At 31.3% G+C, this 57,671-nt stretch carries 46 protein-coding genes, 3 pseudogenes and 1 riboswitch (1 of these 50 running past the window's edge); of the genes and pseudogenes, 11 read left to right on the plus strand and 38 right to left on the minus strand.

Features of this window, described 5'->3' with window-relative positions; all coding sequences use genetic code 11:
* Positions 1–135 (minus strand): TetR/AcrR family transcriptional regulator (locus tag ACQRC6_RS05915; RefSeq protein WP_427848178.1); only part of this gene is annotated, 135 nt, incomplete at its 3' end.
* 284 nt (positions 136–419) lie between these two features.
* Between ACQRC6_RS05915 and ACQRC6_RS05920 the strand changes: the two genes are divergently transcribed.
* Together ACQRC6_RS05920 and ACQRC6_RS05925 are read left to right on the plus strand one after the other, a co-directional pair.
* Complete coding sequence (locus tag ACQRC6_RS05920) at positions 420–776, plus strand: plasmid mobilization protein (protein WP_427848140.1); 357 nt, start codon at positions 420–422, stop codon at positions 774–776.
* 1 nt (position 777) lies between these two features.
* Positions 778–2,109, plus strand: a complete 1,332-nt coding sequence (locus tag ACQRC6_RS05925) for a relaxase/mobilization nuclease domain-containing protein (RefSeq protein ID WP_427848141.1) — start codon at positions 778–780, stop codon at positions 2,107–2,109.
* Position 2,110: 1 nt separating this feature from the next.
* Here ACQRC6_RS05925 and ACQRC6_RS05930 read toward each other — a convergent pair whose 3' ends face one another.
* The 10 genes and pseudogenes from ACQRC6_RS05930 to rlmD form a co-directional block, all read right to left on the minus strand.
* Positions 2,111–5,866 (minus strand): hypothetical protein, encoded by a 3,756-nt coding sequence (locus ACQRC6_RS05930; protein WP_427848142.1) that lies wholly within the window; start codon positions 5,864–5,866, stop codon positions 2,111–2,113.
* 46 nt (positions 5,867–5,912) lie between these two features.
* Positions 5,913–7,355: pseudogene (locus ACQRC6_RS05935) on the minus strand (LlaJI family restriction endonuclease).
* 9 nt (positions 7,356–7,364) lie between these two features.
* Positions 7,365–8,132 carry a hypothetical protein gene (locus tag ACQRC6_RS05940; protein WP_427848143.1) on the minus strand — a complete coding sequence of 256 codons (768 nt, stop codon included), beginning with the start codon at positions 8,130–8,132 and terminating at the stop codon, positions 7,365–7,367.
* A gap of 92 nt (positions 8,133–8,224) precedes the next feature.
* Complete coding sequence (locus ACQRC6_RS05945) at positions 8,225–8,521, minus strand: hypothetical protein (RefSeq protein ID WP_235932824.1); 297 nt, start codon at positions 8,519–8,521, stop codon at positions 8,225–8,227.
* Complete coding sequence (locus tag ACQRC6_RS05950; RefSeq protein ID WP_169969201.1) at positions 8,518–8,721, minus strand: helix-turn-helix domain-containing protein; 204 nt, start codon at positions 8,719–8,721, stop codon at positions 8,518–8,520. Before ACQRC6_RS05950 ends, ACQRC6_RS05945 begins: the two co-directional genes overlap by 4 nt.
* A 129-nt stretch (positions 8,722–8,850) precedes the next feature.
* Positions 8,851–9,240: pseudogene (locus ACQRC6_RS05955) on the minus strand (hypothetical protein); the annotation flags it as partial.
* Between the two features lie 85 nt (positions 9,241–9,325).
* Positions 9,326–10,507, minus strand: a complete 1,182-nt coding sequence (locus ACQRC6_RS05960) for an FRG domain-containing protein (RefSeq protein WP_427848144.1) — start codon at positions 10,505–10,507, stop codon at positions 9,326–9,328.
* A 172-nt stretch (positions 10,508–10,679) separates the two neighbouring features.
* Positions 10,680–11,522: a nucleotidyl transferase AbiEii/AbiGii toxin family protein gene (locus ACQRC6_RS05965; RefSeq protein WP_427848145.1), complete on the minus strand. Its 843-nt coding sequence runs from the start codon at positions 11,520–11,522 to the stop codon at positions 10,680–10,682.
* On the minus strand, positions 11,519–12,106 hold the full coding sequence (locus tag ACQRC6_RS05970; protein ID WP_427848146.1) for a type IV toxin-antitoxin system AbiEi family antitoxin domain-containing protein: 588 nt from the start codon (positions 12,104–12,106) through the stop codon (positions 11,519–11,521). The genes ACQRC6_RS05965 and ACQRC6_RS05970 overlap by 4 nt, the downstream gene beginning before the upstream one ends.
* Before the next feature lie 311 nt (positions 12,107–12,417).
* On the minus strand, positions 12,418–13,746 hold the full coding sequence (rlmD, locus tag ACQRC6_RS05975; RefSeq protein ID WP_427848147.1) for a 23S rRNA (uracil(1939)-C(5))-methyltransferase RlmD: 1,329 nt from the start codon (positions 13,744–13,746) through the stop codon (positions 12,418–12,420).
* A 183-nt stretch (positions 13,747–13,929) separates the two neighbouring features.
* Here rlmD and ACQRC6_RS05980 point away from each other — a divergent pair, with 183 nt between their 5' ends.
* From ACQRC6_RS05980 to ACQRC6_RS06000, 5 genes are all read left to right on the plus strand, one after another.
* Positions 13,930–14,970: a phosphate/phosphite/phosphonate ABC transporter substrate-binding protein gene (locus ACQRC6_RS05980; RefSeq protein WP_427848148.1), complete on the plus strand. Its 1,041-nt coding sequence runs from the start codon at positions 13,930–13,932 to the stop codon at positions 14,968–14,970.
* A 95-nt stretch (positions 14,971–15,065) separates the two neighbouring features.
* Positions 15,066–15,830 (plus strand): phosphonate ABC transporter ATP-binding protein, encoded by a 765-nt coding sequence (gene phnC, locus ACQRC6_RS05985; RefSeq protein WP_427848149.1) that lies wholly within the window; start codon positions 15,066–15,068, stop codon positions 15,828–15,830.
* Positions 15,827–16,648 (plus strand): phosphonate ABC transporter, permease protein PhnE, encoded by an 822-nt coding sequence (phnE, locus tag ACQRC6_RS05990; RefSeq protein ID WP_427848150.1) that lies wholly within the window; start codon positions 15,827–15,829, stop codon positions 16,646–16,648. Before phnC ends, phnE (ACQRC6_RS05990) begins: the two co-directional genes overlap by 4 nt.
* Before the next feature lies 1 nt (position 16,649).
* Complete coding sequence (gene phnE, locus ACQRC6_RS05995) at positions 16,650–17,462, plus strand: phosphonate ABC transporter, permease protein PhnE (RefSeq protein ID WP_293557674.1); 813 nt, start codon at positions 16,650–16,652, stop codon at positions 17,460–17,462.
* Entirely contained in the window at positions 17,459–18,898 is a 1,440-nt protein-coding gene (locus ACQRC6_RS06000) for a bifunctional metallophosphatase/5'-nucleotidase (protein WP_427848151.1), read from the plus strand. The genes phnE (ACQRC6_RS05995) and ACQRC6_RS06000 overlap by 4 nt, the downstream gene beginning before the upstream one ends.
* 189 nt (positions 18,899–19,087) lie before the next feature.
* On the opposite strand, the gene ACQRC6_RS06005 is transcribed toward ACQRC6_RS06000, so the two are convergent.
* The 3 genes and pseudogenes from ACQRC6_RS06005 to ACQRC6_RS06015 form a co-directional block, all read right to left on the minus strand.
* A complete protein-coding gene (locus ACQRC6_RS06005) occupies positions 19,088–19,636 on the minus strand; it encodes a cysteine hydrolase (RefSeq protein ID WP_320850520.1) in 549 nt (182 codons plus the stop codon).
* A gap of 57 nt (positions 19,637–19,693) precedes the next feature.
* Positions 19,694–20,138: pseudogene (locus ACQRC6_RS06010) on the minus strand (transposase); the annotation flags it as partial.
* Between the two features lie 131 nt (positions 20,139–20,269).
* A complete protein-coding gene (locus ACQRC6_RS06015) occupies positions 20,270–20,932 on the minus strand; it encodes an S-layer homology domain-containing protein (RefSeq protein WP_427848152.1) in 663 nt (220 codons plus the stop codon).
* A 464-nt stretch (positions 20,933–21,396) separates the two neighbouring features.
* Here ACQRC6_RS06015 and ACQRC6_RS06020 point away from each other — a divergent pair, with 464 nt between their 5' ends.
* Entirely contained in the window at positions 21,397–21,915 is a 519-nt protein-coding gene (locus tag ACQRC6_RS06020; RefSeq protein WP_427848153.1) for a nitroreductase family protein, read from the plus strand.
* Between the two features lie 75 nt (positions 21,916–21,990).
* Here the strand turns inward: ACQRC6_RS06020 and ACQRC6_RS06025 are convergent, their stop codons facing one another.
* From ACQRC6_RS06025 to ACQRC6_RS06060, 8 genes are all read right to left on the minus strand, one after another.
* Entirely contained in the window at positions 21,991–22,854 is an 864-nt protein-coding gene (locus ACQRC6_RS06025; protein WP_427848154.1) for a DUF1002 domain-containing protein, read from the minus strand.
* Between the two features lie 109 nt (positions 22,855–22,963).
* A complete protein-coding gene (gene yihA / locus ACQRC6_RS06030) occupies positions 22,964–23,563 on the minus strand; it encodes a ribosome biogenesis GTP-binding protein YihA/YsxC (protein WP_427848155.1) in 600 nt (199 codons plus the stop codon).
* Entirely contained in the window at positions 23,550–25,883 is a 2,334-nt protein-coding gene (lon, locus tag ACQRC6_RS06035; protein ID WP_427848156.1) for an endopeptidase La, read from the minus strand. Before lon ends, yihA begins: the two co-directional genes overlap by 14 nt.
* Positions 25,884–25,927: 44 nt before the next feature.
* Positions 25,928–27,145 carry an ATP-dependent Clp protease ATP-binding subunit ClpX gene (gene clpX / locus ACQRC6_RS06040; RefSeq protein WP_427848157.1) on the minus strand — a complete coding sequence of 406 codons (1,218 nt, stop codon included), beginning with the start codon at positions 27,143–27,145 and terminating at the stop codon, positions 25,928–25,930.
* 8 nt (positions 27,146–27,153) lie between these two features.
* Positions 27,154–27,738, minus strand: a complete 585-nt coding sequence (gene clpP, locus ACQRC6_RS06045; RefSeq protein WP_427848158.1) for an ATP-dependent Clp endopeptidase proteolytic subunit ClpP — start codon at positions 27,736–27,738, stop codon at positions 27,154–27,156.
* Between the two features lie 17 nt (positions 27,739–27,755).
* Positions 27,756–29,117 carry a trigger factor gene (gene tig / locus ACQRC6_RS06050; protein WP_427848159.1) on the minus strand — a complete coding sequence of 454 codons (1,362 nt, stop codon included), beginning with the start codon at positions 29,115–29,117 and terminating at the stop codon, positions 27,756–27,758.
* Between the two features lie 72 nt (positions 29,118–29,189).
* Complete coding sequence (locus ACQRC6_RS06055; RefSeq protein ID WP_169969238.1) at positions 29,190–29,411, minus strand: YdbC family protein; 222 nt, start codon at positions 29,409–29,411, stop codon at positions 29,190–29,192.
* 1 nt (position 29,412) lies between these two features.
* On the minus strand, positions 29,413–31,116 hold the full coding sequence (locus ACQRC6_RS06060; protein WP_427848160.1) for a proline--tRNA ligase: 1,704 nt from the start codon (positions 31,114–31,116) through the stop codon (positions 29,413–29,415).
* 235 nt (positions 31,117–31,351) lie between these two features.
* Here ACQRC6_RS06060 and ACQRC6_RS06065 point away from each other — a divergent pair, with 235 nt between their 5' ends.
* A complete protein-coding gene (locus tag ACQRC6_RS06065; protein WP_427848161.1) occupies positions 31,352–32,341 on the plus strand; it encodes a YeiH family protein in 990 nt (329 codons plus the stop codon).
* Between the two features lie 166 nt (positions 32,342–32,507).
* Here ACQRC6_RS06065 and ACQRC6_RS06070 read toward each other — a convergent pair whose 3' ends face one another.
* From ACQRC6_RS06070 to ACQRC6_RS06115, 10 genes are all read right to left on the minus strand, one after another.
* The gene (locus ACQRC6_RS06070; RefSeq protein ID WP_293558786.1) at positions 32,508–33,236 is read right to left on the minus strand and encodes an amino acid ABC transporter ATP-binding protein; all 729 of its coding nucleotides are present in this window, start codon (positions 33,234–33,236) and stop codon (positions 32,508–32,510) included.
* Between the two features lies 1 nt (position 33,237).
* Positions 33,238–34,008: an amino acid ABC transporter permease gene (locus ACQRC6_RS06075; protein WP_427848162.1), complete on the minus strand. Its 771-nt coding sequence runs from the start codon at positions 34,006–34,008 to the stop codon at positions 33,238–33,240.
* A 15-nt stretch (positions 34,009–34,023) separates the two neighbouring features.
* On the minus strand, positions 34,024–34,878 hold the full coding sequence (locus ACQRC6_RS06080) for a transporter substrate-binding domain-containing protein (RefSeq protein WP_427848163.1): 855 nt from the start codon (positions 34,876–34,878) through the stop codon (positions 34,024–34,026).
* 100 nt (positions 34,879–34,978) lie between these two features.
* Positions 34,979–35,145: riboswitch (Lysine riboswitch) on the minus strand.
* Positions 35,146–35,270: 125 nt separating this feature from the next.
* On the minus strand, positions 35,271–36,989 hold the full coding sequence (locus ACQRC6_RS06085; protein WP_427848164.1) for an S-layer homology domain-containing protein: 1,719 nt from the start codon (positions 36,987–36,989) through the stop codon (positions 35,271–35,273).
* 179 nt (positions 36,990–37,168) lie between these two features.
* Positions 37,169–39,748 (minus strand): ATP-dependent chaperone ClpB, encoded by a 2,580-nt coding sequence (gene clpB / locus ACQRC6_RS06090; RefSeq protein WP_427848165.1) that lies wholly within the window; start codon positions 39,746–39,748, stop codon positions 37,169–37,171.
* Positions 39,749–39,767: 19 nt separating this feature from the next.
* A complete protein-coding gene (locus tag ACQRC6_RS06095; RefSeq protein ID WP_293557110.1) occupies positions 39,768–40,685 on the minus strand; it encodes a J domain-containing protein in 918 nt (305 codons plus the stop codon).
* 262 nt (positions 40,686–40,947) lie between these two features.
* Positions 40,948–44,289, minus strand: coding sequence for a DEAD/DEAH box helicase family protein (locus tag ACQRC6_RS06100; protein ID WP_427848166.1), 3,342 nt, complete (start codon positions 44,287–44,289; stop codon positions 40,948–40,950).
* 2 nt (positions 44,290–44,291) lie between these two features.
* Entirely contained in the window at positions 44,292–46,247 is a 1,956-nt protein-coding gene (locus ACQRC6_RS06105) for an Eco57I restriction-modification methylase domain-containing protein (RefSeq protein WP_427848167.1), read from the minus strand.
* A gap of 417 nt (positions 46,248–46,664) precedes the next feature.
* Positions 46,665–47,891: an ArgE/DapE family deacylase gene (locus ACQRC6_RS06110; protein ID WP_427848168.1), complete on the minus strand. Its 1,227-nt coding sequence runs from the start codon at positions 47,889–47,891 to the stop codon at positions 46,665–46,667.
* 227 nt (positions 47,892–48,118) lie between these two features.
* Positions 48,119–49,471 (minus strand): hemolysin family protein, encoded by a 1,353-nt coding sequence (locus tag ACQRC6_RS06115; protein WP_427848179.1) that lies wholly within the window; start codon positions 49,469–49,471, stop codon positions 48,119–48,121.
* Between the two features lie 137 nt (positions 49,472–49,608).
* Between ACQRC6_RS06115 and ACQRC6_RS06120 the strand changes: the two genes are divergently transcribed.
* Positions 49,609–50,217 carry a DUF4230 domain-containing protein gene (locus ACQRC6_RS06120; protein WP_427848169.1) on the plus strand — a complete coding sequence of 203 codons (609 nt, stop codon included), beginning with the start codon at positions 49,609–49,611 and terminating at the stop codon, positions 50,215–50,217.
* A gap of 98 nt (positions 50,218–50,315) precedes the next feature.
* Here ACQRC6_RS06120 and ACQRC6_RS06125 read toward each other — a convergent pair whose 3' ends face one another.
* From ACQRC6_RS06125 to ACQRC6_RS06135, 3 genes are all read right to left on the minus strand, one after another.
* Positions 50,316–51,377, minus strand: a complete 1,062-nt coding sequence (locus ACQRC6_RS06125; RefSeq protein ID WP_427848170.1) for an enoyl-CoA hydratase/isomerase family protein — start codon at positions 51,375–51,377, stop codon at positions 50,316–50,318.
* Between the two features lie 78 nt (positions 51,378–51,455).
* Positions 51,456–52,082, minus strand: a complete 627-nt coding sequence (locus tag ACQRC6_RS06130; RefSeq protein ID WP_427848171.1) for an AAA family ATPase — start codon at positions 52,080–52,082, stop codon at positions 51,456–51,458.
* Positions 52,083–52,156: 74 nt separating this feature from the next.
* A complete protein-coding gene (locus ACQRC6_RS06135) occupies positions 52,157–53,062 on the minus strand; it encodes a DMT family transporter (protein ID WP_427848172.1) in 906 nt (301 codons plus the stop codon).
* 208 nt (positions 53,063–53,270) lie between these two features.
* Between ACQRC6_RS06135 and ACQRC6_RS06140 the strand changes: the two genes are divergently transcribed.
* Positions 53,271–54,698, plus strand: coding sequence for a leucyl aminopeptidase (locus tag ACQRC6_RS06140; RefSeq protein ID WP_427848173.1), 1,428 nt, complete (start codon positions 53,271–53,273; stop codon positions 54,696–54,698).
* An 82-nt stretch (positions 54,699–54,780) separates the two neighbouring features.
* Here the strand turns inward: ACQRC6_RS06140 and ACQRC6_RS06145 are convergent, their stop codons facing one another.
* From ACQRC6_RS06145 to ACQRC6_RS06155, 3 genes are all read right to left on the minus strand, one after another.
* Complete coding sequence (locus ACQRC6_RS06145; protein WP_427848174.1) at positions 54,781–55,296, minus strand: hypothetical protein; 516 nt, start codon at positions 55,294–55,296, stop codon at positions 54,781–54,783.
* Positions 55,297–55,520: 224 nt separating this feature from the next.
* Positions 55,521–57,524, minus strand: coding sequence for a sodium-translocating pyrophosphatase (locus ACQRC6_RS06150; RefSeq protein WP_427848175.1), 2,004 nt, complete (start codon positions 57,522–57,524; stop codon positions 55,521–55,523).
* Positions 57,525–57,546: 22 nt separating this feature from the next.
* Positions 57,547–57,671 carry the 3' portion of a preprotein translocase subunit SecG gene (locus ACQRC6_RS06155; RefSeq protein ID WP_293557101.1) on the minus strand. Its footprint extends 100 nt past the window's final position, so 125 of the gene's 225 nt are visible here — the last part of the coding sequence; the start codon falls outside the window, past its right edge — the gene reads right to left on this strand; the stop codon is at positions 57,547–57,549.

Below are 57,671 nucleotides of genomic sequence, written 5' to 3' on the forward strand. Positions count from 1 at the left end.
CGGCGCTCCGTTAACTTCTGCGAGAATATCTCTAACAGAAACTTTCTCATACCCATATTTCTCGAAAAGTCTGGATGCTATGTTTATAAGCTCCTGTTTTCTTTCTTCTGGATCTTTTACATTTCTCTTTACCAAAACCTCACCACCTATTGACCGACACTCGTTCTTTAATAAAGATTATCATTTTCTTATACTTTTGTCAATAGTGCCCTGAATTTATATTCTGAGTACGGTATAATTTTATATACTATGAATAAAACGCTTTACGCTTATAACTTTAATAGCAAGCACAGTAAGTGTACGGACACTTACGAAAAAATTAATGGAGCAGACCTTTACGGAATGCTCCATTTTTTTAATTTTTACCTTGTTAGGGAGAACCCTAAGACCCCGAAATATATTTTATAAAGGAGAATAAAATGGCAAATAGATTTAGAAATGAAAGAATAGAAATTAAACTTACTAAAGAAGAAAAAGAAGTTTTTGAAAAGAAAATGAAACTTGCAAATTGTAAAACTATGTCCCACTTTCTTAGGAAATGTGTGTTGGAAAAAGAAATTTATATTGTAGACCTAGAACCATTTAGAGATCTCCAATGGCTACTTTCAAATGCAACAAATAATATAAACCAGATCGCAAAAGCTACTAATACAACTGGTATTATTTACAAAAATGAAATTGAATCTATGAATAAGCAGATAGAAAAATTATCAAGAGAAATATGGCAGATCCATTCCCTACTTCTTAATAAATCAAAAGAAAGTTCTGGTGATTAGTATGGCAATTACAAAAATACATCCTATAAAATCAACTCTAAATTTGGCAATAGATTATATAACTAAGAGTGAAAAAACTGATGAAAAAGTCTTAGTATCTTCATTCAAATGTCATCCATCTACTGCTCATATTCAATTTATGAAAACACGAGAAGATAACGATACTAAGGGGACAGTTTTGGCTAGACATTTAATCCAATCTTTTCTACCAGGAGAGGTTGATCCTATAAAAGCTCACGAAATTGGAATGGAATTATGTAAGAAAATTTTAAAAGAAGATTATGAATTTGTTCTTGCAACTCATATAGATAGAGGGCATATCCATAACCATATTATTTTTAATAATGTTAATTACAAGACTGGTAAATGCTACCAATCTAATAAAAAATCTTACCATAAAATCAGGTATCAAAGTGACGAATTATGTAAAGAAAATAAGCTTTCAGTCATTGATGAATATTATGAAGCTTACAAGAGAAAATATAAAACTGCTGGTAAATCTTGGTACGAATATGACCAAAACAAGAAAGGAAATTCTTGGAAGTCTAAACTTCAATTTGATATAGATAGAATGATTAATAAGTCTAAATCTTGGGAAGAGTTTTTAGAAAATATGAAATCTCTTGATTATGAAATTAAGTTTAGTAAACACATTGCTTTTCGTCATAAAGATAAGCAAAGATTTTCAAGAGCGAAGACTATCGGGGAAGATTATACCGAAGAAAAAATCAAAGAAAGAATAGATTTAGCTATCAAAAATAAAGCTAATCCTATTAAAAAGCGAGTAGGAAATGTTATTGATATATCTACTAATAAAAAAGCTCAATCCTCAAAAGGTTATGAAGTTTGGGCAAGAAAACATAATATCAAAACAATGGCAGATTCAATAATAATATTAAGAGAACAAGGCATTAATTCAATTACTCAACTCGATGATCTAATCAAAAAATCTGCTGATGATAGGCAAGACTTATTAGATAAAATAAAGAAAATTGAAACTAAGATGAATGGTTTATCTCAAGATATGGAAAATATAAATACTATAAATAAGTATCGTGAAATCTACAAATACCACAAGAAAAATCCTGAAGATAAACAATTTGCAGAAGAATATTATAGTGAACTTTCCGTATATAAAATAGCCGCTAAAGAAATTTTAGAAAACTATAAAAAACTACCAAATACAAAAGAAATACTATCAAACCTCGATAAATTGCAAGAAAAAAAGAACACCCTTATGCAAGAGTATTCTTTGAATAAAGAACAATTTTCTGACCTTGTTCAGTATAGGAAAAACTATGAAAATTATTATGGAAAGGAAGTAGAGAGGTAAGTTAATTTTTACCTCTCTTTTCAAGTTTTTTATACTCATTTGGTTTTAAATTTAATCTACCATCTGTTCTCATTGTTACTACATCTATGCTTTCAAGGGAATTTGAAATAGAGGATTCATATTCAGATTCGAAAGTTGGCATACCACCATCAAAAACTCTAGCTATTTCTTGAATATTAGGAATTAATGAAATCCATTCTTTCCATTTAAACACATAATTTTTATCTCTAATAATTTTATTTAATAAATCTATTTTAAAGCTTACATAAATATTATCATCTATTATAATTTTATCTATAAAATTCTCTGTTAATTTATTATCCATCACTTCGTTCCATTCACTAGGATTTTCGTTAATTTTATTAATAAATTCCTTCCATAAATCAAAATTCTCAACTTCAATAATTATTCTTTCATAATCTTCCTTCGCAAACCAATTATTAAGAACGTAATCCCTCACATTTAAACTAGCTTCATCTATGTCAAATAACGAAACATTTACTTTATACTCTTCAATTAGACGAATAGTCGAATCATCATCTAACAGTTTTTTATTTAAAACTTCAATAACTGTTTCTTTAGATAGCTTTTTAATGATTCCATTTTCATTCATAAAATCAATTAATTCTTCTGATGTTACATTCTGTTTTATTATGCTATCCATATAGTATACAATTAAATTTAGTTCTTCTATATTTAGAAATGTCTCGAAATTATCAATATTAAACTTTATTAAGTTATTTTTTAGAAGTAACTTATATTTTTCCCCACTTAAATCATTAGATAAACTATTAATACTGTTGGATACTTTGTATATAACTTTTTTAAACAAATCATAATTTAATAAGCTTGAGTTTATAAGATCTATATACATTTCATTAGGCAATTCAAATTCTAAATGATAATTTAAATTTATAATATTTATTATTGGATTTACTTTTTTTGTATTATTGTAAAATTCAAGAATATTGTTTTCGTTATACTGTATTAAATCATTATCAGCTAAATCAATTAATATTTTATCTGATTTTAGACTACTTATATTTTCAATAACTGTTTCTTCATTTTTTATAAATATTTTTTTATAATCATCATTTAAATTTGATTTTAATATTTCTAAAAATGCTAATTCCCCTGTATTTGAGTTTATCTTGTTTTTTTGAACAAATTCATTATAATTTTCAATAAAATTATCAATATTAGATATTACTACTTCCCTTAAACTATCTAACAATAAAGAATCATCATACATGTATCTGAATAACCCTTTTGAAATATCATCTTTATTTTTATTTAAATACACTGATAATAAATTAATTACATTATCAAGATTTAAATTAAACATATTATTATCCAAAATAAATTTTGCTATATTGGCATCTATTTCAATATTTGAAACATCTGTGAATTTGACATCTAAAGCCTTAATAGCTCTAAGCATCTCTTGTTTTTCTTCTAAATAACTTAACTCTAAAATATTACTATTATTCTCTACATATTCCTTAAATTCTTCGTTAGTTTCTATATTTTCATTTAAACAGATTAACCCAATAAATTTTAATTTAAGTTCTTTTGGAATAACTTGATTTTTAAGATTTAACCACAATCCCGAAAAATCCGACTTTGATATTAAGAAAGTAAACTTTTTTAATATCGTATATTCATAACTATTAATATATTCAATAGCTTCTTGGTCATTATTTTGTAAAATCACTTTAAATACTTCGTAAAGTTCTTTATCTTTATCTGTTGAAATTAATAGATCTATCAAATCATAATTAACAATATCCTTCCTAGAATAATCATCTAATTTTAAATATTCTAATACAAAATTGGGCTTTTCCAATTTAAAATTGTTTTCAATATTTTTACCAGATAAAACTCTACTTATATAAATGTTGTCATTTCTTCCTATATCACTATCATAGAAAAACCCTTTATATCTCCAATAATTTTCATCTACTAATCCTGTTAATAATAGATATCTAATTAACGGAAAATAGTGGTCCTTAGTTATAAGATTATATACTTCATCATTTTCTTCAAAAAAATCCATCAAACCCTCATCACTTAATTGATTGAGTAGATAACTCATTTGACTAGAATTTCTCATATTGATTTTCTTATTTAAATTATCAATTTCATCACTTAAACTATCAATTTTAATATAAATATCATCGTAATCTATTTCTTCTAATCTATTTTTCAAACTATCATCATGTTTACATAATTCACCTATGAATGAACTATACTTATAGTTAGATCCATAATTACCATTATAAATCAAATAATCTTTATTTTTATTTCTACTCCATTCATACATTATTTTTCCATATGAATCGTTATTTGCATTATCAAATCTGTAATTTTTAGGAATATTCACTGCTAAAAAGTCAGAAACTCTTTTAACTATCAATTTTTTCAATTCTTCTTTTTCTTTAATTTTTGTCTGTAGTGATTTTTTATATATAGTATTTAAAGATTCTCGCTTATTTAAAATTTCATATAAGTATCCTCTATCTCTTTCTAATTCTTCATATTCTTTTGGAAATATATTTTTTAAAACAATTAAGGAAAAAATTTCATCAGCGTTTTTATCTATATCTATACTTTTTGAATAAATTTCATATTCATTTCTAATTGAATATAATAACCTCATATCATCTATATATAATGATAATCCTAGTAAAACTTTTTTTGATATACTAAATTTATCTTCTATATCACCAAATATGTCCAATATTTTTCCCTTTGAGTTTTTAGATGTCATAGATGGTATAACCGGAATTATTAAATCAAAAAATTTGACTCTATCTTTCGACTCAAATAAATCATCTCTAATTACATAAATAAATCTAACAGTTTCTTCAGATTTAAAATTTATCAAGCTATTTATTTCCCTCAATCTTACAAATATAGATATATCATTAAATCTATCTAAATCCTCAAATATAACTGTTTTAACCCCAGAAGACCATATCAAATAAACAAGTTCTCTTGCTTCTTGATCTAAAATATTGGTATTGTCATTTTCTATTAATTCAGATTCTGCACCCTTAAAATTAAATTTATTTAGTTTAATCGATACTCTACGACCTAACCATATACTCAATGAAATTAGTGGAAATAATATAGAAAATATAATAAAACTGTCTATAAAAAATTTTGGTTTTATATTATTTACATTATTTAAATTACTAAAAGCTAGCAACTTATAAAAATAGCTATATATAAATTCTATTTTTAGTGACATTAATATCCCAAGAATTACTAATATTAAACATGTAGAAAAAAATGAAATGTCCCTAATTTTTCTTTTATTTTTTACTTTAAACTTACTCAAAGGTATTTTGTTTGAAGGTATTTGATAAAGGATTTGATTAATAATTTGTTTCTCAGCAGATTTTATTCGATTGGCATTGTTTAAATAATTAGTAGATAAATCATTATTACTATTATCTTCATCCTCTTTATTGTCTTTGTGATTATCATTTTTTTTACTGTTTTGATCCAAATATGAATCAAAATCAGCTATAGATACATTTATAAGCTCACTCTTTTTAAAATTTGTTGAATAATATGTTTTTAATATGCTACTTTTACCAGAACCATAAATTCCAGTTATAGCAATATTTTTTATATCATTATCATCATATGCTTGATTCAATGCTTTTTCTATTATTCTATAAGACTCTGAATTTATATCTACCTTAGTTGGCGTTAATTTATGAAATTTATAATTAATATTATCCTTCATTTTTCACCTCCAGTACTTACTAATCGACTATAAATAAAATCCATAATCAGAAAATCTCATTGTTATCTAATTTTACATTTTCTAGATAGCTATCATATATTTTCTCATGTGGTAAAAGTATTACTTCTATATCATTGAAATTGAGTTGATTATAGATTTTAAATAATTCCATAGATACTGTCCCTAACCTAATTGCTTTATCTTCTTCCGTTGGCATTAAAAAAGCATTTCTATTTATATTTAAATTATTTTCTAAAGCAAATTCTTTATAGGCTAACTCGTATAAATATTGTTTGGTTACATCTCCTACTCCTGGATTATTCTTTAATTCATCTTCATTCAAAATAATTTTATAATACTTAGCGTCGTATATGGAAAGTGTATCGTTATTAATTGAGATAATATCAGGAATTAATGTCTTCGAAGCAGTGTGTGTAACGTTTGATTCCTTATGAAGCCATTTAGGCTTTGTTATAACATCTGAAAGTAACATTGACTGTTTATCAAATCTTGAATATTGTAATCCAATTTCTTTTAATGATTTATCAAGTGAATCATCAAAAACAACTGAACAAACATCTTCTCAAACTAAATTAAAACTATTCGTGCCTACGAATGATATTTTATTTGATACAGTCTTACTTGTATCTTCTTGAATAAATCTACTAGGTAATTTTAATATATCTTGCTTATGAGTTATAAATTGAGTAGATAGTTCTTGATTTAATTTATATAAAATATAATCTTTTGTCCCAAATTTTTCTAAGCCTTCGGAACTTATATTTACTTGATTAATTTCTAAAATCGTTAAAATATCTTTTAGTTTTTCACAAGACTCTGTCAAAATAGCGGCATGCAACCTTCTAAAATAATCCTGTTCATTGTTTTCTTGATTTGTTGTAAATGTATCTAAATATATAGGTAAATTATTAGAAAAATATGCTGTACTCTCGTTTATTGTTTTTTCCCATAATATCTCACCGTCTCCATTGTATTCAATTATTTGTTTGTCATTACTATATAAGCCATATTCATGATAAATATCAATCATTTCCAAAACTAAGGATAGCAAATTAAATTTTTCGTTATTTAAATGGCCATCTAAACCTATTGATTGCTCTTTAGATTCATATTTTCTAATTACAGATATTAGTTTTTTTAATATTTTAAAATTATTTTTTGGATCTTTTAAATAATTATCAAAATATTTAGGATATAATATTAAACAAATATCAGATACTACAATAATACCTACAAACTTAAAAACATAAGTATTACCTTCCATTTGATAGTTTAGCTCTGAAAGATTCTCTGAATCTATTAACTCATACAATTCAACATTTGATAAGTCTTTTGAAAGTCTTCTAACTATATTCATAAGTGATAGAGAATTCAATATCTCTCTAGTCTCTTCATTTGACTTACCAAACATAGTCTTTAATTCAATAAAAGAATATGGTCTTATTTCTTTTAGTACTTGAATATTCATAACATTAACCTATTCTTTTAAATCATCTTGTATATTGTCGTCTTTATATATTTTCTCAGTCTCTACATCTAAGTTTCCTTTAAATAAACTTAAAGTATTTTCATCAAAATTTTTGCAAACTGATGAGTAAGTAGAAAACTTGCCTTCAGTAAATAAATCTGGTCTATATGCCTTAGCAGCATCTTCATATAAATACATTAAGACTTTATTCTTTATTGTCTCTGTGAGTTTATTAAGATCGTCTCCTTCTAGTATTGATTTAGAAATAAAATATGGTCTTATTAATTTATCTTCGGGGATATTAATAAGAGAAAGTTTTTCATTCAATTTTCTCCTAAACTGATCCCAATTAACAGTTTCATCTGAATTAATCTTAAATCTATAATTTTCAAATTCTTCTTTATTTGCATCGGAAGCATCATTAATTCCTAGATATGTGAATTCCCATCTTCTCCTAAATGCTGTATCCATGGGCATAACCCCCTGATCCGCACTATTCATTGTATCCCATATATAGAAATTACTTGGCAAAAATATCTTACTAAAATCATCATCCAATTTATTTTTTATATTCTCAGATAGCTCAACTCCCTCTAACTCTTTTTTTAAGAATTCTTGTAATTCTTTTGATGTAGTAATTTCATACTCACTTTTCCCGTTAGAGTCCCTATCTAATAGTTGAAATATATCTCCTAAAACAGCAGCTACATTTGCTCTTTTAATTTCTTCAACAATTAAAAGATAATTAGTATCCTCATTCTTGTAAGCTTTAATCAATTGTCTAATTAAAACTCCAGGAATGTATTCATAAGTTATGGTCTCTTTAATATTTCCGTCTTCACCTTTCTTTATTGAACCATCTTTATTTTTTAAATAACTGGAAACGGCTTAAGAGCACCTACAAAATTTCCATACATATAATTTGGATGGAATGTGACTCTTTCATAGTTATTCCCAAAGTATTTCTGGGCTTCTCTATTTAAATTATAACTTTTACCTGTACCAGCAGCACCAAAAAAATTCGAACGCATTTTTTGTAGATTTGTACCTCTACCATTCATGAAATTGGCAATATTATATGGAGGATCTGTAATAATTAAATCAACTGTAGATGATTCTAACTTTCTCAATTCTTCTATACATTCTCCATTTATTATTTCAATCATTTTTTAATACACTCCATAATGTCTGATATGTCGCAATCCAATGCATCACAAATTCTGAGCAAAACATCAGTAGTTACATTCTCACCATTCTTTAGTTTATAAAATGTACTCCTACTTACATTAGCTTTCTCCATAAGCTCATTATGTTGCATATCTAAATCGATAAGTTTTTTAAATAACCTTTTATAACTTAATTCCATATAACCTCCAAGATTATTTTTCTGATAGCTAATCTCGTACATATATACATTTAAAATATACTTATGTTTGTTATTACACATTAATTAATTATAACATTAACTATAGGCTATTTTCAATCACTTGATATATCACTTTAAATGAGAGAAAAATAACGGCAGTCTTCGGACTGCCGTTATTTTTCTCTCTGCGCCTTTACTATGGTCTTTCTTAGTTGACTTAGCTTTGTCATCTGTCTTAAAGCTTTTTATTTGCCCTAATATGGACTTTTTATCCTTGTCTTGACCCTTTACTTGTTCTTTTGCTTTTAAGAGCTTAGAAGACAAAATACGAACATTTTTATGTTCCTTCCCGTTGTTATCAACGCTTGTTTTTACTTGACCAAATATTTTAACAAAATCTCCTTGTTTAAGGTTCTCTAAATCTTTTGTCTTATCTCCATAGGCTGAACAATTGGTATAAACTTTATTCCCATCGTCATCCTTTGAAACGATTGAAAAATTACTTACTTTAAACTTTTCTATAGTATACTATTTTACTTCAACGTTGATTCAATTTTAAATATCTTCTTTGTTTAATTTAAAATGTATATAAAAGGATAATTTCTTATACCTCTTCTATATAAAAATCTTCTAGTAATTCATATTTTGATTTTCTTACTTCACTCTTTTTATACACATATTTAGCTATGTTATCAGGATCGTTAAATAATTTTTTTCTATTTATCCCTAATAAATCTAAATCTTTTACAATTTCTATTTTATTTTCAATTTCTATGGAAATATCAGGAACTATTTTCTGTATATAGTCCCTCTTTTCTTGTCTATTCAAAATATTAAATGGTGAATATAAAATATTTTGATAAATAAATCTACCAGATTGTAATGTCATTCTATCAAAATTAATATTAGGGTAATATAATATCATTGGAAAATCAGGTACTTCATAAATATTATTACCATACTTTTTAATTAACAAATAAATAAAAGTTGTTAAATATATTATTACATAATCTTCTAATTTCTGTATTTTTAGTTCAAATGAATAATTTTTTAATTTTGATAATTGGAAAAAAATATCCCTCCACATATCCAACTCTTCATTTTTGTTTTTAAGAAATACTTGAAGTAGCCTTTGATTTAATTCATTTGGCCTATCCATAATGTATCCTTCTTTAATTCCCTTATCATACCAATCTACAGCTTTTATTATTTCAGACGTATATGCATTGTGTTTACTTTTTTTTAATAAAACTTTGATCATATTTAAATTATTAGATAATGAAATTATGAATCCTTTTCTATTATTCTTATAAAATTTTAATAGTTTATTATAAAACATAACTTTTGTTTCATTTTGTTCGATTAAATCATTATAAAAGTATTGTATTTTTCTTCCTGAAATTTCATCACTAAATTTTATGAAATTATTTTTCTTAAATACATGGATATATCCTGTGTATTCAAAGTTATCACAACATGAAAAGTATAAAGCTACTAAAGCTGAACTTGTAATATCTATTAAATTTGTAGGCAATCCATGGTGTTGTGAATAAGATATAAAATTTGACTTTTCAATATCACTTAATTGTGCACTAACCTCATAGAAATATTCATCTATCATCTCATCAATTATAGATCTATCTGAGTCATTAAAATTATCTCTATAACATGATGCTGCAATATTTGTATATTTCCTAGATTCTCCCCTAAAATATGCATCCAATAAATTTTTTTCTTTAAGAATTTTAATATAATCATATAAACTGCGAGCTCTTAATACTTCCATACTACCTCCTTATTGTTTACACTTTTTTATTATCTACTTAGGCTGAACAATTGACATACAATTTTTTAGTTTTAAATACTCTGATCAAAAGGTAAAAAAGAATTAGATTAATTCGACTTCTTTAGTCTTTAATATTTTCTTGTCTATAATTTTCCAGACAGTGTCTGTTAAATTACAACTCACTAATTCTATTTGATAAAGTTATCACTACACCAACTACCTTATCAAAGGTCAGATCTCCAATATACTTATTTTCACTGAGATATACATCCCACAAGGATCTTAGGTATGAATCTTCTTTTATGTCCTCGATTATTTCCTTATAGTCTTGCATTATCTCCCGGCTTCCTCTTTTCTTTGAGGTTCTCTCTATTGCTTCTTTTAAAATTTCATAATCTATCTGGTCTTTTTTTAGTTTGTAGAGGGTGTATAGGTCATAAAAGTCTCTCATTCGTGTGGTTGTTATATTTCTTCTAATTATGGTTTCGTATTTTTCAGCTAAAATTGTTTCTAATGGGTATGCCATTATTTTTATATTTTCTTTGCTAAAGATACAGGGATAGGTGTATTCTATTTCTCTTGGTGTTATTGCATCTCCTGTTGTTAGATCAAGTTTCATTGGGTTTTTAGTTTTTCCAACATTTGCTATTAATGAAATTCTAAAGTTCTCGTACTCATCCTCTTCTCTAATATAGCTAATGTCCTTTATTTCAAATCTTATTCCATCATCTACATTGATATTTATAATTTCATCTACGATTTCTTTTATTTTTTCTTCTTTTAGGGGTATGCCTTTAATGGTTGTGTCCATGTCCATAGTTGTTCTATTTTCAATTCCAATTAAGGAAGATATTAGGAATCCTCCTTTTATTACAAAATTATTTTTGTAATTTGATTTGGATAGCCTTTCTAAAAATCTTTCGAAGAAATATATTTGCAGAACTTCTTGTGACTTTAGATTTTTTTTCTCTGCCATGCTTCTTATCTTGCCCTTTATACTCTCGATATTAATCACGATAATACCTCCATGTATTTTCTAATTTCATTTTCTATTTTAAATAATCTACTGTATTTTATGAGTCGTCTTAGATTTTTATTTTGTGATTTAAAGTATCTTTTTATGGCTTCTGTAAAAATTTGCTTATCTATTTTTTCTCTGTCGATTATGATGTCGCAAATTGTTCTTTCGATATCGTAAACTGGGATAAGGTTGCCTTGTGGTGATTTTATTTCTGTCTTTCCTAGTTCGTATAAATCTTTTTTTACATAGTGAACTTGTAGATCTTCGTACCTCTTTTTGATATGGCTTGCATTGTAGCCTTGGGGTACAGATATATGAAATACATTTGGGGTTCTATCGGATAGGTCATGGAGGTATAGGGCTGTTTGATGGGAAAATATAATGCGATTACTATTAGATGATATTAAAACAAAATCGTCTATTACTTTTCCTTTTAATTGATATAGTCCTGGTCTTAATCTTTCTAATTGTCCGCTCTTTGTTAATTCTGATAAATTATGCCTAGTATATCCAAGTTCTTCTGCTTCTTTGTTAGTGATTACTAAATTTTCTTGTATATATTCTTTAAGTGTATTCATAGTCCGCCTCCTCTCGTTTACGCTTTTATTATATGTTATAAAAGCGAATATGTAAAGTTGCTTATGACTTTTCCATTTTTTGAAAAAGGATGTAACGAAATATTACTCCCTTTAATAAAAAAGAGCAGCCTTTTAAGCTACTCTATAGAAAGTACAAAATGAGTTTATCTAATTTTTTGTGTTTCCTCATACTAGTCTCAAAACTACTCTCACGTCCATGTAGTTTTTTTGAGTCTTTTTGACGTATCCTTCTTCATCTTTATCAAAGACAAAATGCTTATAAAACTGCTTAAAATGCAGGATTTCTAAATTTACATCTTTTGTATCAACGCTATAGTCTCCACATGAGATGTTTTTGGGAATTGGTCGACTATTTCTAGTTCTTCTATTTTGTATCCCTTTTCTATAAATACTTTTAAATCTCTTACTAATGTTACTGGATTGCAGGATATATATAGAAATTTTTCTGGTGCAAAGTCAATTATTTTTTCTATTGCCTTTGGATTTATTCCTTCTCTTGGCGGATCTAAGACTATTAAGTCTGGATTCTTTTCTAAACTATCTAGGACTTTTAAGACGTCTGATGCTATAAATTCTACATTGTCGATTTTATTTAAGACTGCATTTTCTCTTGCCGCATCTACTGCTTCTTCCACGATTTCTACGCCAATTACTTTTTTTGCAGATTCTGCTAAAACTTGTGTAATTGTGCCTGTTCCTGAATATAGGTCGAAGACTAATTTGTCCTTTGCGTCAATTTTTTTGCGTGCCATTTTATATAAAACTTCTGCTGATTTTGTGTTGGTTTGAAAAAATGAAAAGGGACTTATTTTAAATTTTAGTCCAAGGACTTCTTCTTCAATATGGTCTTTGCCATAGATTAAATTTATCTCTTCCGGCACAATTGCATCTGATAATGCGTCGTTTTTTACATGAAAAATACTCACGATTTCTCCATCAAGATCTAATTCAAGTAAAAATTTTATAAAAGCTTCTTTGTCTAATTCACTTTGAGTTGATGTTGCAAGTAAAACCATTATCTCGCCAGTTTTTGTAGCTTTTCTTATTAAAAGATGGCGCAAGAATCCCTGGTGTTTCATTCTGTTGTAGTGAACTTCGCCTAATTTTTCAAAATAATTTCTAACTTCACTTCTAATTTTGTTAAAGTCTGCGTCTACGATGTTACATTCTGTCGTGTTTATTATTTCATGAAATCTATTTTTTACATGAAGTCCAAGGGCAAGGGGTCCTCCTTTGTATTCATCGCCAAAGGTGTATTCCATTTTATTTCTGTAAAATTTATGTACTGGCGATGGTATTATTTCTAGTTCTCTTTCTATTCCATTTTCTCTAAATAGTTTTTCTACCAACTTTTTTTTATATTCTAGCTCATCTTCATATTTTAGCGTTTGATATGTGCATCCGCCGCATTTTTCAAAGTGAGGGCATGGAATTCCTTTTTCTATTTCAGATTTTTCAATTACATTTAATAATTTTGCTTTTTTAGATCTTTTGCCTTTTTGTTTTATTTCAACTGTTTGCCCAATTATTCCGCCTTTAAATTCATATTTTCTATCTTCAAACTTTGCCCTAGATACATTGGGAAATCTTGACTCTTCTATTTTAACAATTATGCTCATTTCCTCACTCCTTAAAAAAATTATATCAAATTATATATTTCTCCTCAATTTAATAAGTTAAAATAATTTTCATAATATTTTTTATTTTTTATGCTACTTTAATATTTATTTTTTCTTTTTTTGGTATAATAAATTTGACAGAATTTTATTTTTGGCTATCCATTAAATTTACGGAGGTATTGTATGAAAAAAATATGGTTAGTATTACTCCTTTCAATGCTAATGACTCTTACTGCTTGTGGTGGTAATAAAAAGGAAGAGGCAAAGGCTGAAGGAAACGCAAAGACAATTGAAACTTTGAAAATTCAATTTGTTCCATCTAGGGAACCTGAAGAAATTGTTACTCAAACTGAACCTTTAAAGGAAATCTTAAAGACTAAGCTTGCTGAAAAAGGTTACGATGTCAAAAATGTTGACATAACAGTTGGTACAAATTATGAAGCAACTGGCGAGGCTTTAAGTGCAGGAAGCGTTGACGTTGGATTTATTCCTGGTGGAACTTACGCAATCTATGACGATGGTGCTGAAGTTCTTCTTACTGCTACTAGAAAGGGTCTTTCTGTTGATTCTGAAAATCCTAAGGATTGGAACGACAAAAAACCAACTGAAAAAATTGACGATCAAGTTAATTTCTACAGAGCTCTTATAATTGCTGGACCTTCTGAAAAAGGTAAAGAACTTGCAGCTAAGGTAAATAAAGGCGAAAAATTAACTTGGGAAGATCTTGCAAGTGCTAAATGGTCTGTAATGGGTTCATCTTCTTCTGCTGGCTATATCTATCCATACCTTTGGTTACAAAAAAATTATAAAAAGGGATTAACTGATCTTCCTTCAATTGTTCAAGCTGATTCTTATCCATCTTCTATGGCTAGACTTGCTTCTGGTCAAGTTGATGTAATGGTTGGTTTTGCAGATGTCAGAATGGATAATGCTGAAAAATGGCAAAGTGAATTCAATAAAACTGCATCTATCTGGGATGAAACAAATGTAATTGGCGTTACTGACAAAATTTATAACGACACAATTTCAGTTTCTAAGAACTCAGAAATTATGACTGATGACTTTAAAAAGGCTCTTTCCGATTCTTTCATTGAAATTGCAAACACTGATGAGGGTAAAAAGATTATCTCAATTTACAATCACGAAGGCTACCAAGTTGCAAAAGATTCTGATTACGATGGCGAAAGAGAAGCACAAAAACTTTTAAAAGATCTTAAAAACTAATGCATTGTATTTAATATAATATTTATTACAAAGCTTTAAAGAATTAAAAATTAAGAAGGAGCTTCAGATAGAAGCTCTTTTTTATGGGGAGTATTATGATTGAATTTAAAAATGTGGATAAGGTATATCCAGGTGGACTTAAGGCACTAAAAAACATTAATCTCACTATAAAAGATGGCGAATTTGTTGCCATAATAGGACGAAGTGGAGCCGGCAAATCTACTCTAATTAGAACTATAAATAAAATGCACGACATAAATTCTGGGACTTTAACTGTGGATGGAGTTGATGTGAAAAGTTTAAGGGGAAAGGAACTTAGAAAATTCAGAAGAAATATTGGAATGATTTTCCAATCTTTTAACTTAGTTGAAAGAATTTCGGTTATTAAAAATGTAATGTCATCCTTTGTCCCCGACTTAAACCCAATTCAGTCAATTCTAGGCATTTATCCAAAGGAATGTAAGTTAAAAGCTTTAGAAGCTCTGGAACAAGTTGATATATTGGAAAAAGCTTTTGAAAGGGCAGACAATTTATCTGGTGGTCAACAACAAAGAGTTGCCCTAGCTAGAACTCTTGTACAAAATCCAAGCATTATATTGGCAGATGAACCTGTTGCCAGTCTTGACCCTGTAACTGCAAGACAAGTAATGGATTATTTTAAAAAGATTAATGAAAAGCTTGGCATTACAATCCTTCTTAACATTCACCATGTTGAGCTTGCCCTTGAATATGCTACAAAAGTCCTCGGAGTCCGTGATGGTGAAATAATTTTTTATGGCCCGGCAAGGGATGTTGACGACAAAATTTTAAAATCTATTTACGGAGATTCCTTTGAAGAATTAAAAATGGAGGAAATATGAACCTCTACTATAAAATTTTTAAACCCAAAAAATATGTTATGCCTTCAGGGAGAGAAGTTTATGAATATCCTGGATTTACTCTTCCAATAATTATTATTCTAATATTGTTTACAATGGTATCTGTAAAAATCACTGGATTTTCACTTAGCATACTTGTGAAAAATACCCACAAGCTTTTTACAATACTATCTCCAATGTTTCAGCCAAATTTTTCCTATTTCTCATCAGTTGTGCAACCACTATTAGATACCATAAAAATGTCCTTCCTTGGTTCTTTTTTAGGTGCAGTGGTGTCTGTTCCCTTTGCATTTTTGGCTGCACATAATATGGTGAAGAATAATATAATTAATTGGATTGTAAAATTATTGTTTTCAGTGCTTCGTACAATCCCAACACTTGTATCTGCACTTATAGCAACATATGTCTTTGGTCTTGGTGCCTTTGCAGGTACAGTTGCGATTTTTATTTTTTCCTTTTCCTATGTGGGAAAGCTAACTTATGAGCAAATCGAAACAGTTAATATGGGAGCCTTTGAGGCGATGATTTCCATGGGTTTTACAAGAACTATGGCTTTTTTCAAATCCATTGTTCCAGAAATCTTACCCTTCTACCTTTCAACAGCACTATATAACTTTGAGGGAAATGTTAGATACGCTGCCATACTTGGTTATGTAGGTGCAGGTGGACTTGGACTTCTAATAAACGAAAATATTAACTGGAGAGATTACAACCGCGTGGGCATGATACTTTTGACGCTACTTGTAACAGTATTTATTATCGAAAATGTCAGTGCACACTTTAGAAGAAAGTTGAATTAATATGTCAGAAAAAGTAATACAAAAACTAAAATCAGAACCAAAAAATCACGGCTACATTTTTTTAATAGTCGCCATAGTTTTATTTATGCTAATTTGGTCCTCATCTGTAATTAATTTTGAATCTGCAACTGATGAAGGTATGAGTGTTGCAAAAAATATTATAAAGGGAATTTTAAATCCCAATAAAGAAATGCTATTTAGCTTGACAAAAAAAGGCGTTCCCTATCTTTTGCTAGAAACAATATGTATAGCCTTCTTGGGCACACTTGTTGGTTCAATAATTTCCATACCCCTTAGCTTTTTAGCATCATCAAATATTGTTGCAGCACCAATTGCTTATGTAGTTAGACTTCTTATAATTTTAATAAGGACAATACCTTCCATAGTTTATGGTCTTATGTTTATTAGAGTTACAGGTCCCGGTCCCTTTGCTGGACTTATGACAATGAGCTTTACCTCCATTGGCATGCTCACAAAATTATTTTCCGACAATATAATGAATTTAAACAAGTCCATATTAGAGTCTTTCTCCTCAATTGGAGCAACTACTTTCCAAAAAATTCGTTTTGGAATAATTCCTCAACTATGGGCAAACTTCGCCTCTACTACAATTTATCGTTTCGACATAAATTTAAGAGATGCTGCAGTCCTAGGACTTGTTGGTGCAGGTGGAATTGGCTCTCCCCTTATGTTTGCAATAAATTCATACAAATGGCGAGAAGTGGGTGCAATTTTATTAGGATTAATAATCTTAGTATTATTTATAGAATTTTTCTCAACAAAAATTAGAGCAAAATTAGTAGGTGAAAAATGAAAATAAAAATAGTTCACACATCGGATTTACATGGATATTTTTTCCCCACAGATTATTTAGATAGAGAGGGAAAAGCTATTGGCTATCTCTCTCTTTTAAACAATATAAAAAAAGACGAGTTCACAATTTTAACCGATGGCGGCGACACTCTCCAAGGCTCATCCTTTGCATATTATGTAAAAGAATTTATGAACTCAGAAATTTTAGCCGACATGATGCAAAATGTAGACTACTATACTCTTGGCAATCACGATTTTAATTATGGCTACGATTATCTAAAAAATTACACCAAAAATATGCGTGGAAAATTACTTTGTGCCAATGTTATCGACAAAAGTGGCGAAATAAATTTATCTAATTATGCAATAAAAGAAATTAATGGATTTAAAATCGGCATTGTAGGAATTGTAACAGACTGGGTAAATCTTTGGGAAAGAAAAGAAAATTTAGAAAATTTTGAAATAAGAGATTCCTTTGAAACTGCAAAAGAAGTTTTAAAAATATTGAAAAAAGAAAAAACAGACTTTAACATTTTAATTTATCACGGTGGCTACGAAATTGATTTAAAAACTGGCGAAAAACTTTCCAATACTAGTGAAAATATAGGCGGAAAAATTGCAGAAGAACTGGACTATGATTTAATCTTAGCTGGACATCAACACATGGAACTATCTGGCAAGATAGGTAATACCTTTGCAATAGAAACTCCTGCAAATGGTGCAAAGGCAGCCGTGATAGAAATAGATACAGAGGATAAAAAAATTTCAGCCTCTTTTATTGAACCAAAACTAGAAGAAAATTATTTAATAAAAAAATATGAAAGCATTGAAGAAAAAGTCCAAGACTACTTAGATATGCCAATTGCAAAATTATCTCGCGATTATCTCCCAGAAGATAAAATAAAAATGGCAACAGAAGGTTCTGCCTTAGCTGATTTAATAAATAAAATTCAGATGGAATACACATCTTCAGACATTTCAATTACATCCTTTGCCAATGTAGTATCAGGTTTAAAGAAAAATTTAACTACAAGAGATGTTCTAAATACTTATAGATTTCCAAACACTGCAATTGTCCTTGAAATTGACGGCAAAACTCTTCGCGAAGCCCTTGAACAAAACTACACATACATCGAGTACAATGGAGAGTATAAAATTGCAAAAAGATTTTTGGAACCAAAGGAAGAACATTACAATTTTGACTTTTTCTATGGCATAAACTTTGAGCTAAATCTGAAAAAAGAAAATGGAAATAAAATTGGAAAAATTTATTTTAAGGAAAAAGAAATAAAAAATGAGGACAAATTTTCTATTGTCATGAATAATTACAGAGCCACAGGTGCTGGCGGCTTTGATATGTATAAAAATTTAAAAGTATTAAAAAGCTACGACAAAGAAATATCAGAAATACTTTTAAATTATTTTAGAAATTTATAATTAAAATACTTTTAGTTTAGTATATTTAAACTAAAACAACTTAAAACCTATTGCAAAGAATATATTAAATGAAAAATATCAGCTCAACCTAATCAGGAGAGCTGATACACAAAACTTTTCACACTACCTACCTTTTTTACACTTAAATAGTTCCAATTTATTTTTTAGTAATTCCACTTTTTTATTTTTTTAATTTAATATTAAATCTTCTGTTTTTATGACTTCACCATATAATGGAAATATTTCTTTTATTATAAATTCATGCTGTTTTTCTTTTGGTGCAGATATTGCATCTTCTATAAAGTATATATTGTAGTTCAATTGGTAACCGTCTTTAGCCGATGTATCAATACCTATATGTGTAGAAACCCCAGCAAATACAAGATTTTCTATACCATGACGTCTTAATTCCAAATCTAAATCAGTGCCAAAAAATGCACTAAATCCTCTCTTTGTAACAAGATAATCATTTTGTCTAATACTTAACCTATTATCAATTTGGTCAAAACTTTCTTTTACATCTGATAGGGATCGTAATTTTTTATCTGCAGGTAAAATATCTTTATTGTCAATAAAAGCAGTTCTAACAAAAACTATAAACCCATTTTCCTCTCTAAACTTATTTATTAAGTGATTAGCATTTTCAATAATCTGTATTGCCTTGTGGGGATTCAGTTCAACTGCTGTTACTCCATTTTGTAAGTCTATTAATATTAAAGCGCTTTTTGAAATATCCATTTTCATTTCTCCTTTTAAAATAATTTGTAAATAAAATTCATTTATTGTTTATAATATAAAATTATACCCTTTCTTTACTTCTTTTGGTCTTTTGGTGATAGAAGTTCCATTATTAAACTTTCCTCTAGTTTCTTGAGGCTTTTTTGACTTGACTTCTCTTATTAGTTTGTAATATCGAAGTCTCTAAGACCAGAATAAAGCCAATTATATATAGTTTTAAAACAGTCAAACTATTTATTCTGGCGACCATTTAGAATGTAATTTATCTAGTACTATATTTTTTTAGTATTAGTGTTTCGTATTTCTTCCCTTACATGATGATTTAAATCTCTTGTCTTTATCAGCATCTATGGCTTTGTAGCTCCTTTACATCTTTTAAGCTCTCTTGAATTTGTAGAATGATGGAAGCCTAAAATTTTGATATTCTTCTAGAAGAATATCACTCTTAATTTAATACCTCTAACTTATTTTTCTCATTTAGAGTGAGATATTTATTACTTATATTGACCGACTTGTGTGTTTTTGTAGTTATTAACATTTTAAACGAAGTTAGCTAATATGAGTTATTATTTTTTATTTAGTGTAGCATTTAATTTTACAACTTATCATAAAAAAATAAGACAGTAGCCTGCCTTATTCGTAGAGATCTCTGCTTCCAAATTTAATTTTACTATTATTTAGAGCCTTTTTTTGTGGATAATTGTAATTAGAAATCATCGACCTAAAAAGCGTCGCCGCTTCTGATCTCCTAATTGATCTTGTAGGATAGAAATTTCCATCAGAGTAACCTCTAAGTATTCCTGCTTCGACTAAGGCACCAACATAACCTCTTGCCGATTCAGCAATCTTACCTCTGTCTCCAAATTCATTAGTTGCACTTGCCTTTTGTTGTAGCGAATAAACGTACCCGAGAATTTCTGCAACTTCTTCTCTTGTAATATCCCTCTCTGGATTTAACTTTCCCGTGGTTGGAATAATGTAGCCTGCTTTTATGCCCTTAGCTACATCGCCATAATACCAATCAGAAGTGTTTACGTCAGAAAAGGTAACTGTATAAGTTTTGTCGTAGCCAATTAAATTATTAACCGCAGCATAAAACTCAACTCTTGTCATATTGTCGTTAGGTTTAAATGTATTATCATTGTAACCCGACATTATTCCCTTGTCTGTTATAAAATCAATAGATGATTCCGCCCAATGCCCTCTTGTGTCTTTAAAGGATTTTGCAAATACAGTGCTTGTTAAAATCAATGTTATGGAGATAATGATCAATGAAGTCTTTTTAAAAATCTTCATTTTTATCACCTTCAATATTATTATAACTTAATAATGTCTTTTTAAAAGAGATTCTATTTTAAATTTTTGTTACAAAGAATATATATTGTAATATTATTGAAATATAAGCTAATTTTATACTTTATATAGTGGTATATTGAAGAATTTACATTATTTATAACACAAAAAGAATTATATACTTATTTAAAAGTTTGCAAAATAAAAGAGAACAGATTATGTAAATAGATAACTGTTCTCTAAGGGAAGAAAAAAGATGATGAAGTTTTCACTTCTCTTGTATTATACTTTACTTAATTATTTTTGTCAAGCTTTTATGAAAATATTTTCAGAGAATATTTTTGTTTGTTAAAAGGCTTTATTATTGATATTTAGATGAGTGTTTTTAAAATTTAAAATTATTATGAATATATTTGCACAGATTACTTTGTATGTTTTTTATGGTAGAATGTAGTTGAGGTGATATTTTGTTAAAGGATATAATTTTAAAAAGACGAACAGTTAGAAAATATAAAGATAAAGAAATTGACAGAAAAAAATTGGAAGAACTTTTGATGTACGCATCCATGGGACCAAGCAACGGAAACTCACATCCCGTTGAATTTATAATTGTCGACGACAAAGAAAAAATCGAAGAATTATCCCAAATGGATTCCTTCGCAACTTTATACCTAAAAGAAGCTCCAGCAATAGTAATAGTTATTGCAAATACAGAAATTTGCAAAACTTGGGTAGAAGAAGCTTCTCTTACAGCTGCTTATCTTCAGCTTTTACTTGAAGAAGAAGGAATTTCATCTTCATGGGTCAATGTAAAAGAAGGCAACACAGCTGAAAAAATCTCTTACGAAGAATATTTTGCTAAAAACTTTGGCGTTAAAAAACCATACAGAGCACAATGTTTAATACCAATGGGATACAAAAAGTCAGGCACAAAAAATCACGAAGAATTTGATATTTCTTCAAAAGTTCACTACAATAAATTTTAATTAAATCCGGTTCTCCGGATTTTTTATTTTATAAAAATAGTACAAAAAAATTCACCCTAAGGTGAATTTTCTTAATTATTTAAATAAGGAAACTATAAAGTCGATAAACTTTTCTAAAAAGTTTTTTGTATTCTCAACAGCCTTTTCTCCTTCTGGAGAGTTTAAAAATTTTGAAGCCTTATTTTTGTACTTTACTGCAGTGTCAGCAACTCTATCCCAATCTACGTCAGCGTTTTTCATGTTGTTAAATAGATTTACAAGCTTGTCTTCTTGATTTTTAGTCAAATTAATATTGTAATTATTGGCTACAGTTTCAATTATTAGTCTTACTTCTTTTTCATCCTTTGGCATATTCTTTGCAATTGCGTCTTTTACTTCGTATATAATGTCATTAGTCTTATCGTCGCCAAGTTCTTCAGATAGTTTGCTTTGCACAACTAATTCTTCATTTGCAACTTTTTTCAATTTTTCAGGAAGTTTCTTGCCAGTATTTTCTTCATAAGATTTCAAAATTCCTGTGAGCGCTGCTGTTCCGCTTACTTTTCCTGGTGCAGTTACATAAATATCTGCATCTTCAATTCCAACTGTATTAAGTGCATTTAAAAATGCACCTTCGCTTACAACGCGAATATTGTCTGAAAGCTCAATGTTTATTCCACTGCCTGCTTTTTTATATTTTACAATTGCAGAAGAAATTGCCTTGTTGCCAATTTCCTTTGAGGAAAGCACATCGCCTAAATATTTATATTCTTCCTTATTTGTAACTTCAATAATCTTTGCATTTTCGTCAGCCTTCATCTCACGAAGCATTTCACTTTTTTGAGCCTCGCTTAAATCAGCACCGAGAGTTACTATCTCTTCACCTGATTTTGCAAAAACTGCAGTTGGAAACATTAATAAACAAAGTCCAATCATAATTATTTTATTTCTAATTTTCATAATCTCCTCCATTTTTTACATCTTAACATAGGTATATGAATACTATTTAAAATTTATGTGAAAGTTTACTTTTTTATGACAAATAAAAGAGCCAGCTAAGCTAGCTCCTTTATTTGTCCTCGTGAAACTTAATCATATCTTCAAAGATAAACCACATATCCTTCACTTCATTTTTCTCTGTTGAGGAAAAGGGGATTATATTTTCCCTATGTTCAACGCCAAGTTTTTTGGAAATAAGAGAAATTTGTTTATCTATTTGTGATCTTTTGATTTTATCTTTTTTCGTTGCAATAACTATTCCAGAAAATCCTGAATGAATGATGTAGTCATACATTTGCTTGTCCAAATCCGTTGGTTCGTGTCTAATGTCTACAAGTAAAATTGTTTCCAAAAGATTTTCTCTATTTTCTAAATATCTATTAATTATTCCTGCCCACTTTTCTTTTTCTGTCTTTGCAACTTTTGCGTAACCATAACCTGGAAGGTCTACAAGGCGAAGGGCATCATTTACTTTGTAAAAATTAATCGTCCTAGTTTTTCCCGGCGTGGAAGATGTCCTTGCAAGATTTTTTCTGTTCAACATTGCATTTATAAAGGATGACTTTCCCACATTGGATCTTCCTGCAAAGGCAAATTCAGGAAGATTTGCAATTGGATATTGATTCTCTAAAACTGCAACTTTTTCTAATTCTGCTTTACTTATCTTCATTAAAATCACCTATTGCAATTTCTGCAACTTCTTTAAAAGTTGAAACAGTTTTTATATTAAGTCTTTCCACTGCTGCCTCTTCGATTTCCTTTAAATCTCTTTTGTTTTCAGATGGAATTATTACTGTATTAACGCCAAATCTTTCTGCTGCCAAAAGTTTTTCTTTTAGACCACCTATTGGAAGAACTTTGCCGCGAAGTGTAATTTCTCCAGTCATGGCAACATCACTTCTAACAGGTCTTTTTGTCAGTGCAGACAAAACTGATGTGGCAATAGTAATTCCTGCTGAAGGTCCATCCTTTGGAACTGCACCTTCTGGCACGTGAATGTGGATGTCCTTTTCACTTCTAAATTTTGGATCAATTTTAAATTCCTCTGCATTAGATGCAATATGTGAAATGGCAGCGATAGCAGATTCTTTCATTACATCGCCGAGAGAGCCAGTGAGAGTTAGATTTCCCTTGCCTGGCATTACTGTTGTCTCTATTACAAGGGTAGTACCTCCAACTTCTGTCCATGCAAGTCCATTTACTGAACCCACTTCAGAATTTTTTTCTCTTTCATTTATCAAATAAATTTTTTCACCGAGAAAATCTGAAATATTTCTCGTAGATACAGATACTTTATCTAAATTTTCTTCCACAATTTTCAGCGCAGCTTTTCTCACAATTTTTGAAATTTGTTTTTCAAGACCTCTAACTCCAGATTCACGAGTGTAATAATCAATTATGTCCTTTAATGCTTTTTCAGAAATACTTATATTTTCTTTTTTTAAGCCATTTTCAGAAATTTGTTTTGATACTAAATATTTTTTTGCAATATTTAATTTTTCATTTGGAGTGTAGCCACCTATATCAATTAATTCCATTCTATCAAGAAGTGGTCTTGGGATAGTCTGCGTTGTATTTGCCGTTGCTATAAAAAATACATTGGAAAGGTCAAAGGGAAGCTCCATATATCTATCTGTAAAAGTATTATTTTGCTCTGGATCAAGAACTTCAAGTAATGCAGATGCGGGATCACCCTTAAAATCATTTCCAATTTTATCTATCTCGTCAAATAAAAATACTGGATCGTTTTTTCCTGCTTTTTTCATCAAACTTATAATTCGACCTGGAAGTGCTCCAATATAAGTTCTTCTATGTCCTCTAATTTCTGCTTCGTCGGTGATACCTCCAAGGCTCATTCGAACAAATTCTTTGTCTAGAGATTTTGCAATGGACTGTGCAATAGAAGTCTTTCCAACTCCTGGAGGTCCTACAAGGCAAAGTATTGGTCCTCTGCTTTTGTCGCCGGATAAAATCCTAACTGCGATAAATTCTAAAATTCTCTCTTTTACATTCTCAAGCCCATAGTGTTCGTCGTTTAAAACTTTCCTTGCATCACTTAACTTTACTTTTTCTCCTCCACCTTCCATCCAAGGCAGATCTAAGATCCAATCCAGATAATTTATCAATATTGAATAATCAGGCGACTGTGAATTTAAGTTGCGAAGTTTCTTTAGTTCACTAAGGGCCTTTTCCTTCACTTCGTCAGGAAGTTTTTTTTCTTCAATTTTTTTCTTATAGACTTCAGTTAGTTCGCCCTCGTCTTCGCCATCGCCTAGTTCTTTGTGAATTACACGAAGCTGTTCCTTTAAATAATACTCCCTTTGAATATCGTCCATTTTCTTTTTAACTTGGTCATTGATATTTTTTTCGATAGAAAGAATTTCAATTTCCTTTTTCATTATCTCGTGAAAAGCAACAAGTCTGTCGTAAATATCAGTCGTTTCAAGCAGTGTCTGATACTCTTCTAATTTAAAATTTAGATAACCCACAACTGTGTCGATAAATCTTGATGGATCATCTGTGTCTGCAATATTAGAGAGAAGTCCTGGAAAAAATTTTTCATCAAGGGAAGCGTAATTTTCTAAATCATTTAATGCAAGGCGAAGTGCTGCTTCGACTTTATCGTCTTCAGTATAGTCAATTTCGTCTTCTTCTAAAATTTCTATTTCAGCTTCTATCATTTCCGCTGTAATATCTAAATCAGAAATTTTTGCCCTCTCTTCACCTTCAACTAAGACTCTTACAACTCCACCAGGCAATTTTAAAATTTGTTTTATAGTAGCCACAGTCCCAACTTCAAAGAGATCATCTCTCTTTGGATCTTCTACTTCTAATTCTCTTTGTGCCACCAAAAAAATTTTTGAATCTTGCATTTCCGACCTTTCAATTGCGTTTACAGAAATCTTTCTGCCGCAATCGAAGTGCATGACCATGTGTGGAAAGATTACTAAATCTCGAAGAGGAATAAGTGGTAATTTAATTTTTTTCATTTTTCACCTTCTAAAAAAGCCGTGGCAACCACGGCTAAATATATTTATTTTTTTATTAATTCAGCAGATGCTGTACCTTCCACAGACTCTTTAGTTATTTTAACGGCTTTGATGTCATTTCTCGAAGGAATTTCATACATCACATTCATAATTGTGTTTTCGATAACTCCTCTTAAACCTCTAGCCCCTGCCTTTTTCTCTATCGCCTTTTTTGCAATATATTTTAGGGCTTCGTCGTCAAAAATTAATTCAACATCATCAAATTTTAATAGCTCCTTGTATTGTTTTACAAGAGCATTCTTTGGCTTAGTCAAAATTTCAACTAAAGCATCTTCGTCTAATTCTTCAAGAGTAATAGTAACGGGAAGTCTGCCAATAAGTTCTGGTATAAGTCCAAACTTTAGCAAATCTTCAGTTTCGACTTTCTTTAAAATATTTTCTCTGTTAGCTTTTTTGTCTATAAGTTCAGCTCCAAAACCCATAGATGATTTAGCCGTTCTGTTTTCTATGATTTTATCAATTCCGTCAAAGGCACCACCAACTATGAATAAAATATTTGTGGTGTCAACTTGAATAAACTCTTGAGAAGGATGTTTTCTTCCACCTTGTGGTGGAACATTGGCAATAGTCCCCTCAATAATCTTCAAAAGTGCTTGTTGCACACCTTCTCCACTTACATCTCTTGTGATAGATACATTTTCAGATTTTCTTGCAATTTTATCTATCTCGTCGATATAAATAATTCCCTTTTCTGCCCTCTCAATGTCGTAATCGGCATTTTGAATTAATTTCAAAATAATATTTTCAACATCTTCACCAACATATCCAGCTTCAGTTAAAGTTGTGGCATCGGCAATTGCAAAGGGAACATTTAAAAGTCTAGCAAGAGTTTGTGCAAGTAAAGTCTTACCTGAACCTGTGGGTCCAATCATGAGAATATTGGACTTTTGAAGCTCAATATCTGGATTAACTTTTTTTGAAGAAGATATCCTCTTGTAGTGATTGTAAACTGCTACTGCAAGGGCACGCTTTGCATCCTCTTGTTTTATAACATACTGGTCCAAAATTTTTTTGATTTCAGCAGGTTTCTTTAGTTCAAAATCCCTATCTATTTCATGAGAAATTTCTTCTTCTAAAATTGTATGACATCTCTCGATACACTCGTCACAAATATTTACATTAGGTCCGGCGATTAATCTATTCACTTGGTTTTGCGTTTTGCCACAGAATGAACATCTTAAAATTTCATCTGTACTTGACATATCTCACCTCAAACCCTTTTTTCTAGAACTTTGTCGATTAAACCATATTTTTTTGCTTCTTCAGAAGTTAGCCAATAATCTCTATCTGTATCTCTTTCGATTTTTTCAAGATCTTGACCAGTTCTTTCAGCCAAAATTTCATTTAATTTTTTTCTAATTTTTAAAATCTTTTCTGCATTAATTTGAATGTCACTAGCTTGACCTTGTGCGCCACCAGAAGGTTGGTGAATCATAATGTCAGAATTAGGAAGTGCAAATCTCTTTCCCTTTGCACCTGATGCAAGTAAAAATGCTCCCATAGATGCAGCCATTCCAATACAAATCGTAGATACATCTGGCTTTATATAATTCATAGTGTCATAAATTGCAAATCCTGCACTTACAGATCCACCAGGTGAATTAATATAAAGTTGAATGTCTTTATTTGGATCTTCAGATTCTAAAAATAAAAGTTGGGCAACAATTAAATCCGCCATTACATCATTTACTTCGCCACTTGCAAATATAATTCTATCCTTTAAAAGTCTTGAGTAAATATCGTAGGATCTTTCCCCTCTATTAGTTTGTTCTACTACCATTGGCACTAATGCCATTTAATCACATCCTCTGATTATTTGTCTTCTTTATCTTCTTTTACTTCTTCTTTAATTTCTTCTTCAGTAGTTTCCTTAGGCTCAACAAATTTAACTTTTTCAACAAGAGTATCAATTGCCTTTCTCTTTTGAAGGTCGTCTCTTACAACTTCCTTATTTTGATTTAGCATATAATCTCTCATTTTTTCCATGTGTTCCTTGTCGTCTTTAAAGTACTCTTCTACAACTTTGTTTACTTCTTCTTCTATTTCTTCGTCAGTAATTTCAATCTTTAAATCTCTAACAAGTGCTTCAATAGCAAGATCATTTTTTACAGTTTTTTCTGCTTCAGGTCTCATTGCCTTTTTGAAATCGTCAAGAGTTTGACCAATCATCTTGATATAATCTTCGAAGCTAATGCCTTGAGCTCTAAGACTTTGGTCATAGTTTCTAATCATATCGTCAATTTGAGTATTGATCATTGCTTCAGGAATTTCTGCATCTACCATTTCGCCGATTTTGTCAATTGCTCTTCTTTGTTTTTCCATCTTAGAAGTTGTCTTAAATTCTTCTTCTTTTTTCTTTCTAATATCAGCTTTAAACTCATCAAGAGTGTCAAATTCAGAAATATCTTTTACAAATTCATTATCAAGTTCTGGAAGTTCTTCATAAGATATGCTATTTAATTTAATTTCAAATTTTGCGTCTTTTCCTGCAAGATCCTTTTGATGATAATCTTCTGGGAATTTAACAGTAATGTCAAATTCTTCTCCAATTTTGTGTCCGATTAATTGTTCTTCAAAGCCTGGGATAAATGTATTTGAACCAATTTTAAGGTCTTGGCTTTCAGCTTCTCCGCCTTCAAAATAACTTCCATCAACAGAGCCTTTGAAGTCGATGTTTACAGTATCGCCATCTTCTACTGCTCTATCATCAACATTTATAATTCTAGCGTTCATAGCTCTTTGGTTTTCAACTTCAGAATCAATAAGTTCGTCAGTTACTTCAAGAGTTGGATCTTCGATTTCTATTCCTTCGTAGTCTTTAAGTTCAACTTCTGGTTTAACATCGACAGATACATTTACAATTAAATCTTCTTCTTTTTTTACACTTTCTTCATCAATGTCAATATTTGGTTGGTCAACAACTTTAAGGTCTAATTCTTTAACAGCTTTTTCATATTCACCTGGAAGAATTTCATTAATTGCATCTTCGAAAAATACGTCTTTGCCGTACATGTTTTCGATCATCTTTCTTGGAACATGACCCTTTCTAAATCCTGGAAGTTGGAAGCGTTTTTTGTTTTTCTTATACACTTCAGTTTCAGCATTTTTTATATCTTCTCTTTTTAAAACAATGTCAAAAAAGACAGTGTTATTCTCTTTCTTTTTAATTTCCATTTTATTTGCCTCCTCGCTCTATGGCGTTTTTTAACGTCTCTATATTATAACATAAGTTATTTTAAAAATATATTAAATACCTCTGTCCTTTAGGATTTTAGAGAGAATTTCCATTTCTTCATCATTAAGTGTAACACCCTTAGACATTTTTTCGTGGTTTGAATCCCATTCTCTCAAATCGTACTTTGCTGGTCTGTCGTTAAAGGAAACTTTGTTAAGTTCCTTAGTCCAGCCCTTTGCACTTTCAGATAAAACTCCCAAGTGCTCTGTAATTTCAAATTTAAAATCGCTCATATTACCTAACCTTTTCTATTTCATTTAAAACATTTTTTATTGCATCTTCAAAAGAAATTTCAGAATTTTCCATTTCTTTTCTAGTTGAATATTCAACAAATCCTTCAGAAGACTTCTTGCCACAAGTAATTCTTAGTGGAATACCAATTAGGTCTCTGTCCTTAAACTTAACTCCAGCTCTTTCTTTTCTGTCGTCAAGTAAAACTTCCACACCCTTGTTCTTTAACTCGTCATAAATTTTTTCTCCAAGGGCAACTTGTTCATCATCCTTTACATTTACAATAGTAACTATTGCTTCATAAGGAGCAACTGCCATTGGCCAAATTATTCCGTTGTCATCGTGATTTTGTTCGATTATTGCAGTTACAGATCTTGTAATACCAACTCCATAAGAACCCATATAGAAATAATTTGCCTTGCCATTTTCATCGAGATAAGTTGCATTAAGAGCCTCTGAATATTTTGTACCCAACTTAAAGATATTTCCTACTTCAATACCCCTTGCAAATTTATATTCTTCATCAGTTCCCGGCACTTTGTCGCCTTGAGATACAAGAAGAAGGTCGTCTACAACTTCGCCCTCAAAATCTCTGCCATAATTTGCATTGATGTAGTGGTAATCTTCTTCATTTGCACCGACAACAAGATTGTCCATTTCAGTAACTCTTTTGTCAAAAATTTTTCTAACATCTAAACCAACTGGTCCAGTGTAACCCTTTTTAGACTTTATAGCTTCAATGTCAGACTCTTCCATCATTCTTATGTCGTGTTCAGCAACTCCAGTGTATGCCACAAGCTTTGCCATATTTAATTCTCTATCTCCTGGGATAAATACTATAACTGGTTCATCTCCAAGCATTAAGTCAACTGCCTTGGCGCATTTTTTTTCATCCACATTTAAGAACTTAGCAACTTCTTCAATTGTGCTTGCATTAGGTGTGTGTACCTTTTCTAATTCCTTTTTATCTTCATGTGGTGGCATTACATATTCAACAGGAGCCTTTTCTTCAGTTGCTCCAAATTTTCCAGATTCAGAATATACAATTACTCCTTCGCCAGTTTCAGAAAGAGCAATAAATTCATGAGAACCAGTGCCGCCCATTGCACCATTATCCCCTTCGACAATTTTATAATCAAGTTCTAATCTGTCAAATATTTTTTCATATGCTTCATACATATTCATGTAAGCAATGTGAAGAGTTTCAGGAGAAGTGTCAAAAGTATAGGCATCTTTCATAGAAAATTCTCTAGCTCTATTTATACCAAATCTAGGTCTTTTTTCATCTCTGTATTTAGTTTGAATTTGATATAAATTAAGTGGAAGATCTTTATAACTTTTAACTTCATCGCGGACAAGAGTGGTAAAATATTCTTCCGCAGTAGGTCCGAGACAAAACTCTCTGTCATTTCTGTCCTTTAACTTAAACATTTCAGGACCAAATTTTTCCCATCTACCAGACTCTTTCCAAATTTCTGCTGGTTGAATGGCAGACATTAAAATTTCCATTGCACCAGCTTTGTCCATTTCTTCACGGACTATATTTTCAATTTTTCGAATAGATCTATAACCAAGTGGCAAATATGTATAGATACCACTAGCAGATTTTCTAATCATACCCGCTCTTAGAAGAAACTTATGAGATGCAATCTCTGCATCTTGTGGATCCTCCCTAAGAGTTGGCATATAAAGTTTTGATAATCTCATATTACCTCCATAATAAAAGTATTATAATAAATAAAATAAATTTCCACAAGTTTTATGGAAAATCTCATTGCACACTATTTTTATTATACTATAAAGGCGCCAATACTTCACAATTTTGTGGAAAAATTTTAGATTTGTGAAAATCATTAGAATATTTTTGAAAAAGTAACAACTAATTTAAAAAATCATGTATAATAACTATTTGTTTCACATAAATACATAGGAGGACATAATAATGAAAAAAAGAGATATAGCTGGCATTTTATTTTCAGCTTTAATTGCAACTTGTGCCTACTTTTTAGGCAAAATCTTTCCAGTAATTGGAGGACCCGTCTTTGGAATTCTTTTCGGTATTATATTGAATAACTTTAAAAGACCAGAGTCCTTTGAATCTGGAATAAAATTTACATCAAAAAAGGTACTTCAATTTGCCGTAATACTGCTTGGATTTGGTCTTAACCTTAGCGAAATTATTGTAGTAGGAAAATCATCACTTTTAATAATTCTTTCCACAATTTCAACTGCACTTATAATCTCCTTTGCCACAGCAAAAATTTTAAAAATCGATTCAGATGTTGCAACACTAGTTGGAGTTGGGTCATCAATCTGTGGTGGATCAGCAATTGCTGCAACAGCACCAGTAATTAATGCAAAGGACGAAGACATTGCGACTTCAATCTCTGTAATATTTTTATTTAATATTATCGCTGCACTAATCTTCCCAACACTTGGCGTAAAACTTGGCATGACTCACACAGGCTTTGGAATGTGGGCTGGGACAGCAATAAACGACACATCATCAGTTGTGGCAGCATCAGGAACTTGGTCAACAATGTTTAATGACGACACCGCCCTTAATTATGCAACAATTGTGAAATTAACGAGAACTCTTGCAATTATTCCAATTACACTTGTACTTGGAATAATAAAATCAAAGGAAAATACAGAAAAAGTTAGCGTGTTAAAATCTTTTCCAACATTCATTTTATTTTTTCTACTTGCATCAATTTTCACAACTGTACTTCCACTTCCATCCTCTTTCTTGTCAACAATGAAATTTTTGTCAAAATTTTTTATTATAATGGCAATGTCTGCAATTGGACTTAATACAGATATTAAAAAATTAATTTCACAAGGAGGAAAGGCAATAGTAGAAGGTGCTCTTTGTTGGATAGGAATAATTTTTGTGAGTTTAGCAATGCAACAATTGCTTGGCATTTGGTAATTTATAGGATTTTTAAATTTAGAAAATTTATTTTATTTGAAATTTTTCATAAAACTTGTTCATAAGATTTTTTATTTTAATTGAAGCAGCCTTAGTGCTGCTTTTTTAACAAAAAGCAAAAAAATAAAAGCCCTTTCGAGCTTTTAAAGATTTATTAAAATTAAAATTATAAAACCATGGATAAAAATTCTTTTGCCCTCTTAGTTTTTGGATTTGCGAAAAATTCTTTTGAATCTTCGTCTTCTGCTATGACACCTTTGTCCATGAAGAGAACTCTGTTAGATACATCCCTTGCAAAACCCATCTCGTGAGTTACTACAAGCATTGTAAGCCCTTCCTCTGCAAGAGAACGCATTACATTTAAAACTTCATTTACCATTTCTGGATCCAGTGCCGATGTAGGTTCGTCAAAGAGAAGCACTTCTGGATTCATTGCAAGTGATCTTGCTATGGCAACTCTTTGCTTTTGTCCACCAGATAATGATGCTGGTTTTGCATCTCTAAAGGGATACATCCCTACTTTTTTCAAAAATTCATCTGCAACCTTTATTGCATCTTCACGAGATTTTTTTAGAACTTTAACTTGTCCTACGACGCAATTTTCAAGAACAGTCTTGTTGTTAAAGAGGTTAAAAGATTGAAAAACCATTCCCACCTTTGTCCTGTAATTATTTATAGAAATATAATCTAAAATATTTTCGCCGTGATATTTTATTTTTCCGCCGTCTGGCTCTTCCAATAAATTTATACATCTAAGAAGTGTGGACTTGCCTGATCCAGATGAACCAATTATTGAAAGAACTTCGCCCTTTTCCACCTTGAAATTTATATCCTTTAAAACTTCATTGGATCCAAAGCTTTTTTCTAAATTTTCTATTTCAAAAATATATGCCATCTCACACCTCTTCCTTAAACTCTATTACTTCTGCTGAAGATTGTGAACCATAAATTTTATAAGTTCCATCTCCATCCATTTTTCTTTCAACAAGCTTCATAAGTTGACTTACTGTAATAGTTAAGAATAAATAAATTAATGCTGTGATGAAAAATACTTCAAAGTATCTTAAATAAGTTCCAGCTGCCGATTTTGAAATAAAGAACAATTCTGAAACTGAAATTACATTTAAAACTGATGAATCCTTAATGTTTACAATAAATTCATTCCCCACTGATGGAATTATATTTCTAACAGCTTGAGGAAGTACAATTTCTGTCATTGTTTGCCAATGAGTCATTCCTATGGAAAGTGCGCCTTCAGTTTGACCTTTGTCAATAGAAATTATTCCGCCTCTAATTATTTCAGCCATATATGCGCCTGTATTTACAGATACAATTATAAGTGCTGAAGGCATTGCCGCCATATTCAAATTAAAATATTGAAGGGAACCATAATAAAACATCATAGCTTGTACCATCATTGGCGTTCCTCTAATAACTTGAATATAAATTATAATTATTGCATTTACAATTTTTAAAACTGCTTTTTTAAAGGCTGAAGATTTTTTATTTACTTTTATTGTTCTAACTATTGCTATTAATAGTCCTATTAAAAACCCAACTAATGTGCCAATTACGGCAATTATAATTGTGTTAATAGTTCCCTCAACAAAGAGGGAACCATATTCCTTTATTAAAAATCCTATCCATCCAAAAAAACTTTCTGGCATTTTATTCTCCCATAATTATTCGCCAAGTGGTTGATTAGCCACAGCTTCTTCCATTATACTTTGTCTTTCTTTTTCAGAAATTTTTGAAAGTGCATCATTAACTTTCTTTAAAAGTTCGTCGTTGCCCTTCTTAACTCCTACTGAAATTGATGTATCTTCTTCAGATGCTTCAAATCCCTTTCCCTTTTCAAATTCTACAAAAGTTAAGTCCTTATTTGCAGAAGTTGCAGAAAGAGCACCTGGTCTTTCAGAAACATATCCGTCTATCTTTCCACTTCTAAGTGCAACTATCATTGCTGGAAAAGTTTCAAGAGCTGTAGATTTATTTACACCTTCAATTTGATCAATTACATCGTAGTGGAAAGTGTTAAGTTGTCCAGTAATATTTGCACCCTTAAAATCAGCAAGTGATTTTGCCTTTGCATAAGGTGAATCCTTTTTAACAACTATTACAAGATCTGATGTGTAATAAGTGTTTGAAAAATCAATAGTTTCTTTTCTTTCAGCAGTTGGACTCATTCCTGCGATAATTAAATCAATTTTTCCTGAAGTAAGTGCAGGAGTAAGGCCATTCCATTCAGTTTTTACTATTTCAAGCTTCTTGTTCATGGACTCAGCAATTTTCTTTGCGATTTCAACATCATATCCACCAGCGTATCCTCCAGCCGCAATTGGATAACCGTTTTTCTCAGTTGTTTGCGTCCAGTTAAAAGGTGCGTAATCACATTCCATTCCAACTTTTAAAGTTCCTGAATCCGATGGAGCAGCAGCTGTGCCACCATCTCCCTTTGAATTACAAGCTGTTAAAAACATCGTGCTAGCTAAACCTGCAACTAATAAAACTTTTGCTACATTCTTTCTTAAATTCATAATATACCTCCGTAATTCTCGTTGGCTATAAAAAGTAATAAAAAAACAGTCTGGAAAACCAAACTGTTAAAATGTCTAATAAAATAAGACAAAGTATTTAACTTTAGATAGCTCCCCACATATTGTGACAGTCATACAAATATTGTTTGCATGCCCAGCATATTAACTTACCATTAATACACTTCGGCGAAATTTCCTTTCATCTTTCTTCACTGCATGGTCTTGCTCCGAAAGATTACTGATAAAGCCCGCACCTCTATCGTATTTTTCAATACAATGTATTCAATTGATTTATCAATTATATATAGGAGATTTGCAAAAGTCAAGTGTTTTTTAAATTTTTTCTTAAAAATTTGCAATAAATAAGACTCCCCTTGGGAGCCTCATTAAAATTATTTCCACATATCAACTTCTGAAGTTGAGTTTAGTCTTTCTCTATTGTGAGTATTTGCTGCATCAAGAATGTTGTAGTAAGCCCAAAATCCCTCACTTACATCTGAGAATTTATTAAGAGATGAAGTGTTTACATTGTTAAGTGAATTTTTAGTTGTGTTTCTATTAAAAACAGAGTTTAAAATAGTAACAGCTTCTGCTCTAGTTATCTTTGCATTAGGCTTAAATGTTCCGTCTGGATAACCTGTTACATTTTTGTTGCCATATAATTTTTCAATAGCACTCTTTGCCCAGTGATCTTTAACATCTTGGAAATCAGAAGAAACTTTCTTTTCATTCTTAACATATCCGGAAATCATTTGTGCAAATTCAGCTCTTGTAATGCTTTCATTTGGTTTAAATGTTCCATCTGGGTATCCACTAATTAGACCCTTTGCAACAACATAATTAATTGCCTTAGAGAACCAGTTGTCGCTTGCATCAGAAAACTTTGTTGCAGAGCTTGTTCCAAAATCTCCTCCTCCATTTAACAAAGTAGCAAACATTTGAGCTGCTTCTGCTCTTGTTACATTTGCTTGTGGTTTAAATGTTCCATCTGGATAGCCCTTGATATAAGCAATTGCCTTAACTTCTTCAACTGCGTTCTTTGTAACTTTGTATTCAATCTTTGTAATATCTCCTGCTTCATTTTTTGCTTCGACTTTTATAGTTTCACCATAGATTAATGCTCTGTCTAAAAATACAGTGAATACTCCAGAATTGTTTACTGTAATGCTGCCAAGTTTTCTATTGCTTGCATCGTAAACAGTAATTTCATCCTTTACATTTGCAGTTCCCTTTACAAGTTTTTGTCCTTCAAGTGCTTCTGTAATTTTAAATTTTTTATTTTCAACTGTTTTTGAATCAGTGTAGAATTTTAAATCCTTAAGTTCTCTATCGTATACAGTTTCGCTTAAAGTTACTGTGAAATATGAATTTTTGTCAGTTCTAAAGCTTCCAAGTAATTTTCCGTCCATATAAACTCTTACATTTTCAAAAGGATGATTTTTAATATAGCCTGTTAAAGTTCTTCCAGCAATGCTTAAACCACTTGCATCAACTTTTGAGCCCTTGATGTTTTTGTAATTGTCGTTTTTAACTTCTACCTCTCTTGATTCATTTAATCCATCTCTTGCTATTACAGAATAAGTTTCTCCTTCTTTGAGATCTACTTTAATTTTAAAATCTCCTCTATTATCTGCAGATCCTATTTTTTCATATCCTCTGTCATAGCTATATCCGTATCCATATCTTGAACTAACTCTCTTTATATATATGTCAGCTTTTGCAGAAGTATAACCTGACAAATATGTTCCATCATATCTCACGCTTGAAAGTGAAAGAGTTTCGTATCTTCTTTTTCTTTCAGCTTCTTCTTTTTCTTTTTTTAATCTATCCGCTTCTTCTTTTGCTTTTTTAGCGTCTTCTTTTGCTTTTTCTAATTCTTCTCTTGCTTTCTTTTCAGCGTCTTCTTTTGCTTTCTTTTCAGCGTCTTCTTTTTGTGTTCCTGGTTGTGCTTGATCTGGTGCTGGTGCTGGTGCTGCTGGAGATTCTGCTGTTGTTGATGCAGGTGCTGATGCTGCTGGTGCTCCTCCATTTGCAAAAGCAGATACTGGCATTGACGATACTAGAACTCCTGCTAGTGCAAGTGTTAAATACTTTTTACTATATGGTTTCATTAAATTTCCTCCTAAATAAAATACTATTTTGTATTATATTACATTATATTACTGAGTTTAAATCTTTTTTGTGATAAAAAAGTGATAAAGGGCATAATTTCAGCTTATTTAATATTATCTTAATATTCGTAATACTATCGACATAAAAAGACCTGCTAAGAATAGCAAGTCTTTAAATCTTATTTAACTCTTACAGATAAATCATCTGCATAAACATCAACTATAATTGTATTGCCATCCATTACATCGCCCTTTATTATCATCTTTGAAATTTTTGTTTCAAGAGTGTGACCAATATATCTCTTAACTGGTCTTGCTCCATATTGTGGACTAAAAGATGCGTTCAAAATAAATTCAAGGGCAGCATCTGTAACTTCGATTTTAATATCTCTATCTTGAAGCTTTCTTTCAACTTCTTTAATGCTTTGTTTAATAATATTGTAAATTTCATCTCTTTGAAGTGGTTTAAATAAAACTATTTCGTCAACTCTATTTAAAAATTCTGGTCTAAAGGAAGCACGAAGATCTCGCATTACATTTTCCCTTGCATCTTCAGTTATTTGTCCATCTTCTCCAATTCCGTCGATTAAGAAGTGTGAGCCAATGTTTGAAGTCATAATAATTACTGTGTTTTTAAAGTCCACAGTCCTTCCTTGGTTATCAGTAAGTCTTCCATCGTCTAAAACTTGTAAAAGAATATTAAATACATCTGGATGTGCCTTTTCAATTTCATCAAATAAAATTACTGAATAAGGTTTTCTTCTAACCGCTTCCGTAAGCTGTCCGCCTTCATCGTAACCAACATATCCTGGAGGAGAACCTACAAGTCTTGACACAGAGTGTTTCTCCATGTACTCAGACATATCTATTCTAATTAAGTTTCTTTCATCGTCGAAAAGTGTTTCTGTAAGAGCCTTTGCTGTTTCTGTCTTTCCAACTCCAGTTGGCCCCAAGAATATAAAGGACCCAATTGGTTTGTTTCTATCCTTTAATCCTGCTCTTGCCCTTAGTACAGCATCAGACACAACTTCAATAGCCTTATCTTGACCAATTACTCTCTTGTGGAGAATATCTTCCAAGTTGAGAAGTTTTTCTCTCTCAGTCTTATTTAGCTTTTCAACTGGTATGCCAGTCCATCTACTTACTACATAGGCAATTTCATCTTCTGTAACTTCTTCCTTTACCATGGAAGATTCGTCTTTAGTTGATGACTCTCTCTTCTTTAATTCTTCCTTTAATTTTGGAAGAACGCCATATTTTAATTCAGAAAGTTTTTCTAAATCGTAATTCCTTTCGGCTTCTTCAATTGCATGATTAGTATCTTCAATTTGTTTCTTGATGTCTTTTGTAGAGTCAAGTTCCTTCTTTTCAGCTTCCCATTTTGATTTTAATCTATCAAATTCAGCCTTTTCTTCGGAAAGTTCGCCTTGAAGTTTTTTAAGTCTTTCTAAACTTGCCTCGTCAGTTTCCTTTTTTAAAGCTTGATTTTCAATTTCAAGTTGCAAAATTTTTCTTCTTACTTCATCAATTTCTGTCGGCATCGAATCAATTTCTGTCCTTAACATTGCACAAGCTTCATCCATTAAGTCAATGGCCTTGTCTGGCAAAAATCTATCTGTAATATATCTATCAGATAGCGTTGCCGCTGCAATTACTGCCGAGTCAGAAATTCTTATTCCGTGATAAATTTCGTATTTATCCTTTAATCCACGGAGGATTGCAATTGTATCTTCCACAGTTGGTTCTTTAACCAAAACTTTTTGGAATCTTCTTTCAAGTGCAGGGTCCTTTTCAATATACTTTCTGTATTCATCAAGAGTTGTTGCACCAATTGCGTGCAATTCTCCACGAGCAAGCATTGGTTTTAACAAATTTGATGCGTCCATTGCTCCATCAGTTTTTCCTGCTCCAACAATATTGTGAATTTCATCGATGAATAAAATAATATTTCCATCAGACTTTTTCACTTCATTTAAAACAGCTTTTAATCTCTCTTCAAACTCGCCACGGTATTTTGCCCCTGCTATAAGTGCACCCATGTCTAATGAAAAGACAGTTTTATTTTTAAGACCTTCTGGTACATCTTCAGACACAATTCTTTGCGCAAGACCACCTGCAATTGCCGTTTTACCAACTCCAGGAGGGCCTATTAAAACTGGATTGTTCTTAGTCCTACGAGAAAGAATTCTAATAACATTACGCACTTCTTCGTCACGACCAATTACTGGATCTAGTTTGCCCTCTCTTGCAAGTTCAGTTAAATCTTGACCATATTTTTTTAGTGCATCATAAGTTCCTTCAGGATTATCTGTGGTAACGTGTTGATTGCCCCTAATTTTTTTTAGAGCATTTAAAAATCCATCTGCATCAATTTTATACTTGTTGAAAATAGAAGAAGAATCCTTTCCCTTCATATTTAATAAAGCAAGGTAAATATGCTCAACAGAAAGGTATTCGTCGCCCATTTTTTTCATAAAATCTTCTGCCTTTTGGAAAAGTTCTCTATAAGAAGAGTCCGCATAAACCTCAGCACCTGATTGTTTTGGCAGCCTTTCAATAACCTTTAAGACATCCGCCTTTATCATGTCGGGGTTTTTATCCATATATGTCAAGACTCTTGGAATAAGTCCCTCTTTGTCATTTAAAAGGGCGTAGTTGATGTGAATTTCTTTTACCTCAGGATTGCCGTATTCCTTTGCAATATTATATGCTCCTTGAACGGCTTCAAGGGATTTTTGAGTAAATTTTTCAAAATTCATAAAAACACCTCATTTTTTATTATTTGCTTAAATTTTGTAATTCCTTATATAATTTTATTTCTTTCTCAGATAAATTCTTAGGATTTACGATGTTAAAAGTGATGTAAAGATCTCCCACATTTCCCTTTAAATCTTTAAAACCCTTTGAAGGAATTCTCATTTTATTTCCTCCAACAAAATTTTCTGGGATTCTTAATTTTAATTTACCACTTAAAGTTTCCACAGTTTGACTGCTGCCAAGAGCCGCATCCCATGGATAAATATTTTGAGTTTTAGTAATGTCAAGCCCATCGAGGATAAGGTCTTTCTCATCACGAATATTTATCTTAAATAAAATATCGCCAGGAAGACCAAACTTCTCGCCTTTGACCTTAATCTTCTTGCCACGAGTTATTCCCTTAGGAATTTTGACAGCAACTTGATATTCCTTTTTGTTATATGTCAAGCTCACATTTTTCGTAGTGCCTTCATAGGCATCTTTAATGGAAATAGAAAGTTCAGACTCAAACTTATTTCTACTCTTATTTGATGTTCTTCTTCCCTTTCCAGACAAATCTCCGAAGATGTCATTTATATTGAAACCACCAGAGAAATTGCCTCCAGATCTAGAAGAACCAAAAATAGTTTCGAAGAAATCAGAAAAATCTGCTCCACTTCCTCCAGTAGTGTATGTGTAACCATATTGAGAAGGATCGAAATCATAACCTGAACTAAAATCATAATTAGAGCCAAAAGTATCATATTTTTTTCTCTTATCCTTGTCAGATAAAACCTCATAAGCCTCTGAAACTTCCTTAAACTTTTCAGCAGCGGCATCGTCGCCTTGGTGAAGATCTGGGTGATATTTTTTAGCCAATTTTCTGTAGGCGCTCTTTATCTCCTTTTCATCTGCATCTTTAGAAACTCCAAGGATTTCATAATAATCTTTGTATTTCAAAATTAACCTCCTCATAATCTATATAAACTCATTTAACTATCAACATAATTATATCCAAATTAAAAGCAAAGGGACATAAATTATAAATTAAATGAATAATTTTAAATTTAAAATTTTGTCAGCTATATCAAAATTATTTGACTATCTTTGACTATTCCATTATACAACATCATTAGCACTCTTGCAAGTACTCTGCTAATTATTTTTTTAAAAAATTTTCTCAAAAATAAAACTGCCAGAAATAACTGACAGTTTAAAAAATTTATTCAAATATCTCGTCCAATTTCTTTTCTAAATTTCCCTTTTTAGCATATTTCAGAGAATCTAATTTTTTCAAATTATGCTTTTCTATTTTTATGTCATCATTAAATCCTAAAATATAATTTGTGGCTATCTTGTAAATAATTTCCGTCGGCGCTAGACCATAGACTTGCCTTGCAAAAATATGATTAAGCCTCTCACTAGGGTCAGGATAAATTTCCTTCATCTTGTCGCTTCTATAAAGTCTCTTCACTATTTCAGTAATATAAAGACCAGACTTCATGTATAAGTCAATAAAAGTCTTGTCTGGATTGTCAAAGCAGCCAGGATTTTCCTTTTCCAAATAATCCACCATTTCAATTACAATTTTCTTCGGCGTAAAAATTTGATTAGTTTTTTGTGATGGAATATAGTCAAAGATATCTTTTTTATTATTCTCATCAAAATAATTTGCAAGTTCTCTCTTTTTGTTCAAAAACTCTTTAACAGCGTCGTCAAAAACAATTTCGTCAAATAAATGCCCCTTAAAATCTTCTTCTTTACCGCTTGTCTCGTTAAAATATTTTCCGCCGTCACGCAAAAATCTAAATTCATCGAGAGAAATACTTGTCACTTCTATAAAAACATCATTAGGAATTATTTTATCAAAATTCATAAGATTAGTTTCCTCAGAGCCATAAGCCATCAAGAATGAAGGAATTGTTCTGGCAAAGCCCCTAAGATTATCCCTAATCTCGTCTTCCTTGCCCTTCTTTTCCTCTCTCTTCTTTTCAGTTTCCACTTCACGAGTAATAGTTTCAGTAGAACCCCTTAACAAGTCTGCATCTGCCATTTTCTTTTTAATTTCATCTAGCATCTTTTCATTGTTTAGTTCTATCTTCTTGTCATACTCTTCATTTATTTTTGTAACATCAGCGGAACTTTTGGCCTCTTTAATTTTCTTATTCTTCTCTGAATTAATTAAGCTATCCTCAATTTTCCAATTGCTGTATTCCTTTTGGATTATCTTTTCAGTAGAATCTTTGAGCTTATTTTCAATGCTCCTAACAGTTGACTTTTGGATTTCACTACCATAATCAGCCTTAACAGCATCAATTAAAATACTATTTCTCGGCTCAGCATAAGCCTTCTTCAAGACCTCAATATCATTTTTCTCATCTTTAAAGGTCAAAGTTCCTTCCCTAGCAGGAACAAAAATAACATCTTCAACACTGTTTTTTACATCATCATATATCTTTTTGCCAAAAATTTCCCTTGACCTGCCGATAATTTTTTCATCAGGAATATTTACCTCTCCATTTTCATCAAGATCTAAGTCATCAGCAATATTCTCATTAATATCAATAGGCTTAAAGTCTCGACCCTTGTCCATCTTGTCGATAATATTCTTAACAGCCTCTGGAGCACCAAAAATATTTGAGATGTTTTTAAATAAGAAGTTTGACATAAACCCACAGTTGACAACTTCCTTGGCATAAATCCTTCGTGGCGTAATCAAAACTTTTTCAGCATCAAGAGGAATCATCTCACCCTTTTCATCTTCGCCGTAAACTGGGAAGAAATTCAAGAGTTCTTTAACCTGAGACTTTCTCTTTTCAGAATCGCCCCTACCCCGTGAAGTTTCAGAAGAAAGGTCATTGGCAAACTCTTCAAAAATAGTTAAAGTTCTCGCAGGATCAAAATCAAAGACATAGGCATTTTCTTTTCTAAGAGTCTTTCCATCTTCCACAAAAAGACATGGATTTTGTGCTCTAAAGGCAGCCTGCATATAAAGAGAAGGACTCTTCACATTGCTTAGCATTAAGACACCCGTCCACTCTGGAATTGTAATGCCCGTAGTAAGTTGACCAACAGAAATAGTTATAGTCTTGTCATTTCCCCTTATAGCCTTTACAACCTTGTCATAGGACTTTTCAGTCTCTTCCTCATCATCAAGCTTTCCATCGCCAGCAGCAATTACAATTTCATAATCCCTAAAGACAGGATTTTCTTTAAGCTTTTTGCCCATAGCCTTGGCAGAATCAACCCTATCCATGAGCCAAAAAGTATGCTTTAATTCCTTCCTAAGTTCAGGCGTAGAAAAAGGAAACTTCTCCATAGAAGTCAAGGCATCTAAAAATTTATCAACATCACTCTCATAATAAAATTTTCCATTTTCTCGAGTTTTAAAAAATTCATTTAAATCAAAGGCATAATTTTCCCACTCGCCATCAATTTCTATGCCCTCTTTTATATTATCCCTAACAATTTCTGACATTTGATAAGTAAAAAGATTTAATTTTGGAAGAGGATAATAAGGATTTTCCTCTTCACTTGAAACATCCCAATCCCTCTTTGCCCTTTGCTCATCAGCATAGGTCCAGTTGTAAATGGCATCTTGGGGGAACTTGTCATTGGCAAGAGCCTTAAAGGGCGTGCCAGAAAGATGAAGAGTATAATTTCTGTCAATATTATCAAAGGCAATATCTGTCTTGTAAGTATCGACACCTTCGTGGGCCTCATCAATAATTAAAATATCCCACAAAATTCCAATCCTATTTCCCTTTTCATCTCGCCTGTTGCTAAGTTCCTTTAGCTTGTCTAGGTTGGGGTCCCCGCCAAAATATTTAGAGCCCTTGATATCTTGAAGACTGACAAACTCAATAGAGCCCCTTACCTTGTCAATATCTAAATTCAAAAATTTTTCTCTAGTAATGACATGTTTTTTGCCCTTGAGAGCAGCGACATGGCTGACAAAATAATAACCAGAATTTGCACCAACAAATTTAAGATAATCTTCATACCAAGAATTGGCAATGGCAGGTCTGTTAGTAACAATCAAAATATTTTTGAAGCCCATCTTCATGCACAAGTCATAGGCAGAAATAGTCTTGCCAAACCTTGGCTTGGCATTCCACAAAAATTCCCCATGCAAATTATTTTTAAAATATTCAATTGTCTTTTCTACAGCATCATCTTGCTCACTGCGCAGTGCATAGGGTATTGGGTCTTCATTGGACTCAAGGACCCCCTTGTTCTCCCTAAAATCATTAAAATAATTTTTGGCAAGATTGGGCTCAATCTCGAACCATTCAGTACCAGTCTGTCTCTTTACTCCAAGTTTATTTAAATAACCGTGAAATTCCTTGTCAGTAAAAGTCTCATAACTTCCCTCATAAAGGGCATTCTTGTGCCACTTCAAATCGTACTTAATGCCAGCAGTTTGAGTTTGCTCCCTAATTCTTGTCTCAACATCTCTTTCAGTAAAACCAATTTTAGTCCAGCCCTTGTGGTAGGAAACGCAAGGAGTGGTGTAGGCATAACATTGTGGTATGACTTCTCTAGTAGTATTAACATTAATCATACTTATTCCATCTCCTTAACATTTTTTTCTATAAAATCAATTTCTTCTTGGCTTAATTTATATTTTGCATACAATTGCCTGTCGATTTCAGGAATAGACTTAGACCAGTCAATGTCAGACTTATTGGTAAAGTCTTGCATAGGGACATTAGCCCAAGTATCTCTGTTGTTGCCTTGAGTAATTTTTAAAATTCCCAGCATCGTTCTTGCGAATTTCGATTTAATATATTTCAAACAATTTTCAGCCTCTATTTCATTATCAAATAATCCAATAGCAATAAAGGTTTGAGTATACCCGATTAGGGGTTCCCCGATTAGGGGTGTGCTTAAAACTTCACCAATTGCTCCACTACCATTTGCACTAGGTAGTAATACTTTATATTTGTTAATTACTTCATTGTCTTCGATATACTTTTTGGGAACATATCTGTAAGCCCTTTTCTTATTAATTAGTCCTAAAATTTTATAAGACTCTTCATCAGCTTTATTTTCTGTAAATATTTCCTCTAATCTTTCCATTATTATTTGGCGCAATCTTTTATCTCTACCATCGCTACCTATAATAGATCTATATTTAGGAAAATCTTCATACAAAACATCTAGATTAAATTTACTTTGATTATTAATTATTCCCATTATGTCTACAAATTCGTCATTTTTTACTACTTTATTTCTAATTGAATTTAGTTCATCAAAACTTGTAAATGTACCTATCGCTCCGAAGTTTTTGCTTTTATCACGATATGTTATTGCTACTCCACCTTTAATATCTGTATTTCTAAAAACATCACTAGACTTTTGAATAAATTTTTCAACTTTAAAATGTTCATCGTTTAGCATCTTTTTATTCCAATTTTTCGGAGTTTTTCCAGCATTAAATAAAAATCTCGCAGGGGTAATAAAACACGCTTTACTTGCTATTCTAAATGATTGATCCATAAATAAATGATATATTGGATCATCGCTTGTACTTGTACCAATTGCTTTATCTTGATAAGGTGGATTGCCAATTACAAAATCAAATTTTTTCATTATATGCTCCTTATAGTCTGTAAATAACTTAGACGAGTCTTCTCGCCAATTTCTAATTCTACAGTAAATGCTCTCTTCTCCATCCTCTTCTTCCATGCCTCCACTTAAGAGGTCAAAAAAGTTCATCTGCCTTATGTCTTCCTTGACTGCCCCAAAGGGAACCATGTCTGTCAGTCCATCCATTTGCCAAATATTCCAAGAAATAATATTGGCAAGATGACGCAAGGTTTTTTTGTCTACTTCTTCCTTCCACCTGTCTTCAAAATATTCCACAAAGGTCATTAAAATATTGATCCTGGCAATTAGTAAATTGTCCCCTTGATATTCAAATCCATAGGTGCTTTCTACTGCCTTTATCGCCCACTTAATCCATTCTTCTTTGGTAAAAGTGTTTTCATTTACTATTCTTAGTTTTCTGTCGAGAATCCCTATTCGATTTATTATTTCAATTTTTTCTCCAGTGGACACATCATATCTTGAAACTAGATAGGGCGCTTCTCCACAAGTTATCTCAAGCCTTCTCGACAAAATATATTTTTCCCAATTTTTGTCTTTTGGAAAATTAATTTTTTCTGTCACTGTTTCCCAACTCTCGCCTCTCTCTATGTTAAATACATTTTTTCTCCCAAACCATTCTTCATCGAGATAATTGTTCATTTCATTTACTATCCAGCCTGGTGTAAATACTTCCGCCCTTTTTCTCGTGCGGTTCAGTTGTGCTTCTTCACTTTTTTCTACTCTCGGCATGAGGCGAAATCCATTTTTAAATATGTGGTCTGTGATTTCTCTTTTGTCGTCAAATTCTCTGCCCAGATGTTCAAAGATATTTGTCGCCCATATTATATTTTTTTTAGTACTCTTATCCTTTAAAAGATTTTTTAATGCTATCATAATTGGATAGAGATTGAAATCTATTATTTTTGACATTTATTCCCTCATTCGTTTGTATTCTCTCTTTTTACATTATATCAACTTTGACTTTTAAATTAAATTAAAGCGTGAAACTAGTAAAATTTTTAAAATTTTTCTTGTATTTATAAATTTATTATGCTAAACTAATAACAGATTATTTAATACACTTTTTTAATTAATTTCCTTTTAAACGCCGAGAAAACTCGGCATTTTTTCTGCCCTTTTTTATAAAATAAAAAAATTTGAATCAAAACTATTTTATATAAGTTTTATGCTAAAATTAAGGCCATGGATGTTTCCATAGCCTTTTTTAATATATTTTTAGTTTATATACTAGTATTAGTACATAATGAAATTTATCAAGTATTTCTCTCTTTCATTTGCCTTTATTCTTAAAGATAAATTTCACAAAAAATTTATTTTTTAAAAGAATTAAACATTCATATAATTATCAATAATTCTTATATAAGCTTCAATGAAATCTATATATTGTTTTAATGGAAGTCTTTCATCTATTTTATGATTAAGCATTGGCATACCCGGTCCATAAACGGCAAGTTCTATGTCTGATCTATCTTTCATAAACTGAGCTGCATCTGTTGTTCCAGCAACTGCCATAGGTTTAATTTCAGAAAAAGATACATCAAGGGTTTCCCTCAAATCTTTGCCCAGCACTTCTCCCATAGATTTCATTAAATTCATTGGCAAAAGATCTGGCATCTCCTTTACAACATCGATGATTGTCTTGACTAACTTGGAATTTGCATCTGACTGAACAGGAGACTGATTTGCTGTTACCTCCATATTAAGTTCAAAGTCTTTTTCTTTATTTAGTCTTGCAAGAATCTCTTGAATTTCTTCAATGATCTGTTGATTTTTTAATTCCGGTATTGTTCTCACATTTGCCTCAAATTCTGCAAAATCAGGTATAGAATTGACCTGTGTCCCTCCCTCTACAACTGTGATGCTATGTGTCATTTTTCCAAGCATTTCATTTGAGAAATCTTCTGCCCTCTTTTCAAAGTGCTTACTTATCTCACTCATTGCTCTATTTAAGTGTTCAACTGCATTTTTGCCTATCTCTGGTGTAGAGGAATGAGCTGCAACACCCTTTGAACTTACCTTATAATTAAGTGATCCCTTATGAGCATATACAACTCCTAAATTACATGGCTCTGCGATTAAAATTGCATCGACATCCTCGACATAACCAAGGTCAGTAAGTTGCTCGGCACCAAGTTCTCCTATTTCTTCTCCCACAGTTGCAATCAGTTTGATTTTACCAGAAAAATTCTTTTCCTTAGCAGTTTCAATAAAAGCAATTGTAAGTGCCGCTAACCCTGATTTCATATCAGATGTACCTCTGCCCCAAATCACGTCGTCTTCAATATGGGCTTCAAAAGGATGAAATGTCCACTGAGATTCATCTCCTGGAGATACCACATCCATATGCCCACTTAAAACTAAAGTTTTTCCTGGACCATTTTCTATTTCTGCGATGAGGTTGGCCCTATTCTCTGCAAACTTAACGAGTTTAGATTGAATTCCATTTTTGAGAAGTAAATCCTTTAGGTAATTTGCTACCTCAAGTTCATTGCCATTCACAGTTTTAATTTTAATTAAATCACTTAAAATGTCGATTGCATTTTCTCTATTCATTTTATTTCCTCCTTTATATTTTTTCTAAATGTCTATTTAAACTTCTACTTAAATATAATAGGTCATTGCTGCTAATGTGAAAAAACATTAGTAATAGCAATGCCTTACTTTTAAATTGTAACACATTTTACTTTCTTATAGAAATTTGTAAAGCTATTTATTTAATATTTTTAACACAGCTATTTAATTCCATCAATAAAATAAGACAGGCTGCCCTGTCTTTTTGTTTATGAGTTAAACTCTTTATATTCTTTTTTTGCTTCTTCTTGTTCTTCTGGAATAATTTTTATGCTTGCCTTTATTATTCTTTTTTCGGCTACTGCTAATTCTGTGAGGATACAGCCCGATGTTTTTACGCTAAGTTTTTTCTTTTCATTTTCTTCTGGTATGAATCCAAGTTTTTCTATAATTAGTCCTGAAATTGTTTCGTGATTTTCTGAATAAAGTGATGTGCCTATTGCATCGTTTATATCTTCTATATCCATAGCTCCATCTACTATATATTCGTTTTCTGAAATTTTTTCCACGCTGCGAATATTTTTGTCATATTCATCTTCTATTTCACCGACAATTTCTTCTACTATGTCTTCCACTGTTACCATGCCTGAAAATCCGCCATACTCGTCAATTAATATTGCTACATAATTTTTTGAGGACTGCAATTCCTTTAAAAGCATATCTATTTTTTTTGTTTCAGGCACAAAGTAAGGCGACTTTATGCAATTATCTAGGTTAATTGATTTATAATCATTTTTTGCATATTCTACGAAAAGGTCTTTGATGTAAACTGTTCCAAGAATATTGTCTGTGTTTTCTCTAAAGACGGGCATCCTAGAATAACCTTTTTTTAGTATTTCTTCGACTGTATCTGTGGTAAATTCGTCATAATCCACCATGTAAATTGATGTCCTTGGCGTCATTACTTCATAAGCCAATTTATCATCAAAGTCCATTATATTTACTATCATTTCTTCACCAGCTGAGTTTATTACTCCTTGCTGAGTCGATACTTTTATATAGGATTTTAACTCTTCTTCCGAAATTTTTTCTTCAACATCCTCTGAATATTTTCCCATAATTTTTAATACTAACACCGTCGACAGTGATAGCAATTTTACAAAGGGATAAAATATTTTTGACGCAAATGCAATTATACTGCTCGCTTTTAGTGCAACTTTTTCTGAATTTTGAAGTGCAATTCTCTTTGGCACAAGCTCCCCAAACACAAGCGTTATATAGGATAGTAAAAGTGTAACAAAAATAAAGGACACTGTGTTCCCATAGGGTATTCCCTTTTCTCTCAAGAATACTCCAAAAACTTGTGAAATACTTGTTGCTGCAGAACCAGATGAGAAAAATCCTGCAAGAGTTATTGCCACTTGTATTGTGGACAAAAATCTTGTTTGATCAGCTGAGATTGACATAAGTGTCTTCGCCCTTTTGTCTCCTTCTTCTGCCATTTCTTTGATTTTGTTGTTATTCACTGAAACCATTGCCATTTCAGCTGACGCAAAAAATGCGTTTATACTTGTAAGTATTGCGATTAATATGAGCTTAGCCCACAAGGCGCCATCGTCCATTAACATCTTCCTCCATATCTTTTAGACTAATTATATCAAAGAACTTGTGATTATAACAGAAAAATGTAAGAGATGATAAATTTTTAGCCTTTTTTAAAAATTTTTTATGTTATAATCTTTGTGAAAGAGGAGAGTTTATGAAAAAATTAAAAAAATTAATTATATTAGTATTACTTCTTGCCATTGCACTTACTGCCACATTTTTTGCCGGCAAAAAAACTATGAAAAGTGAAATGAAACCAAGTATTACTGCTAGTTTAATTGCTAATAAAATAATGTCAGCTAAAGAACTTACTACTCTTAAATATCACTACACAAATATGGGTCAATTTGAAAATCAAAATACTTTTTACGGCTACAAAATTCCCTTTACATCCAAAAAGTTTATAGTCTCCTATGATGGAGTTATAAACGCAGGGATAGACCTTGAAAAAATGAAAATTTCCCTTAGCAATAAAAGTATTGAAATAAAAATTCCACCTGCAAAAATTTTAAGTCACGAAATTTACGAAGATTCGCTAAAAGTTTTTGATGAAAGAGAATCTATTTTTAACAGAATTGACATCGAAGATTACAATAATTTTGCCAAAGACCAAAAGAAAGATATTGAATATAAGGTAATAGAAAAGGGTTTATTAAGTCAAGCTGATGAAGAAGCTAAAAGGGCAATCGAAGAAATTCTATTGGCCGATACAGTTTTAAGTGAATACAAAATAAATGTTACAAAGGACAATTCTTTGAAATGAAAAGGGCATTCCCACGATGATATGTACCCTCTTTACTGGAAAAACCAGTAAGGAGGGTATTTTTATTAAAAATTTGTACTTATGAGTTTTTTGTTTCGCTATATGTTTTTTTCAGTCCAAGTAATTTTTTTTACTTCGTCCATATTTACATCTTCTATGGACTTCACGCTCCAATTTGGCTTGCTATTCTTGTCTATAACTTTTGACCTTACTCCCTCTTGCATCTCGCCAATTTCCAATGAATAATTTAAAATTTTAAGGTCAAGATCCACTGTTTCCTCATAACTTAAATTTTTACATACAAAATACTTTTCAAATTGCACAGCAAGCATGAGTTGGGACTTTTCTTTTAATGTCTCATAGGTTTTTCTTGCAAAATCATCATCTAAGTTATTTTCCAAACTTTTATAAATTTCAACTACACTTTCCTTTGAAAAATATTTCTCAATTTTTTCTAAATTCTTAGTTATGGAAGTTTCTCCTGGCTCTAATTTATATTTTTCGCCTTCATTTTTTAATTCTTTTATTAACTCTTTTCCACTATAAATTTCTGAAAGCTCAAAAAGCTTTTCGATTAATTTTTTATAGTCCCTTGAATTTATATAAAGATCTGCAAAATTATACTTTACTAAATCAGAAGATTCTAAGCTAGAACCCGTTAACCCAACATATTGACCCAAAGCTTGTGGCAAAGTGGAGATAAAACTACAAACTCCCACATCTGGCACAAATCCAAGACTAGTTTCAGGCATAGCCCAGATTACACTCTCATCTGAAATTATTAAATCTGAATTTATGCTAAGGCCAATGCCGCCACCCATGACAACGCCAGTCCAATGGCTCACAATTGGTTTTTTGTAGGAAGCGATGTACTTATCCATCTCAAATTCAGTGGCGATAAATTTATTTTTAACTTTGCACTTGTCGTTATTTAGATAGTCGATATAAAGCTCCTTTAAATCACCACCTGAACAAAGTCCTTTTTTAGTTAAAGTGTCAAAGAGAACTGCTCTAATATTTTCGTCCTTTTCCCATTTTTCTAAAATTTCTTGAATTTTATTTATCATTCCAAAGTTTAGCGCATTTATCTTCTCTGGTCTATTTAGATAAATCACGCCAACATTTTTTATAACTTTTTCTATAATCAAATCATTATTCATTAAATCACCTCATAGTATTTTACACTATAAAAGCTAATAAAACAAAAAATCCCAACTCTCGTCGGGATTAAATTAATTTTATTTTTTATTTCTTGACATATCTACTATTAAATTTGTGATGCTCTCAAAGTCGAAAGCTGATGAATTAATTAAGATGTCGTAATTTGATCTTTCTCCCCAAGTTTTCCCTGTATTTCTGCCGTAGTGATTTGACCTTCTACTGTTTTCACGCTCTAGCTTTAGTTCAAGCTTGTCCTTTTTTACATTATAAGTATTTAAAATTCGCTCTTCCTTAAATTCGCTAGATGCGTAAATAAATACAGAAAGTTTGGGGAAATCCTCCAATACAAAATCACTGCATTTTCCAAAAATTACTGCTTTTTTACTTTTTGCAATTTCCCTTATAGTTCTTGAATCTAAGAGAAAGGCTGCGTCATTAGTCGCAATGTCCTCTTGTGAATAGGAATAATTTTGTTTATACAAATCGTAAATAGTCCCCTGTAAAAAGGAATCATCTTTTTTTACTTCGTCAGGCTTTACTTTTCCTTCAAGGCTCATAAGTTCAATTAATTTTTCGTCGAAAAACTCGTAACCTAATTTATCGGCAACTTTCTTTGCAATTTCATTTGCACCACTGCCATACTCTCCGTCGATTGTAATTAATTTTTTGCCAGCCTTTTCAAAAAATTTTTTAAATAGTGACATACCTTCACCTCTCAAACATTATATATCATTAATGTGAAATGTTTTTTAATTAATATAAAATTCTTGTGAAAATTTCAATATTTCCCCAATTTTTTACTTAAATAATCTTCAATTGGAAGTTGAGCGATTAAAGTTGCCATAAAAATAATTATAGCTCCAATTATTTCTCTTCCACTCATTCTTTGTGAAAGAATAATCCAACCAAATATTGCTCCAAAGACTGATTCAAGGGAACTAATCATAGATGCAATTACTGGATCGAGATCCTTTAGCGCCATAAGCTGTACTGTAAAGCCAACTCCTGAAGACAAAATCCCTACATATAAAATTGATACATAGGATTTAAAAATTGCACCAATATCTATTCCTTCAAAAATAATTGCAGCGATAAAAGATATTATTCCACAAATCATAAATTGAAAGAGAGATAGTAAAACTGCATTTGTATCCTTAGAAAATTCTGAAAGAACTAAAATGTGAATTGCAAAAACAAGGGCACTGATAATTGTAACTATGTCGCCTCTATTTATGCTAAGACTTTCCTTTACTGACATTATATAAGTTCCCATCATTGCACAAATTATACAAATTAGTAGTTTTTTATTTATCCTCTTGCCAAAAATTAGTCCAATAATAGGAATAAATACTATGTATAAAGCTGTGAGAAAACTTGCCTTGCCTGCAGTTGTATAAACTAGACCAAATTGTTGAAGGTTAATCGCTAGTGTAAATACAAAACCACATAGTATGCCGCCCTTTATAGTTCTCGACATATTAAATTTTTGTTCTCTATAAGATTTTGATGTCTTATTAAAAAATACATATGTTAAGTATAAAAATATTATTGCCACGAGTGATCTTACTGCAGTGAAGGTTAAAGGCCCTATATGATCCATGCCGACTGCCTGTGCCACAAAGGCAAGTCCCCAAATTATTGATGTGAAAAATAACATTATTGAAGCTTTTAATTCTTTACCCATTTTAACACCACCCAAAAAAACACCAATCCAGCACTTTATCAACTAAATTGATGCTATTATTTTATAGTTTTATCATATCATAATTTATCTAAAAAAAACAATAATGTATTAATTTCCCTTATATTATTAAGAATAATATCCTATTAAAAATAATTTTTTAAATTAGACCTTTTTAAAATCTCATGTATAATGAATGTAGAGGTGAAATATGATTAAATTTAATTTGTATAAAGAAGGCGGACTAAAGGTCCACTTCATAAAGAAAAATGAAAATATAAATAATGAATTTAAAAAATTTTTGGAATCAAAAAAATTTATTGGAAAGTTTAACGAAATATTGTACCTTCCATTAATTGACGGCGACTCCAATGTTTTTATTGGACTTGGCGACGATGAAATTGATCTTGAAGACATAAGAAATATTTTCTTTAAACTTGGAAACACTCTTAGAGAAAATGAAGAGCACGAAGTTGAGATAAAAATGCCAAAATTTAATATTTGCAATAGAAAAACTATTATGGCAGCATACGAAGGACTTCGACATGGCGAATATGAATTTACAAAAAAGACCGATGTTGAAACTAAAAAAGAAGACTTTGAGCTCACTGTCAACTACTCTGCTTTTAAGGGACCAGAAGAAAAGCTACGCGAAGGTTTAAATAAAATGGAAAATATTATGGATGGAGTCTTCCTTGCAAGAAATCTTGTAAATGAAAGAGCCAATGTAATTTATCCTGAGAGTCTTGCAAATATTGCAGTTGAAAAATTAGAAAATCTCGGCGTAAATGTATGTGTTTACGAAGAAGATGAAATTGAAAAAATGGGAATGAAGGCCTTTTTAAGTGTTGCTGCAGGAGCTACTAACCGCCCAAGACTTATTGTAATGGAGTACAAAAATTCTGACGCCGAAAAAATCGCTCTCGTTGGAAAGGGACTAACTTACGATTCTGGTGGCTACAACATTAAAACTCCATCTGGAATGAATTATATGCACTGCGATATGGGAGGCGCCGGTACTGTAATTGGTACAATATACGCCCTCGCAAAAAACAAAGCAAAGGTAAATGTAGTGGGAGTTATTGCCGCTTGTGAAAATATGATTTCAGGCACATCTTACAAATCAGGCGATGTAATTGACTCCATGAAGGGACTTACTATTGAAGTTGCAAACACCGACGCCGAAGGAAGAATTACCCTTGCCGACGCCGTTCACTACGCTACAAATGACCTTGGTGCAAAAAAAATTATCGACCTTGCAACTCTTACTGGAGCAGTAACAATTGCTCTTGGCGAAGTTTACACAGGTGCTGTTACAAATGACGAGGAATTTTATAAAGAAGTCCTTGACGCTGCAAAGCTATCAGGCGAAAAAATTTGGGCATTCCCTTATGATGAAGACTTTAAAAAGTTAAACAAATCAGATGTCGCAGACATCAAAAACACTTCAGGAAGAGAAGCAGGATCTGTAACAGCAGGACTTTTTGTTGGCGAGTTTGTAAAAGAAAATACACCTTGGGTTCACCTTGACATTGCCGCAACAGCTTACAGAAACAAAGCTAAGGGATATCTACCAAAGAACGCCACAGGAATTCATGTAAAGACATTAAATAATTTATTAGACCCAATAGATTGCTAAAAACTTTTAAATCACAAAGTAACCGCTGGCTATGCTGGCGGTTTTTATACCAAAAAACTCATCTTATCTCTAAGGTGAGTTCTCATATATCTTCTATATTTATTTCACCATGCAAACTGTAAATATCCGATTTATTATTTTCTAATTTTCCAAAATCTTCTCTTATAGAATAAGTTAAATAAAATCTAAAGTGTTCTATACCTCGATAATCTTTATACAATTCAAAATCTTCAGATAATATTTGATATTCATAAAATGCTCTAATATTTTTATCTTCTAATAATCGAAAATTTATTTTATAATCTTTAGGATCTTTAAATTTTATTTTATCAGCCTTTTCGAGTAATAATGTAAAAGAAAATTGACTATTCAACTTTTTTCCATAAAAATCATTATTTTGACTGATGATTACATTTCTATAAAGGTCATTGGAGTTTTTATTGTTAATATAAAAATTTGTTATTTCTTCACTCATAACATAGGAACTATTCTCATCATTTAATTCATAGCTATTACTTTTTTCTTGAAAATTTAATAATATTATTAATAATATTGACAAAAAAATAATTACCAATATTATTCCTATTCCTTTTCGCATTAGTAAATACCTCCATTAAAACATTGGAGTACTTCATCATGTTATTTAATTAAATAATATGCAAGGGTTCATTTTTTGTCAATGATTTATTTTGGTAACTTGTTACTAAATTTCTTGAGTGTTTATATTCCTTACTTGTTAACCAATATATTGATTACCTATTATAAAATAAAATATTTTGCAATAAAAAATCTGCTAGAGAATTTCTCTAACAGATTTGTTTTTTATAAGAATAGTCCGCCGTATGCAACAAATAGTGGTGCAAATACAAGAGATACAACAGTAATAAGTTTGATTAAGATATTAAGAGAAGGTCCTGATGTATCTTTGAATGGGTCACCAACTGTGTCTCCAGTTACAGCTGCTTTGTGAGCTTCTGAACCTTTTCCACCATGTGCTCCACCTTCAATGTATTTCTTAGCATTATCCCAAGCTCCACCTGCGTTTGACATAAAGATTGCCATTAATACGCCTGTTACAAGAGCTCCTGCTTGAAGTCCACCTAGTGCTTCTGTTCCTAGTAAAATTCCTACTACAATTGGAACTACTACTGCGATAAGTCCAGGTACGATCATTTGCTTTAATGCTGCTCCTGTTGATATATCTACACATTTTGCATAGTCAGGAGTTGCCTTTCCTTCCATGATGCCAGGAATTTCTCTAAATTGTCTTCTTACTTCGTCAATCATTTCTGATGCTGCATTACCTACTGCTGACATAGTAAGTGCAGAGAAGGCAAATGGAAGCATACCACCTATAAATGTTGCAGCGATTACTTCTGGTTTAGAAATATCAATTCCTGTAAGTCCAGTAGCATTGATATAGGAAACAAAAAGTGCAAGGGCAGTAAGTGCTGCTGATCCAATTGCAAATCCCTTTCCTATTGCTGCTGTTGTATTACCAACAGAGTCAAGTGAGTCTGTTATGTTACGAACATCTTCTGGTAGTTCACACATTTCTGCAATACCACCAGCATTATCAGCAATTGGTCCATAAGCATCTACGGCAATTGTCATACCAGTTGTTGAAAGCATACCAACAGCTGCTAGTGAAATTCCGTAAAGTCCAATAATTGAATTTTCAGCTCCGCCTGCTCCAATATAAGCTGCGATAATTCCAATTGCGATTACTATAATTGGTCCTACTGTTGACATCATACCAACAGAAAGTCCAGCGATAATATTTGTAGAAGCTCCAGTTTCTGATTCTGCTCCAATTCTTTTAACTGGTGCATAATCGTCAGCTGTATAATATTCTGTAAATTTAGAAATAATAAGACCAACTGCAATACCAATGATAACTGGTGCAAAAGGTGCAAAGCTTCCGAAAATTATATTTGATAAAACTGCTGAAGCAACCATAGTAACGGCAGCTGATACATATTCTCCTGCATTAAGAGCTTTTTGTGGATTCTTATCTCCCTTTACAAAAAATGCAGCTACAATTGATGCTAAAATACCAACTGTTGCAACAAGAAGACCAAAGGTAACACCATCATCTCCATAAGCTACTACTCCAAGAGTGATAACTGATAAAAGTGCTCCTACATAAGATTCAAATAAGTCAGCGCCCATTCCAGCAACGTCACCAACATTGTCTCCAACGTTATCAGCGATAACAGCAGGGTTTCTTGGATCGTCTTCTGGAATTCCAGCTTCAACTTTACCTACAAGGTCGGCACCAACATCGGCTGCCTTAGTATAGATACCGCCACCAACTCTTGCAAAAAGTGCAATAGAAGATGCTCCAAGTGAAAAACCTGTAATAATTTCAGTTTGTCCACCTGTTAAGAAATATGCGCAAGTAATACCAATAATTCCAAGTCCAACAACGCACATTCCCATTACGACACCACCTGAAAAGGCAACATCAAGTGCTTTACCTAGACCACTTTTCCACGCTGCGTTAGTAGTTCTAACATTTGCCTTAGTGGCAACTTTCATACCAACATATCCAGCAGCTACTGAAAAGATAGCCCCAACAACAAAACAAATAGCAGTTGGAATTGATTTAAGTCCTACTGCCAATATAATTGCAAGTACAATGACAAATACAACAAGAGCCTTGTATTCCCTTGTTAAAAATGCCATAGCTCCTTCTGAAATATAAGAAGAAATTTCCTTCATTCTTTCATTGCCAGCATCTTGTTTTGACACGAAACTTGCCTTATAAAAAGCAAATAAAAGTGCCAAAACGCCGACTATAGGAGCTAGATATAAAATATTCATTCTAATCCTCCTTAAATTTTAATTAGATTGCAGCTAAAATAACAAGTGCAAGTGCAAAAACGATGCTTGAACCAATAACAATTTTATTTTGTATATCTTTTTTGCTTGAACCCTTGTGAGATCCCCAAGTTGTAGTTTCTTCGCCTT

Origin of the sequence: Peptoniphilus sp. SGI.035 (assembly GCF_050315115.1) — a bacterium.
Lineage (GTDB): Bacteria > Bacillota > Clostridia > Tissierellales > Peptoniphilaceae > Peptoniphilus_A.

Coding starts and splice junctions, on each gene's coding strand:
- ACQRC6_RS05920 (WP_427848140.1), top strand. CDS start 420: ATGGCAAATAGATTTAGAAATGAAAGAATAGAAATTAAACTTACTAAA.
- rlmD (WP_427848147.1), bottom strand. CDS start 13,746: ATGAGCATAATTGTTAAAATAGAAGAGTCAAGATTTCCCAATGTATCT.
- ACQRC6_RS06110 (WP_427848168.1), bottom strand. CDS start 47,891: ATGAATAGAGAAAATGCAATCGACATTTTAAGTGATTTAATTAAAATT.
- yihA (WP_427848155.1), bottom strand. CDS start 23,563: ATGAAGATAAGTAAAGCAGAATTAGAAAAAGTTGCAGTTTTAGAGAAT.
- ACQRC6_RS06070 (WP_293558786.1), bottom strand. CDS start 33,236: ATGGCATATATTTTTGAAATAGAAAATTTAGAAAAAAGCTTTGGATCC.
- ACQRC6_RS06060 (WP_427848160.1), bottom strand. CDS start 31,116: ATGAGATTATCAAAACTTTATATGCCAACTCTTAGGGAGGATCCACAA.
- ACQRC6_RS06000 (WP_427848151.1), top strand. CDS start 17,459: ATGAAAATAAAAATAGTTCACACATCGGATTTACATGGATATTTTTTC.
- ACQRC6_RS05925 (WP_427848141.1), top strand. CDS start 778: ATGGCAATTACAAAAATACATCCTATAAAATCAACTCTAAATTTGGCA.
- ACQRC6_RS06135 (WP_427848172.1), bottom strand. CDS start 53,062: ATGGGTAAAGAATTAAAAGCTTCAATAATGTTATTTTTCACATCAATA.
- tig (WP_427848159.1), bottom strand. CDS start 29,117: ATGGAAATTAAAAAGAAAGAGAATAACACTGTCTTTTTTGACATTGTT.
- ACQRC6_RS06005 (WP_320850520.1), bottom strand. CDS start 19,636: ATGGATATTTCAAAAAGCGCTTTAATATTAATAGACTTACAAAATGGA.
- ACQRC6_RS06145 (WP_427848174.1), bottom strand. CDS start 55,296: ATGCGAAAAGGAATAGGAATAATATTGGTAATTATTTTTTTGTCAATA.
- phnE (WP_293557674.1), top strand. CDS start 16,650: ATGTCAGAAAAAGTAATACAAAAACTAAAATCAGAACCAAAAAATCAC.
- ACQRC6_RS06015 (WP_427848152.1), bottom strand. CDS start 20,932: ATGAAGATTTTTAAAAAGACTTCATTGATCATTATCTCCATAACATTG.
- clpB (WP_427848165.1), bottom strand. CDS start 39,748: ATGAATTTTGAAAAATTTACTCAAAAATCCCTTGAAGCCGTTCAAGGA.
- ACQRC6_RS05980 (WP_427848148.1), top strand. CDS start 13,930: ATGAAAAAAATATGGTTAGTATTACTCCTTTCAATGCTAATGACTCTT.
- ACQRC6_RS06075 (WP_427848162.1), bottom strand. CDS start 34,008: ATGCCAGAAAGTTTTTTTGGATGGATAGGATTTTTAATAAAGGAATAT.
- ACQRC6_RS06150 (WP_427848175.1), bottom strand. CDS start 57,524: ATGAATATTTTATATCTAGCTCCTATAGTCGGCGTTTTGGCACTTTTA.
- ACQRC6_RS05970 (WP_427848146.1), bottom strand. CDS start 12,106: ATGAATACACTTAAAGAATATATACAAGAAAATTTAGTAATCACTAAC.
- ACQRC6_RS06130 (WP_427848171.1), bottom strand. CDS start 52,082: ATGTCACTATTTAAAAAATTTTTTGAAAAGGCTGGCAAAAAATTAATT.
- ACQRC6_RS06105 (WP_427848167.1), bottom strand. CDS start 46,247: ATGTCAAAAATAATAGATTTCAATCTCTATCCAATTATGATAGCATTA.
- ACQRC6_RS06080 (WP_427848163.1), bottom strand. CDS start 34,878: ATGAATTTAAGAAAGAATGTAGCAAAAGTTTTATTAGTTGCAGGTTTA.
- ACQRC6_RS06140 (WP_427848173.1), top strand. CDS start 53,271: ATGATTAAATTTAATTTGTATAAAGAAGGCGGACTAAAGGTCCACTTC.
- phnE (WP_427848150.1), top strand. CDS start 15,827: ATGAACCTCTACTATAAAATTTTTAAACCCAAAAAATATGTTATGCCT.
- ACQRC6_RS06115 (WP_427848179.1), bottom strand. CDS start 49,471: ATGGACGATGGCGCCTTGTGGGCTAAGCTCATATTAATCGCAATACTT.
- lon (WP_427848156.1), bottom strand. CDS start 25,883: ATGAAAAAAATTAAATTACCACTTATTCCTCTTCGAGATTTAGTAATC.
- ACQRC6_RS05960 (WP_427848144.1), bottom strand. CDS start 10,507: ATGGAAGTATTAAGAGCTCGCAGTTTATATGATTATATTAAAATTCTT.
- ACQRC6_RS06065 (WP_427848161.1), top strand. CDS start 31,352: ATGAAAAAAAGAGATATAGCTGGCATTTTATTTTCAGCTTTAATTGCA.
- ACQRC6_RS06085 (WP_427848164.1), bottom strand. CDS start 36,989: ATGAAACCATATAGTAAAAAGTATTTAACACTTGCACTAGCAGGAGTT.
- phnC (WP_427848149.1), top strand. CDS start 15,066: ATGATTGAATTTAAAAATGTGGATAAGGTATATCCAGGTGGACTTAAG.
- ACQRC6_RS05945 (WP_235932824.1), bottom strand. CDS start 8,521: ATGATTGAAATAATAAATGGAGAATGTATAGAAGAATTGAGAAAGTTA.
- ACQRC6_RS06055 (WP_169969238.1), bottom strand. CDS start 29,411: ATGAGCGATTTTAAATTTGAAATTACAGAGCACTTGGGAGTTTTATCT.
- ACQRC6_RS06100 (WP_427848166.1), bottom strand. CDS start 44,289: ATGATTAATGTTAATACTACTAGAGAAGTCATACCACAATGTTATGCC.
- ACQRC6_RS05930 (WP_427848142.1), bottom strand. CDS start 5,866: ATGAAGGATAATATTAATTATAAATTTCATAAATTAACGCCAACTAAG.
- ACQRC6_RS06125 (WP_427848170.1), bottom strand. CDS start 51,377: ATGAATAATGATTTGATTATAGAAAAAGTTATAAAAAATGTTGGCGTG.
- ACQRC6_RS05950 (WP_169969201.1), bottom strand. CDS start 8,721: ATGGAATTAAGTTATAAAAGGTTATTTAAAAAACTTATCGATTTAGAT.
- ACQRC6_RS06120 (WP_427848169.1), top strand. CDS start 49,609: ATGAAAAAATTAAAAAAATTAATTATATTAGTATTACTTCTTGCCATT.
- ACQRC6_RS06025 (WP_427848154.1), bottom strand. CDS start 22,854: ATGAAAATTAGAAATAAAATAATTATGATTGGACTTTGTTTATTAATG.
- clpP (WP_427848158.1), bottom strand. CDS start 27,738: ATGGCATTAGTGCCAATGGTAGTAGAACAAACTAATAGAGGGGAAAGA.
- clpX (WP_427848157.1), bottom strand. CDS start 27,145: ATGTCAAGTACAGATGAAATTTTAAGATGTTCATTCTGTGGCAAAACG.